Here is a 57,671-nt window from a genome sequence, read left to right on the forward strand (position 1 = left end):
GGTTTTATGTATAGTTTCGATTTAAGTGAACGCTACATTTTAAACAAAGGGCGTCCTTCCATCAACGTATTTACTTTTTTAGCAACCTCTTTTAGTGTGTCTTCGTTTTCAAAGTTGTTAATTACTTCATCTATCAATTCAACCACTTTATGCATATCTTCTTCTACCAAACCGCGGGTAGTGATCGCAGGAGTTCCAATACGAATACCACTTGTTACAAATGGCGATTTATCATCAAATGGCACCATATTTTTATTTACGGTAATATCGGCTTTAGTCAATGCTTCTTCAGCATCTTTTCCGGATAGGTTTTTGTTCCGAAGATCGATTAACATCATATGGTTATCGGTTCCGTTACTAATTATTTTATAACCTTTATCTACAAAAGCTTGTGCCATGACGGCTGCATTCTTTTTCACCTGAACCATATAGTGTAAAAATTCATCGGTCAATGCTTCACCAAAGGCGACAGCTTTTGCGGCAATAATATGTTCTAACGGACCTCCTTGGTTCCCAGGGAAAATCCCACTATTTAATAGCGTAGACATTTTTTTAAGTTTACCACTTTTCAGCTTTTGCCCAAAAGGATTTTCAAAATCTTTACCCATCAATATCATCCCGCCTCTTGGTCCGCGCAACGTTTTATGGGTGGTAGTGGTACAAATATGACAATGTGGAACAGGGTCGCTTATAATTCCTTTCGCAATTAATCCAGCGGGGTGTGCCATATCGGCCACTAAAATAGCATCCACTTTATCTGCTATTTCACGAAAACGTTTGTAATCAATTTCACGAGAATAAGCGGAAGCACCCGCAATAATCATTTTTGGTTTTTCAGCTATAGCCATTTTTTCAACCTCATCATAATCAATTAATCCCGTTTCTTCATCTACTCCATAAAAAACAGGATTGTATAATTTACCCGAAAAATTCACTGGGCTTCCGTGTGTTAAGTGCCCACCGTGAGAAAGGTCAAAACCTAAAAAGGTGTCACCCGGTTTCATACATGTGGCGAAAACCGCTGTATTGGCTTGCGATCCACTATGCGGTTGAACGTTTACATATTCGGCATTAAACAATGTTTTTGCGCGATCTATAGCCAATTGCTCTACTTTATCTACTACTTCACAACCGCCATAATAGCGTTTTCCCGGATATCCTTCGGCATATTTATTGGTTAATATGGAACCTGCTGCTTCTAATACTTGGTCGCTCACGAAGTTTTCAGAAGCGATTAGTTCCAATCCATTTAATTGCCGTTTTTTTTCGGCTTCTATTAAGTCAAATATTTCGGTGTCTCTTGTCATATCTATTTCAGTAAAAAACCTATTCAGTTACAATAGGTGTCATGATTTTTATACTAATTCAACTAAGGGTATCGATTGATTTTGTGGTGTTTCCGTTAAGGAAATTATAAAAAACCCAATCGAGAAAGCAAAAATACAAAATGGTTGTGGTTAGTCCTTCAGAAATTATATATTTGATTACAATTTTTACAAACTACAAAAAAACGAATATGCCTTTACAAGCTAACGATCCAACTTATACATCTTGGCTGGAAGTACCGAAAAACAGCGACTTCCCTATCCAAAACATCCCTTTTGGGGTATTTTTAACCCGCGACGATGTTATTACTATTGGTACCCGAATAGGCGATACCGCAATAGACCTAGGCGCTTTACATCAACTTGGCTATTTTGAAGGAATAGACCTTACCGATGATATTTTTCTACAAGACAGCTTAAACGACTTTATAGCCGACGGTCGAAAGACTTGGCGCTTGGTTCGAAACCGTATCTCTGAAATATTTAGAGAAGGAAGCCGCACCGAACTTCGTGATAACGAGGAACACCGTGAAAAGATATTATTCAGCATGGATGAAGTAGAAATGCAATTACCTGTTGATGTAGGTGATTATACCGACTTTTATGCGAGCAAGGAACACGCTACCAATGTAGGTACTTTATTTCGTGGACCAGAAAATGCTTTAATGCCTAACTGGCTTCGCATCCCTATTGGTTACCACGGAAGAAGCTCGTCTATAATTCCTTCTGGTACTCCCGTTAAAAGACCAATTGGCCAACAGAAGCCTGGTGATGATGGTATTCCTGGGTTTGGACCTTCAAAATTGGTAGATTTTGAGCTAGAAATGGCTTTTATCACTACAGCAGCAAACGACTTAGGAAAACGAATTTCGGTTGAAGATGCCGAAGAATATATTTTCGGTCTTGTTATGTTTAACGATTGGAGTGCTCGTGATATTCAAGCTTGGGAATATGTGCCGCTAGGCCCATTCTTAGGAAAGAGTTTTGCCTCTACCATTTCGCCTTGGATAGTAACATTAGATGCCTTAGAAGGTTTCCGTACAGATGGTCCAGATCAAGAGCCTGAACCACTCACCTACTTAAAGCAAGATGGTAAAAAGAATTTTGACATCAATTTACAAGCCATTATTCAGCCAGAAGGTGGTAAAGAAAATGTTGTTGCCAATAGTAACTTTAAATATATGTATTGGTCTATGTCGCAACAATTGGCACACCATACCGTAAATGGCTGTAATGTGCGAAGTGGTGATATGATGGGTAGCGGAACCATTTCTGGCCCTACAAAAGATAGCTACGGATCAATGCTAGAATTAACTTGGAAAGGTCAAAATCCATTAAAAATGGATGATGGTACCGAACGTAAGTTTATAAACGATAACGATACAGTAATTCTTAGAGGTTTCTGTGAAAATGACAAAGTGCGAATAGGCTTTGGAGATTGCAGCGGAAAAATACTTCCGGCAGACCCATTTTAAAGTTTGGCATTACAATTGTATTTTAGCTCTCATAACCAAATTAAAAAATTATGAGAGCTTTTTTATTTTCAATAGTAGCGCTACTTATTTTTTCATCTTGTAGCAGTGTAAAGCGAAATCAAAAATTTATAGCTGAGGGCGATTACGATCGCGCTATAGACCTTGCTGTTAAAAAACTTCAGAAAGATAAATATGTCGAAAAAAACGACGAGCATATTATTCTTTTAGAAGAAGCTTATAAAAAAGCTGTTTCAGAAGATACAAGACGAATCAATTTTCTGAAGAAAAGCAACGAGAGCAATAAATCTCGATCTATTTATCTCCTGTACAAAAAACTGGAAGATCGTCAGTTTCTAGTGCGGCCTCTACTTCCTTTATATAGTAAAACCCTTGGTAGAAACGCCGATTTTAAATTTAAAGATTACAGCAGCCAGATTATTACCGCCAAGCAAAACTACGTGGCAGATCTTTATAATGAAGCTGTCCGTTTAAAAAACAGGAATACGGTTGAAGACTATAGGGATTCCTATTATTTACTTTGTGATATTCACGACCTACAGCCCAATTATAAAGATGTAAACACATTATTGGACGACACTCGATTTTTGGGAACCGATTTTGTAATGGTATCCTTAAACAATCGTACGAACCAAGTAATACCTTTTCGATTAGAAAGAGAACTGCTAGATTTTAACACCTATGGTTTAAACAATTTTTGGACTGAGTTTCACAGCAAACCTGAAAACGGAATTGAATATACCCACGCCATCGATTTAAATTTACGGAATATTGCCATTTCACCAGAGCGTATATCAGAAACTGAAGAACGCCGTTCGCAACGTATTAAAGATGGGTGGGAATATAAAAAAGACCGAAATGGTAATTATGTTTTGGATCGTGAAGGCAACAAAATTAAGGTGGATGTCTATAAAAATGTTACGGCTATTGTGAACATAACAACCCAAGAAAAAGCAGTGCAAGTAGCAGGTGAGGTTATTTATAAAGATTTGCTGAACAACCGAAACCTTAATAACTATCCCCTTGCTTCAGAGTTTGTTTTTGAAAATACATTTGCTTCCTATCGTGGCGATAAGCAAGCATTATCTCAAAATGATTGGATATGGGTTCAAAACCGGTTTGTCCATTTTCCTACTAACGAACAAATGGTATTCGACGCTGGGGAAGATATGAAGGAAAGGTTAAAAGAAATTTTAAAAAGAAACTTTTAATTAGCAACTGTTTTTTTAAAATTCACAAAAAGAAAATCTTAATACCCGATTAATTTCTCACGAATAATAGAATCTTTTTGAGCAGGTGACCAATTATAGTTTCCTTCATAAATACCATCAGTTTGCCAAGCACCATACATAGGGTTTGGAAGTACAATAAATGTATTTCCAAATTTCTGTTTTATGCTATCAGCTAATGTATTTCGCGTTTTGGTAGGTTGATTATCAAAAAATAGCTGAAAAGTCAGAAAGATTATCACCTAAATACATAACCACTTCGTAGTTTTTGTACACCTTTTGGCGGCGCGTTTCTTTATCAACTCCTTTTTCCTTCAAAAAAATATGATCGGCATCGGCATTGGGAAAGCCCAGTTTTTTTAGGTTATTCAAAGTCGTTTCTTGCTGAACATCATGACGATCTGAAATGTAAAACACAGCAACACCATTAGCACTGGCGTAGTTTAAAAAATCTAAAGAACCAGGTACAGAAGTTGCCTCTTCAAGATTTCCCCAAGCTACCCAAGAATCACGGCTGTACGGCTTTCCTTCTTTAGCTTGTGTTGCTTGGTACGGACTGTTGTCTAAAACCGTTTCGTCAATATCTGTAATAATCGCCAAAGGTTTTCCAGAAGCTGACTTATTAGCTATCTCTTCTTTAAGTTGAAGGGTAGCCGAATTAAATGCTTGGAAACATAAAGCTTTATATTCTGCCGCGCTTTGTTGCCAGAGTATCCCTTGCAATTGGTAACTTTCAACATTTGTTTGCTGTGCACTTCCTGAAACATTCTCTGCTTGTGGTAGGTTTTTACACGACGATAAGCTAAATAGTATAAGTGATAAACGTATAAAATACGTAGAACGCATATATATCATATTTTCAATTAAATAAAACGCTCTAAATGTTCAGCATCAATCCCTTGGTGTGAATCATGATGAACTACTTCGCCATCCTTTAAAACAATCATTTGCGGACTTTCATGCTGTACTTTAAAACGATTTGCAATTTCGCCTGAAATATCTCGGTTTTGTAATAAGTCAAGGAAATACAATTTCAGTTGGTCATCAGAAAGGTCATAGTTTTTCTCAAACTGTTTTAACACCATTCGGCTAATACCACAACGAGTGCTGTGCTTAAAAACAGCCACAGGCTTATTTTTAGATTCTTCTATAATTTCTTCTAGCTGTTCCATAGTAGAAAGCACATGCCAAGGTGTTTCAACTATCTCTTCTTTTGCTATATCTCGTTCTGTTTTCTTGAACATATCTAAAAATCCCATATTCTATATTTTAAAGCAAGCCTTATTCATGTTATGAATCTAACTTGCTAAGTTGATTCTATTCTTTTATTAATTTCTTACTAACATACTTCCCATCAATTTTCATTTGAATTAAATACGTTCCTGTACTTAATTCAGATATATCAATTTCCTTATTAATATATGTATAATTTTCTTTAATTAAGCGTCCGCTTACATCGAATATTGATAAGTTTTCAATTTGATACGGTGTTTTGAAATTTATATAATGTGAAGTTGGGTTTGGATAGATTGAAACTAGGGATGGTTTCTGAGGTGAGTTTATTCCTAGATTAAAATCATATCGAAACAACTGGAGCATATCACCATAATAAATATGTTCATCATAGATAAAAGGATATAATTCACGATCTAATAAAGGAATGCGATTTAAAGTGTTAGTATTCACGTAATATAGCCAACTTACCTTTTCAAAATAATTATTTTTAGGAGCTTGTATAAATAAATTGTTTTCATTGATTTTATATATATTACAAGCGTCTCTTGAAGGAGCAAAAATAAACGGCTCCTCTGGGTTAGAATCTAATTCTATAGCTTCAGAAGTAGAATAATCAGACAAATCTAATGACATAATAGATGTACCACCCCCTTCAGAATTAGAAGCTGTAAACAATAAAGCATTATTGTTAAGGTAAAAATTAGATGGAAAAAAATAACGACTTCCAAAATTGTTATAAATCATTTGTGTGCCAGACGCTGTGCCGTCAGCTTCCCATATTGATAATTGAAGATCCTCTACAGAATAATATACATAATACAACTTATTATTAGCTTCAATTACGTCACCAAAGTTTAAAAAATAATCTGGTGCGTCATGTCCCAACTCACTTACAATTTCTGTATTTTCAAGTGTTCCGTCTGTTACGTGTAGATAATACCTACTAACAAAATATAATTTGTTATTATATTCAATATATTGTGAAGGGCTAATATTTCCTCCATTAGAACCATTCCCATTTATTTCATCAGTTATAGGAAAGGTTCCATTTTCAGTACCATTACTTCTCCATACCCTAGGATAATTAGAACCTTCGGTTTGAAATGTAAATATAAATGTATCATTGCAAGTTCCCTGATATGTCACATCATTCCAAAAAGGTATGTTATCTTTAACTAAAGTAGTTCCTGAAGTGGTTCCATTAGTTTTCCATAATTGCATTACCCGTTCTTCAACGGTAACAAGAAAAAATAAAGTGTTCCCGACTGTGGTGAGCTTTTCGGTTCTACCGTCAATAAAATCTGTAACTTTAGTAGTTCCTGACTCCGTTCCATCGGTTTTCCAAATTTCACCATTAGAGGCTCCCTCTGTTGCAATAAAATACAACTCGTCATTTAATATAGTATGGTTTTGAGCTAAACTTAGTTGGTTTGGAATGCCATACTCATTACCAGGGTTTATGTCTTTAAGTAAACTTACATTACCCGGTGTGCCATCACTAAACCAAATTTCACGACCGTATCCATCACTACTTCCCTCAAAAAAAAGAAGGTTGTTATATTCAATTATATCGCTTGGATGACTATTCTCAACTTCATCATAGGTAAAATTAGAAATTTGTATCTGGGCACTTATGCGTATTACAGTTAAAAAACTGATTATAAACAGTAGTTTGATTTTCATTCAATTATTATTTTGTTTCTGGAAGTAAGACTCACAGAGTAGTTTTATAAAATTGTAAATATTTTTCGGCGAATATACATAAAAATAAAAGTCATATTGAATGCTTTTATGAAGCATACAATATAGCAACTTGTTTTCCGAAAACCATGTTGAAAACAAAAATAAACAAGTCATAATGTCTGTTAAATCTTACTTTTAAGCAGACATTTTGTCTTAATTTTAAAGTGGCTCATATTTTGAAATAGGATATTTGAATTTAATTAAAAAAACTCTTTGAAGCAGTTAGCTTCAGAAAACAATATATAAAAATGAACTTTAATAATTTTACAATAAAAAGTCAAGAGGCCATACAGCAAGCGCAGCAAATAGCGCAAGGGTTTGGCCATCAACAAATAGAAAACGAACACATTCTCAAAGCAATTTTTGAAGTAGATGAGAACGTAACCCCTTTTATTTTAAAGAAACTGAATGTAAACCTTACTTTGCTTCAGCAAGTTCTGAATAAACAACTGGAAAGTTTTTCAAAAGTAGAAGGTGGAGATATTATGCTTTCTCGTGAAGCAGGAAAAACTGTCAACGAAGCCAGTATCATAGCCAAGAAAATGAACGATGAATATGTTTCTATCGAGCATTTGCTATTAGCAATTTTAAAGTCAAAAAGCGGTATTGCTCAAAGCTTAAAAGACCAAGGGGTAACCGAAAAAGGACTAAAAGCCGCTGTTGAAGAATTACGTAAAGGAGATCGTGTAACTTCTCAAAGTGCTGAAGACACTTATAACTCTTTGAACAAATACGCTCGCAACCTCAACCAGTTAGCAAAAGATGGAAAACTAGACCCCGTAATTGGTCGCGATGAAGAAATTAGAAGAATACTTCAAATTTTATCACGCCGAACCAAAAACAACCCGATGTTGGTAGGTGAACCAGGTACTGGTAAAACGGCAATCGCGGAAGGGTTAGCACACCGTATTGTAGATGGTGATGTCCCTGAAAACCTTAAGAGTAAACAAATTTTCTCTCTAGATATGGGTGCCTTAATTGCAGGTGCAAAGTTTAAAGGAGAGTTTGAAGAGCGCCTAAAGGCTGTTATTAAAGAAGTAACCACTAGTGATGGAGACATTGTTCTATTTATCGACGAGATTCATACACTAGTTGGAGCCGGTGGTGGACAAGGAGCCATGGATGCCGCTAATATTCTAAAACCAGCATTAGCCCGTGGTGAACTTCGTGCTATTGGAGCAACAACCTTAGATGAATACCAAAAGTATTTTGAAAAGGATAAAGCCTTGGAGCGTCGTTTCCAGAAAGTGGTTGTAGATGAGCCAGACACTGAAAGTGCTATTTCTATTCTTCGAGGGATTAAAGAAAAATACGAAACACACCATAAAGTCCGAATTAAAGACGAGGCTATTATAGCCGCCGTAGAACTTTCTGAACGGTACATTACCAATAGATTTTTACCAGATAAGGCAATCGACCTTATGGATGAAGCTGCTTCTAAAATTAGGATGGAGATCAATTCCAAACCAGAGGAGTTGGATGTTCTGGATAGAAAAATCATGCAATTGGAAATTGAAATTGAAGCGATTAAGCGTGAAAAAGACGAAACAAAACTAAAGACACTTCGAGCAGATTTAGCTAATCTAAAAGAAGAACGGAACGAGCTTAACGCTAAATGGCAAAGTGAAAAAGAAGTAGTTGACAATGTTCAGAACCTTAAAAAGGAAATTGAAGATTTAAAACTAGAGGCCGAGCGAGCAGAGCGCGAAGGTGATTTCGGAAAAGTAGCAGAATTACGCTACGGAAAAATTAAAGACGCTCAAGAAGCTTTAACTAAATTAGAGAATGAGCTCGCTGAAAACCAAAGCGCTAGTTCTTTAATTAAAGAAGAAGTAACAAACGACGATATTGCCGAAGTAGTAGCTAAGTGGACAGGCATTCCTGTTACGAAAATGCTACAAAGCGAACGTGAAAAATTGTTGAAACTAGAAGACCAACTACACAAACGCGTGGTGGGTCAAGAAGAAGCAATTGTTGCCGTTAGTGATGCTATTAGACGAAGCCGGGCTGGGTTACAAGATGAGAAAAAGCCAATTGGTTCATTCTTATTTTTAGGTACAACCGGCGTTGGTAAAACTGAATTAGCAAAAGCATTGGCAGAATACCTGTTTGATGATGAAAATGCTATGACACGTATCGATATGAGCGAATACCAAGAACGCCACAGTGTAAGTCGTTTGGTGGGAGCCCCTCCAGGATATGTTGGATATGATGAAGGCGGTCAATTAACCGAAGCTGTTAGACGTAAACCATATTCTGTAGTACTACTTGATGAGATTGAAAAAGCACATCCCGATACATTCAATATTTTATTGCAAGTATTGGATGAAGGTAGATTAACAGACAACAAAGGCCGTGTTGCAGATTTTAAAAACACGATAATCATTATGACGAGTAATATGGGAAGCCATATTATTCAGGAGAAGTTTGAAGCTGTAAAAGATCCAGACACAGCAATGGAAGGCGCTAAAGTAGAAGTATTAGGATTATTAAAACAACAGGTTCGCCCTGAGTTTTTAAACCGAATTGATGATATTATTATGTTTACGCCATTAACGCGAACTGACATCAAAGAGATTGTTGGATTACAACTGAAAGGAGTTTCTAAAATGTTAGCAAAACAGAATGTTACTATTGATGCTACGGAAGAAGCCATTACATACTTAGCCGAAAAAGGATTTGATCCACAGTTTGGAGCAAGACCTGTAAAAAGAGTGATTCAGAGGGAAGTTTTAAATGAACTTTCTAAAGAAATTCTTTCAGGAAAAGTAACAACAGACAGTATAATTTTGATTGACAGTTTTGAAGACGGACTCGTTTTCAGAAATCAAACAGATCTAGTTGAAGATAACTGAACTGGGTTGGAGCTTGCCTAATTTCTGAATTATTTCAGAAGTAAAAAGCTTCGTTTCATAATTGGTTAGTTAGTTGAAACACCCCGGAAAAAGTTTTCGGGGTGTTTTTTTTTAATTAGCATTATAATAATAAAACAAAACCTGTTTCAGTGCTCTTTAAACACCCATCTTACATCGCTTGAAAGTGACGGTTGTACGGTATATTTTTTTGCTTTATAATAAGGAACGTTGCCCACTAATTGATTTTCTTTTATTTCAGTTTTTACATAATTCCATCCTTGGCTGAAGGATAGGTCATAGACATCAATAACATCTATTTGTTTGGTTGTTTCAGCATTATCGGTTGCTTCAATGTTTCTTTTACAGACCGCATAGGCACCTGACTCGGCTTCAGCAAACCAAAGCTGTAATCGATACCCAGGATGTCCATGGTATTTACCAAATGGCGAGTTGTTATATACCTGTTGCTTAGAGGTTGCTAAACTGAGCAACCCTATTTCGTTTTCGTTTTTCCTTATACTGAAAAAAGCAGAAATCAACCCAGTATCTGGTACTTTGTAATCTGTTTGAACAGTAGATGCAGTTCCTTCACATTTGAAATATTTAGAAATTGACCTATCTAAATTTACCGAGGCAGGTAACTTAAAATTGAACGATCCATCTGCATGTACCTTCCCTACTTTAATTTCTTGCTTATTATTTCTTTTATACGGCTGTGTGACCAAAAAAATAGTTGCATCGCCATGCTTCCAAGCTTTAAACTTTTTTTGATTGGTATGGGTAATACTATATTTTTGTAAATGTGCATCAGATTGGCTCGCTGTATTAGATTCATCAGCAGTTTGCTTTTCACTTTTACTTTTTAAAACACTCTTTTTTGTTACAAGAGGAATAATTCCTTTAGTAACAGGAGCATCTTCATTATATGAATCTTTGCAGCCTGCAATGCACAATACGATAACTAATATTTTTAAAACTTTCATTATTCACAAATTTTATTGTTTAACATTTTTGGAAACCTACTGTTTCCTATTTGTTCAAAACAATATTTGCGAAGCGTATAAACCGGGGAGCTATCACAATTGTTTTTATATGCTTTTAAACCATTCTTCAAATTTTTTACCGAAAAATGGCAGTGGCTTTTTATTCTCATTCATAGCATTTACTAATCCCATAATCCACATATAGATAAGCAATAACGTTCCTAAAACACTCACTATCCAACCTAATATTGGAATAAGGCCAACGACTCCCATAGCAAGTCCAGCAGCAGCTAAGCCAATGGATTGGCGAATGTGATAGGCACCAAATTCTGTTTTCTTCTCATTATTCATCACATACGCGATAATAAGACCAATAATGGTGAGATATGAGATGACTGCTATGGTCTTACCGTCATTGGCATCTACTGTTTCTTCTGTGCTTGTTGCTGTTTTTGTTTGTGTGTTTTCCATAATTGTATTATTGTTTAAAGTTTAAAATGATAACACGCCCTGCTTTGTTAACCTCTAGGTTATAAACAGGCTCCTCTTCCTGTTTACAACACCTTTTTAAGTCCCTTACACTTTTTGAGTAGCAGGGTATGCTATCGTTTATCCATATTTAATTTAGTTAGCGTTTATTCATTTTAATTAAAGCCCTAAGCTTATCCATTTGTCTATTACAAAAGATTTTTTCTCTACTTCTTGATAATGTATGGTAATAGTGATGGGCTTCGTGTTATCACCTTCTTTTACCAAAAACTCGTTTGGCTTATTGTTTACCTTCGTTTCTTCAATAGCAGTTTTAAGGGCTTCGGTTATTGGTTCAATACGAGTAATTGCCACTGGCGACTTACTCTCGGGAATGCTATAAAAAAAATATTTGACTCCGTCTTGGGTTGTCATACTACTAGTATCGGTAAGAGAAATTTCTATCCCGAGCAATTCTACTGAAGGTTTATTCACCAATGAATTAATGGTAATCGTTGTCGATTTTTCAGCCTCCCCTGCAACTAAGGTATAACCCACTTTCATTTTTACATGTACTTTGCTAGCTTTTGGTGAGGGAACTACCATTAGTGATTTGATACTCGCTTTAAACCCGATAGTATCATACATTTTTTTCCATTGGTCTGGTTGAATAAATGCTTCTGTGCGTGTTGAAAACCGATAGTGTCCTTCCTTTGCAAGACGTTCTGTTTCTTCTTTATAGGCTTTTATTGCCTTTTCGTGCGCTTTTATCAAGTCCTTGCCTGTATCATCCTTTAGTTCAAGTAATTCAGTATTTTTAGGATCTATAGCCGAAAAATTTTCTGTCTGCACCCAAAAATCAACTTCAAACTTATTATCTGAAAACGTCTCACCAGGGATTTCCTTTTCCACTTCCAATCGAACGGTTTCCACTTTTTGAGAATATAGTTGGATGCTAAACAAGCTTATTACTACTAAGATTATATATGTATTTTTTATATTCATTTTTTAAAGTTTAATCACAAGGAAGGTTTTCGCGCATATCAGCTATTTGAGAGCCTCTTTTTGCCATAAATTCCGGAGAAAGGAAATACACAATTTCATCAATGAAACTTTTATGGTATTTTTTCTTCGCAATTTTTTCTTCAGCTTCTGTTGTAAAATCATAGTCCTCTGATTCAAAGGAATAGGGGTTACCAAATTCTAAATTACCATATCGTATTTTTTTTAAAGCTTCATCAATTATTTTTCGATCTATTGAATCACCATCCTTATGAATTTCAAAAATTGCTTCAGCATAAAATACTTTATCGCTATTAAACTCATCAGGACAAAACATCTTAGTCCCTGCAGAAAACATTAATAAAGATTGATACCCTAATAGATCTTTTTTCTTTTTACAGTCACCTTCTGCTTCGATTTGCTGTTGTATTCGAACCAGTTTCTCAACATGATTTCCAATTATTTTGAGACAATTAGCTTCAACTGTTTCAGCGTCATATTGATTTAATGTCTCAGTATATTCAGAAAATTCTGCGAATTTATACATAGCCTCTAAATCAAATCCTTCACTTTTTGAATTCTCTTTATTTGAAGAAGTTTCTTTTTCTGTATCTGTGGCATCGCCCCGTTCTTTTTTGGCGTCTTGAACAATATCGAAGACACTTATTTGTGCGTATGATGTAGTCGACATACTAAAGAAAAACAGTACCAGTGTTATATAGAGTGTTTTCATGATTTATTTGGTTTGAACAAGTATTACATTCCCCTATAATCTGCTTTATTTATAGTGAAAGGTGCTTTTTTAAGCGCTGTACATATCATATGTACATTATCTTTTTTGCGTTTGCTAGAGGTGTATTCCATTTCCATCATTAAAGAGTTTTTACTAAACGGAATGGGACTGGAGCTCATGCTTTTCTGCATTTTTTCAAGATTAGCGAACATACCTACAAAGCTTACAGGTGCCTCGTCCGTAATGTAAATTTTGCTGGTGCCTTCATCTTGTTTTACTAAATATCCTTTGCAGTTGTACCCTAAAATAGTCTTGTTTGGTAAAGGTGTTATATTAGCCGTATTAGCGGCATTGTTTTCACCCTTTTGTGTTTTTTCTATCATTTCTTGCATTTTTTCTTCTAAAGGCATGCGCATTTTCATTGCCATTTTTTGACCGTTATTATCCATAAAGGTGACCATAGCTTGATTTTCTAAGTCATAAACCATCACAGCATTGGAGTTTTCGTTTGGCATAGCGTTGCCGAAATAACTGGCGTTTGGTTCTATAAAATATTGCAGTGTCATTTCATCATTTTTCTTGTTAGTAGAGGTAAGTTTCATATCCATTACATACTGAAATTTGTAGGTATCAGGAATCCCTTCCATACCACCACCGAAAATGGACATTGCTCTTTTTTCTGCTTTTGCTTTTTCTTCTTTAGTAAGCTCTTTTGATTTGGTTTCTTCCTCATTTGTTTTACCATCACCTTTAATTACACCATCAATAGTCTTATCGGTTTCTTTAGATACTTCACGATCCGTTTTATTTAGCACAGTCCGTTCCACGGCATTTTCTGCACGATTTTTAAGTTTTTTGAAAAATTGTGCATTGGAGGTATCACAAATTGCTATGGCAAAAAATAGGGTAAGGAGAATTTTAATGGGTTTCATAATTCAAGTTTTTAAGGGTTACTTTATTTTGATATTTAAAACTACTGCTACCTTATTATTCGGAATATAAACTATGTTACAAAATGTTGCACGTATGTAACAAGCACCACAAAAGACTAATTTAAAGTGTTTTATAACTAAAAAATGTAAACATTGGTTGCAATAGAATTACATCTTGTTACAAAACTAGAAAGGTTGTCGATAATTTGCGAAGGGTTAAAACTTGAATTTTTACGGGAGATTCCACCCTTTTTATTACAGGAAAAATAGATGGTAAATTGTTGAATTTTTATACTTATTAAAAAAATAGTATAAAAAAATCCGCCTATATTAATATAAGCGGATTTTCAATTTTTTAAGAGTGAAGACTATTTTACCAGCTATCAATCTCTTTTTTTATGTCTTCTTTTGCTTTCCCTGTCTTTTCTTGAATTTTCCCAACCATCTCATCATACTTTCCTTCAGAGAATGCTTCTTCATCTTCCATTTCAACGCCATACTTTTGTTTCACGTTTCCTTTAATCTGGTTCCATTTTCCTTTAATCTGATCTGTGTTCATAATAATTTATTTTTTTTGTTAATACTATAAAGGTAGCTTGAAGGAGTGGTGTTTTTTTATAATAGACTTATAAAGTTTATAAACACTTCGTTATTTTATTGCCAAAGTTTCTTAAAAAGTGTTATTTTACTTTGTTAGTATTGAGTCTCAAGATGTGAGATTTTAAAGAAATAAAAAATGAAAAAGCTATTTGCACTTTGTATTCTATCTGTTTTACTGTTTTCTTGTGTTGACAGGAAACAGCCAAAACCAAATATTGACATTCCAGATATTACCACCTATTATTTAATACGTCACGCTGAAAAAGACCGAAGCAACCCAGACAATAAAAATCCAGACCTTAACGAAAAAGGAATTATTCGTGCTGCTATATGGAGCAAGGTGTTTCAGGAGGTAAAATTTGATGAAATTTATTCAACCGACTATAAACGCACCCAACAAACAGTTTCAGCTATATCATTACAGAGCGATGTGAAATTAACCCCTTATTCACCCGACCACCTGTATAGTGACGATTTTAAAATGCGAACACAGGGTAAAACAGTTTTAGTAGTCGGACACAGTAATACGACACCTCAATTTGTAAATAAAATCATTGGGGAAGACCGCTATCCAGATATGGATGATAATGACAATGGCACCTTATACATAGTAACAGTAGTTGATGATAAAACAAAAGTGCAAGTGCTTGTTATTGATTAAGCAGTTTTACCTCTATATTTTCATTTTCAATTTTGGAAAGCAATGGTAGTTTATCGGCCTCAAAAAGATCATCAAGCTCTGATAAGGGCGTATTTAAATCTTCAGCTTTATAGTTCTTATAATCTACAAAACGTATTCCTTCAATAACGCGAGGATTATAAGCTTCGCGAAAACGAATGCCACCTTCATTAACAATATAGCTGTACGCTAAATAATCTACTGTAAAGTTTTTTTGGTGTATCCAATACATAAACTCATCGTCGTGATCGGTGCCGCCACCTTCTTTAGTAAAGGTCACTTTTACTTCATAATAGGGCACGCCTTGTATGGTATCTTTTCCTATTAATTGTTTTTGAACTGCTGGAGCATTTAATCCATACGGCAATTGTGCAAAATAATGAACCGAATTCACACTATTACTTAATTTTAAAGCTGTTGTATCGGCCAACTCTAAAACGATATCATTTACGGAGCGGATAAATCCTTCGTTGCTCAGTTCATCTCTAATTAGACCGGTAGAATCGTTTGTTATTCTCTCAAATGTGTAAGCACCTCCCAAGCGTTTGCTTTTGTAAGCTTTATCTCTAAAAGAGAACGATACTTCAGCGTGATCGCAATTTCCGTCGCAAGCCTTCTCAATGGCTTTATCTATAATGGTTTGAGCTGTTATATTCTCTTCGGAATTAGTTACATCGTTTGTTTCAGTTTTTGAATCTTTACAAGATACTATCGTGATGAGCAGTAAAAGAAAGGCTAATTTTTTCATCGGGCTATTTTAATATCAAAAGTACGCAATCGTATTTAAAACTTATGATACTTTTAAAAGGTTACTAGTGTTAAACTTATTATTTTTGTTTTCTATGGCACTTCAGAAAAATGTAAGTATTAAAAACCGTAAAGCTCGGTTTGAATATGAAATTCTAGACACCTACGTGGCGGGAATTGTTTTGGCAGGCACCGAAATTAAAGCAATACGCGAAGGAAAAGCCTCTATTGCCGAGAGCTTTTGTGAATTTCAGAACAACGAGTTGTTTGCTATTAATATGACGGTTCAAGAATATTCGCATGCTACTAGTTTTAACCACAATCCACAAAGTGAACGCAAACTACTTTTAAACCGAAACGAACTTAAAAAGCTTGAAAAAGAGGTGAAAAACACGGGATTGACTATCATTCCGTTAAAATTATTCACCAACGATCGTGGTTTGGCAAAACTGCACATCGCATTGTGTAAGGGTAAAAAGGAATATGACAAACGAGAAGCTATTAAAAAAAGGGAAACCAAGCGGGATTTAAGCCGAATTAAAAAGGCGTTTAATAATTAATAGAACGCTTCGCTTTTAGATGTGAAATTCTAGAAATGATTCTTAAATAAGTTTAAAGAATATACCATTACTTAATTTCAAAGTTAGCACAAAACCGTAACAAAGCAATCAATTTCTCGTCTTACTAGAAAACCGCCTATCTATGACAAGATTTGTACTCGCTATTGCCTTACTTTCAACAATCATATCGCAAGCCCAGATTGTCGGGAAAGTAACTGACACAAACGACAACCCGCTTCCTTTCGTAAATATTTACTTAAAAGATTCCTACAAAGGTACTACTACCAACGATACTGGAAATTTCCGTTTGGATGTTTCTGATACAGCTGAATACGAAGTCATTTTTCAATTTTTAGGTTATAAATCGGTGACAAAAAGCATTGATGCTACTTCATTCCCATATGTTTTGAATGTGACCATGAAAGAAGAGTCGGTAAGCCTTGACGAGGTCATTGTCTCTAATGACGAAGATCCTGCCTACCGCATTATTCGTGAAACTATTGCCAAACGACAGGAAACACTCGATAAACTTTCAGCCTTTACAGCTGATTTCTATTCTCGTGGTATTTGGCGTGTAGAAGACCTTCCTGAAAAAGTATTAGGACAAGAGGTAGGCGATTTTGATGGTGCGCTCGATTCTACCCGTACAGGAATTATTTACCTTTCTGAAACGATAAGTGAAATTGCCTATCAACAACCCGACGATTTCAAGGAAAAGATTATCGCCAGCAAAGTGAGCGGTAATGACAATGGCTTTAGCTTTAATAGTGCGCAAGATGCCAATTTTTCGTTTTATGAAAATACGGTAGACCTCAACGCAGCCATTGTTTCACCCATTGCCAATAACGCATTTAATTACTATCGGTACAAACTCGACGGAATTTTTTACGAAGGCAACAAACTCATTAATAAAATAAAGGTGACTCCCAAGCGCCCTAAAGACCGTGTCTGGGATGGTTTTATATACATTGTAGAAGATGACTGGCAATTGTATGGTGTGGAGCTCAACACAACTGGTTCGGCCATTCAAGTCCCGATGGTCAACAAACTGTTGTTTAAACAAAATTTTAAATTCGATCCCAATACAGAAGCTTGGGTAAAACGCTCACAGACCATTGATTTTAGTTTTAAATTCTTAGGGTTTCAAGGTGATGGACAGTTTATTGCGGTGTACAGTAATTATGATTTTCAGCCTCAGTTTTCTGATAAATCATTCACCAACGAAGTGTTATCTTTTGGTAAAGAAGCCAATAAAAAGGATAGTCTTTTCTGGAAAGGAACACGACCAGTGCCTTTAACAGATGAAGAACTGCGCGACTACGTAAGGAAAGACAGCATACAAGAACTTCGGAAATCTAAAACGTATTTAGACTCGGTTGATGCTGTTTCCAACAAACTGAAACCGTTAGACATAATCACTGGATATTCCTATAAAAACAGCTATGATAAATGGAGTATGAGCTACAACGGTATCTTCCCAGGTATCAATTTTAACACTGTGCAAGGTTGGAATGCCAGCGCCGGACTTCGGTATTTTAAATGGTACGATGAAAACCAAACCGAATGGCTTTCCATTTACGGTGATGCGAATTATGGAATTTCAGAAGACAGATTGCGTTTTACTGGCGGAATCACAAAGAATTTTAATCGCACCAATCGATTACAATTGTCTCTTTTCGGCGGAAGTAAGGTACAACAGTTTAATGCCGAAGAACCTATTTCACCTATTGTAAATACAGTTTCCACCCTTTTCTTTGAGCGAAATTATATGAAGCTTTACGAACTGAATTACGCCAAAGTAGTATATAGCCAAGAACTGTTTAATGGGCTGCGTATTTTCACCAACTTTGGATACGAACAACGGAAACCACTGTTCAATAACACCGATTATGTAACCATCCCTAATGATGATGTTTCATATACTTCAAACAATCCACTAAATCCTTCGGACTTTGACAATGCGGCGATTGATGAGCATGATATCTTTAAAACGGGTATCAGAGCCGATATAACCTTTGGTCAAAAATATATGACGTATCCCGATGGAAAGTATAATGTAGGCAACAATAAGTACCCAGCACTTTCTGTAACTTTTGAAAACGGTTTGGGTGCTTCAAATGACGACTATAATTATAGCCAGTTACGAGCAAGCCTATCTCAATCTATTAATACAGGTAACAAAGGCGAGTTTGCATACCGCTTAAAAGGTGGAACATTTTTTAATGGTGATAATATCAGTTTTGTAGATTACCAGCATTTTAATGGCAACCAAACACGAATAGGCACTTCTTCAAGTTACACCAATGTGTTTAATTTATTACCGTATTACCAATTAAGCACCAACAAAAGCTATTTTGAAGGCCATTTAGAACACGATTTTAAGGGATGGATTCTAGGTAAAATACCCGGTATTAATCAGTTGAACTTTAATTTGGTAGCTGGAGCACATCTTTTGAGTATTGAAAACAATAAACCATACAGCGAATTTTCAGTAGGTATCGATAATCTAGGTTTTGGAAATTTCCGCTTTTTACGATTGGATTACGTTCGTTCCTATTATAATGGAACAAGCGATGGTGCCTTCGTTTTTGGGTTAAAGTTTTTAGGATTTTTAGATTAGTTTTTTTTAGAAATTATATTTGAACCAAATGCATAAAAAAAGCCACTTTTTCAAGTGGCTTTTTTTATACTTAACAATTAAACATTACTTACTCAAAAGTAATTTGTGAGAAGTGGAAGCATTTTCAGTTTGTACATTTACAATGTACATTCCTGCTGCCATTCCACTAAGGTTAATTTGATTCGCTCCAGTTTCGACAGTAGTTTGTTTTACTACTTTCCCAGTAACCGTTACAATAGTTACCGAAATTTTTCCTGAAACATTATCTGCCACTTCTACAGTGAAAATTCCATTTGTTGGGTTAGGGTAAATAGTACTAGTTGAAATTGCTTCAACGTTATTCACTCCTAATACTCCGCCACGTTCGTAAGAACCAATATCACGGTTTCCAACTAAACTGAAGTTTCTTTGATCTACAAAAGTATCTGCTGGATCACCATCGTCTATCCCTTCACTACCCGATAAAAGTTCGTGGGTAAAAGTAAGACCTCCGTTATCCTGCAAAGGACCTAAGTTTGGCGCAATTCCTTCAATATCATTTGAAGCTTCAGGGAACTCATCATTATCATCATTCCCTATTAAGTTATATCCATTTGAAGAAAAAGAACCTGATACATCTTGACCATTTGCAGCTGAATTGTTAGCTACAATGGTATTTTTAATAGAAGTTACTGATTCCGCTTCAATTCCGCCACCTTCTCCAACAGCTGTATTTAAGGCTAAGGTTACTGCATTAATATCCATTTCATCATTATTATAAACTCCACCACCGTCGGCAGCTGAATCATTTCCTGAAATAGTACTTCTAAGTATAATTGCAGAACCTGAATCATTGTTTAATCCACCACCATTATTTGCAGTAGCTGAATTGTTTGAAAGTGTAGAAGCTCTAAACTCAAGCATTCCGCCGTTGTTGTATATTCCTCCCCCATCTGGAGATGAATTACTAGCTACGGTACTTGTATTAACATTCATTGCTGTTCCACTTTGGTTCCATAATCCACCACCTTCATTGGCAGCTTCATTATTTAAAATATCACTTTCGTCTATATTGATAATTCCGCTCATTCCAGTTACGTGAATTGCTCCTCCATTTCCTGGGTTAGCAGTTCCGGCTCCTCCATTAACATCATTTCCTGTTAATTCAACATCTTCAATTATTAAATTTCCGTCGATGATTTCAATAGCACCACCGGCACGATTTGCAGAGTTGGAATCTAAGATAGACTCTGTAATGTTTACAGAACCATCTGTACTTAATATTCCTCCACCACTAGCTGAAGTTCCTGTAGCTAGGTTGTTGGTGATTTCAGTTTCATTCATAATGGTTAAAGTACCTCCATTATTGAAAACTCCTGCACCACCATCGTGTGCTTCATTTCCTTCGGCAGTATTACCATCTATTAAAACGCCATCAAGCGTCATAGTACCAACACTGTTCCATAAACCTCCACCTTCTCGGCTTGCTGTATTATTCGTTACAGAACCATCTGTCATTTCAACATTTCCTGGTCCGCTAATGTGTAAAGCTCCTCCATTACCTGGATTCGATGCGGCACTGTTACCGTCTAAATCAACATTAGTAAGTGTTACTGTATTTCCGGAGACGGAATTTTCTTCAATTCCACCACCTGCACGGACTGCAGTGTTTCCAGAAATAGTAGAACTACTTACTGTAAGTGTTCCTAAATTATTAAGGATTCCACCTCCAGAACCAGAAGTTCCGTCCGCTATATTGTCAGTAATGGTAGCTCCTTGTATATTTAATGTACCTTCATTGTTAAAAATACCACCACCACCTTCATCGGCCATATTACCACTTGCGGTATTTCCATCTATTGTAGTTCCGTCTACTGTCATGATTCCACTACCATTCCAAAGACCTCCACCTTCTAAATCGGCAGTGTTATTAGATATAGTGCTATCCATAATCATAGAATCTCCCGGGCCGCTAATATGCAACGCTCCACCATTACCTGGATTAGCTGCAGCACTATTACCATCCATATTCACATTAGTTAACATGATACTTCCTCCATTAGCGGAATTATGCTCAACACCACCACCTGCACGGCTAGATTCATTGTTAGAAATTTCAGAATCATTTACAGTAAGTGTTCCTTCGTCATTAAAAATTCCTCCCCCAGAACCTGATGTTCCATCTGCAATGTTATTAGTAATTGTAGCATCATTTAAAACTTCTAGCGTTCCACCGCTATTATAAATACCTCCACCACCATCAGTAGCTTCGTCTCCTTCGGCGGAATTTCCATCAACGTTTGTACCGTCCACAGTCATATTTCCTGTACCGTTCCAAAGGCCTCCACCTTGAAGTTCGGCACTATTTCCATTTACAGTACCACCTGTAATTTCAGCATCACCGGCTCCTGTAATATGTAGTCCACCACCATTTCCGGGGTTTCCTGTCGCAGGGTTTACCCCCGCATTATTGTTATCAAGATTTACGTTGTTAAGAATGATATTTAGACCATTATTAGAATTATCTTCAATCCCTCCACCGGCACGGTTGGCCTGGTTTCCTGAAATTTCAGAATCATTTACCGTTAAACTTGCTCCGGTATCAACAAATATTCCACCACCTGAACCTGACGGCCCGTTAGCTTCACTATTTGTAATATTTGAATCATTAATAATTAAATCGGCATCGATTATATAAATAGCTCCACCATCTTCTTCTAAACCATTTGTAATTGTTAAATCGTTTAAAGTCACGGGGCCATCAGTTATATTAAAGACGCGACCATTTTCGTCAGCGTCAATCGTTACACCTATTAATCCTCCTGTAATGGTTAATTCTTTATCTATAACAAGCTCACTGTTTAAAGTAACATTCGTTGTTAAAATACCAAATGTAATTTCACCGCCCGCAGGGGTATCAGCGATTTCTTGTCGTAAAGTTCCGTCAGATCCATCATCGTCTCCACTCGTTACAAGTTGGGCCGATGATGTGTTTGTGACAAATACCGTCAGTAAAATGACAATAATTGAAGTAAAATAATTTTTCATAGAGTAATTTTTAATTAAACTTATAGTTTCTTAGTAATTACTTACGAAAACAACCGAATGATTGGTTTTTTGATTATCAAGGTTTAACCTTATCTTAACAAGATAAAGGAACAGTTGTTAAATACTGAGTGTACAGTATTTTTTTAATTTTTATAATTTAAAATAGAAGAAAAGAGAAGTGATGTTCAGTTTCAAATAAATGATAAAATATTACTTGTATATAATAATACGTCTTGTTTATACCATCAATTTTTATCTTCCAACAACGGTACAAACCGGAATTCACCGTATTCATTTTTTTCAAACTCTTTTTCCGAGGTACGCGTAAAAACAGTCATAATTTGGTTCTTCTCCCCAACTGGAATAACCAACCTACCCCCTACTTTTAACTGTGCCAATAACGGATTAGGGACAAAAGGAGCACCGGCGGTAACGACAATACCATCGTAAGGCGCTTCTTCTGGCAAGCCTTTATAACCATCGCCAAATATTAATCGTTTGGGACGATATCCCAATTTTGGTAAAAAGCGTTTTGTTTTTTTAAACAACTCATTTTGCCGCTCAATAGAGAATACAATAACTCCCATTTCTAACAATGCAGCGGTTTGATACCCACTTCCCGTGCCTATTTCCAACACTTTATCTCCCTTTGTAACTTCCAAAAGTTCAGTTTGGCGGGCTACGGTATAAGGCTGCGAGATTGTTTGGTCTGCAGCAATAGGAAATGCTTTATCCACATACGCATGTTCAATAAAACCTGAATCCATAAACAAATGCCTAGGGATCGCATTGATGGCCTCTAATACGGATTTATTTTTTATTCCTTTGGCTTTTAAGGTTTCAACCAAACGTTTTCGCATGCCTTTATGGGTGTAGGTATCTTTCACTTTTAATCGATTTTTATTTTTACAAAATAAAGAACTTTTTACATATCAATAGGTCAAAATCGCGCTTATCTTTTTTGGCGAGTGTAAGTTGTTGGAGTATTGGGCTATTGAGTCTTCGATACTAATTTGTGAGCCCTACTGGTCTCCCAAATTCACTCGGACACCTATTATTTTTTAGCCTTATAGCATCTATTAGAAATGAATAAATATAAAGCAGTCTCGGCGCCTGAGTGCCCCGACAATAGGAGGGGTTTATCAAAGGCTCATTTTTCCATAAATTCAGCTATCTTTAAAACCTTAAAAAACATCCAATTCATGACAACCCGTTTTACGCTCCTCTTTTTATTTATTTCAGCTATATCATTCGCACAGCTTCAATCTCCTAATGAGTTTTTAGACTATAAAATCGGCACACAGTTTTCACGACATGCAGACGTAGTTAATTACTTTGAACACGTAGCCGAGAACAGCAATATGGTTACCTACCAAACCTATGGTAAAACCAATGAGCGTAGATTGCTTACCTACGCTATTGTTTCTTCAGAAGAAAATATCAAGAATATTGAAACCATTAGAACCAATAATCTAAAAAGTATAGGGATCGAATCTGGTTCTGCAAATCCTGAAAAAGCTATTGTGTGGCTTAGCTACAACGTACATGGTAATGAAGCCTCTAGTACTGAAGCGGCAATAAACACGGTATATAAATTGATTACTGAAAAGCAAGATTGGTTAAAAAACACAGTTATAATTATTGACCCATCTGTAAATCCTGATGGACGTGATCGATATGTGAATTGGTACAACCAAGTGAAGGCAACTCCCTATAATGCCTCGCAAGAAGCCATTGAACATCACGAACCTTGGCCTGGTGGACGCCCCAATCATTATCTTTTTGACTTAAACCGTGACTGGGCGTGGGCTTCTCAAGTAGAAAGCCGTCAGCGCATTAAACTATACAATCAGTGGATGCCACAGATACACGTAGATTTTCACGAACAAGGCATTAATAACCCTTATTATTTTGCACCAGCAGCCGAACCATTTCACGAAATTATCACCCCTTTTCAACGGGATTTTCAAACGCAGATTGGTAAAAACCACGCTAAATATTTTGACAAAGAAGGTTGGCTGTTTTTTACCCGCGAGCGATTCGACTTATTATATCCTAGTTATGGGGACACCTACCCTATTTACATGGGAGCCATTGGGATGACGTATGAGCAGGCCGGTCACGGATTTGCAGGTTTGGGCATTAATACCGACGAAGGATTTGAGCTTACCTTAGAAGATCGTGTGGCCCACCATACCACTACAGGACTTTCTACCATAGAAGTAGCATCTAAGAATGCAACTACATTAACTTCAGAATTCAAGAAGTTTTTCACCAATACCAATTTAAAATACAAAAGCTATGTGCTAACCGGAAAGCCAGATAACATTCATGTATTGACTGAATTATTAGAAATGCATCAAATACAGTACGGCTATACCAATAGTGGAACGGTTACAGGCTATAGTTACGCCGAAGCCAAATCAGGCTCTATGAAGGCTGAGAATGCCCTAGTAATAAGCACCAACCAACCGAAAGGAAAAATGGTGCAGGTTTTATTTGAACCTAAAACAAAACTTTCCACTCCCGTTACCTATGATATTACTGCGTGGAGCCTTCCCTATGCGTATGGATTAGATGCCGTAGCGAGCACCTCATTGGTTTCGGCTAACGGCAACCCAAATGCCACTTTTAAAACCAATACAGCAGTTTCAAACGCGGCAGGTTATATTGCTAAATGGAACAGTATGTACGACGCTACTTTTTTAGCAGATTTATTAAAACATGACATTCGGGTGCGTTTTTCTGAAAAGAAATTAAGCTTTAATGGAACTACTTTTGACCGTGGAAGTTTAGTAATTACGAGAAGTGACAACAAAAAAAATAAAGACTTTGATAAAACTGTAACCGAGCTCGCTAACAAACACAAACGTAAATTGTACGCTTCAAATACCAGTTTTGCCGATACGATGACCGACTTTGGTTCGCCCGATATTAAACTCGTGAACAAGCAACGTATTGCCGTTTTGCGAGGAGAAGGTACGTCTTCGTTAAGTTATGGTGCTATTTGGCACTTTTTTGAAAAGCAATTGGAATATCCAATCACTTCAATTAACACCGATGATTTTGAGGACATCAACCTACGGAATTATGATGTACTCGTGATGCCCGACGGGTGGTATAACGATATTCTGGATAATGATACTTTTAATAATATAAAAGATTGGGTACGCAGCGGCGGGAAAGTGATTGCTATTGGTGATGCCGTAGATAGCTTTGAAGGAAAAGATGATTTTGCCTTACAATTAAATAAAGACGAAACAAAACAAGAAGGTACCGATTCAACTAAAAGCAATAACCTGACTCCTTATGACCAACAAGAGCAGGAAAGCACAAAAGACATGATTACCGGAAGTATTTTTAAGGTAACCATGGACCCTTCACACCCAATGGCTTTTGGGTACGACGACACTTATTTCAGTTTAAAATTAGGGAACACCTCCTATCGCTTTTTAGATTCTGGGTATAATATTGGGTATATAAAAGGAGAAGCAGAAAACGTTTCCGGGTTTGCCGGTGAAGATGCCAAAAAGGGTTTAACCAACTCTTTGGTGTTTGGCGAAGACCGTTTAGGGCAAGGTTCGGTAATCTATTTGGTAGATGATGTGTTGTTCCGTTCGTTTTGGCAAAACGGAAAACTACTCTTTGTTAACAGCTTGTTTTTTGTAAATAATAATGCGTTTACACTGTAAACCAAATTCTTAAAATAGTGTAAAACAGCCTTTAAAAGTATGCGCTTTATAGTACCTTCGGAAAAAAGAGACATTATGAAACGTATATTTTTACTTACCCTAACAGTGCTATTTTTTACAGCCTGTAATAATTCAGAAAAAAAGAAAACGGAAGAAGCTCCTATGACTGCGGAAATGGAACAACCTGAAACGATGGATGAACCTGCTTCCGAAGATTTTATAGACATCACCCCTATTGAGCATGCCACGATGGTATTGCAATGGGACGATACGGTGCTGTATGTAGATCCCGTAGGTGGTGCCGAAGCTTTTGAAGGCCAACCAGAACCTGATATGATCTTGGTGACTGATATTCATGGTGACCATATGAATATAGAAACTATACAAGCAGTAGCAACCGAGAATACAATAGTTATCGCGCCACAAGCTGTGAACGAGAAACTACCAAAAGCATTACAAGATAAGGTGCAAGTAATGAATAATGGAGAGAGTGCCATCCATAGCGATATTGCTATTGAGGCAATGCCAATGTATAACCTTCGCGAAGAAGCACTGAAATTTCACAAAAAAGGACGTGGTAATGGCTATATACTTGAAAAAGATGACAAACGCGTGTATATTTCCGGAGACACAGAAGACATTCCAGAAATGCGCAACCTAAGCAATATTGACATTGCCTTTGTGTGTATGAATTTACCTTACACCATGCCAGTTGACAAAGCCGCTGAAGCGGTGTTGGCTTTTAAACCCAACGTTGTGTATCCTTACCACTTTAGAGGGACAGAAGGTTTAAGCAATGTGAGCAAGTTTAAAGACTTAGTAAATAAAGGAGATGCCTCCATTACCGTAACCCAATTAGATTGGTACCCTAATCAATAAAAAATAGACTCGTTTTATATCAAAACCATTACTTTCGTGATGGTTTTGATATTTTAAACAATGGCCAAACTAACACAATACCGAGAACAACAAAACTTGACCCAAGAGGAATTAGCTGAAAAAGCTGGAGTTTCGGTACGCACCATTCAACGTATAGAGGCTGGTGCCACCCCAAAAGGCTATACCTTAAAAACACTCGCCTCGGTATTGGGAATACCCGAAACATCCTTACAGAAAGATCCTCCTAAACAAAACCTCCCTACCCCACATTTGGTTAAAATCATCAACCTTTCGTCCTTGGCATTTTTTATTCTTCCCTTCGGGAATATTATCGTGCCGCTTGTTATTATGTACCTTAAAAAAGAGGTGAATACGCTTACCAAACAACTTGTTTCTATTCAAATACTGTGGACGATTATAGTATGCTTATTGATGATTGCCAGTCCGTTTCTTATCGACTGGCTTTCGTTCCCCAAACAAAGTATTATTTTTATACTGTTGGGTGCGATGGTTGTCAATCTTATCATTATCCTTCTACAAGCAAGGGAAATCCACACCCATAACAAACTCTACTGCAAGTTGCCCTTCAGCTTTTTATAGTCCTATCAAGATAATGTCGGGTTATTGTCGGGTAGTTTTTCAATTGTTTTTCTGAAATTTTAATGAATATTGCTCTATAGCCTCCTTAACGTTTTTAAAATAAACTTCCATAGCCATTATTTAAGAAGGCTTGGAAGTTTTTTTAAAACTTTGGGAATATTATTTTGAAAGGCCTTTTTTGGCCTATCAAAACTTTATCGTAAAATTTGAAGTGAAGATTCCGTAAAATTTTAGGCTGTTTGAACCAGCCAAAATAGTCTCCAAAGCACTGTTTTTAATGGTGAGTTCCTAAAATTTAGAAATCGAGCAAAAAATTTAGATAAAGTTTCGTAAGCCTAGATTTTTTTGGTTCGTTTTTTCATCAATGGAAAAAATGAACAAGTTACATATCTAGGACAGGATTGATTATTGTCCTTCAGTTTAATCATAACCACTACCCATACCCTATGAGCGATACCAAAATCAATTTTAAATACGTTTTAGCTACACTTGCTGCTGTTTTGTTTACGTGGCTGCTTCACGAGTTTGCACATTGGGGTACGGCTGAAGCATTAGGGTATACCGCTTTTATGAGCCTTAACGGCACTTCATTTGCTGACTATAAAAACATCACCCCTTGGCAGCATACCATCATTTCAGCTGCTGGGCCTATTATTACTTTATTACAAGCCGTAGTGGTTTTTCTCTTTTTGAAATATAACCGCTGGAATCTATACCTATACCCATTATTATTTACTGCTTTTTATATGCGACTTTTGGCCGGAGGGATGAATTTTATAAATCCAAACGATGAAGGGCGCATTAGCCAATTTTTAGGGTTGGGCACCTACACCATACCGGTATTGGTTAGTACCTTTTTACTGTATTTGTTATACTATATTACCAAGCAATACTCGCTTTCTTGGAGGTTTCAAGCCATCACGCTCTTATGGGTTATGGTTTTTAGCGCTATTCTTATCCTTCTTGATCAATTTTTAGGGGTTCAATTGTTATAAAAATCGAGTATTTTCCTGCCTTTACTCTAGTTTGCTTCGTGCTTTATTCGCAAAAACTCCATTTTTGGAAAATAACCCAAACCCGTGCCCGAAGGATCCCCGAAGGAACCCCGAACAAACCCCCTAGAATTTGGGGTGAAGTCTGCAACCGTTATCAACTGAATGCAGATGGATGCAACGACTGTCAATCACCATCATACAATTGCAGCAGCTAGTAGACTCGATCAAAGGTCGTCAAACGCCGTCATTTGTTGTCAAACTATACCAAAAAAATAACCCGATTTGCTTACTTGGGTTTTTTAGGTATATTTGAAGGGTACTCCCTTCTATAATTATTAATTAAAAACTTAAAATTGCTCATAGCATGCCAAATAAGGTAGATAAGAGCATTAAAAGTGCTCATATAAACGAGTTAGGCACAATTAGAGAAAATATGACAGAAAAATTACAATTAGTAAGCCAATCTACAATTGAGGGAATAAAAAATTTAAATGTAAAAACTGAATCTACAGATTTAGATTACAAGGAAATTTATACAATTTCGGATACAAAATCTAAAATTGAGTTTGCCAAAGATGTGCTTGCTTTTGCTAATTCTAAAGGTGGCTACCTAATTTATGGTGTGAATAATAGTTTTGAATGGATTGGTTTAGATGATAGAAGTGATAATGATACAGACGAAGCGAACATATCAAATATTTTAGACAACTATGCAGACGGAACTATAGAATTCATTACTAATACGTTAGAAATAGATGGAGCATATTTTTTTGTATTATATATCTTTCCATCAAAAATTATTATTCCCTTTAAGAAAGATGGACAATACAACAAAGCTTCTTGGAAAGCTGGTAAAAGCAAAAATGTAACTGTCTTTAAATCAGGAGATGTCTATTGCAGAAGAGGAAGTCGCTCAATAAAAGCTGACAATCTTTTTTATAAGCTAAAAAGCAACAACTTCAAAGTGATAGAGAATGTAAGTTCACAACCGATAATGTACAATGAATTTATTGGTCGAAAAGAATATTTAACCGATTTAAATAATAAATTAAACAACAAGAACAATCGCCTAATCCAAATTGATGGCATTGGTGGAATTGGCAAAACAACATTTGTTCATCATTTTGCAACTATGCTTGTCGAAAATGATGAATTTAAAAATCACTTTGACTTTATAATTTGGACAAGTTCTAAAAGAAATAAATACACACCTCAAGGAATTAAGGATTTAAGTGAATTCATTGCGAATTATTCAGAGTTATTGAAAGACATATATAATTTTGTAATCGAATTGGGACTAGATGAAAACGAGGATTACGAAATAGAAGAAACTGTTTTAAATTTTCTAAAAAACAATAAAGTCTTACTTATTGTAGATAATCTTGAAACATTAAATGACAAAGATTTGATTTCTTTTCTTGAGCATTTCCCAATTAATTCTAAAGCTATTTTAACTACTAGAGAAACTCTAGGAGATTTCTATATGTCAAGAATTAACTTAAATGGGTTTAATGCAAAAACAGAATTTCCAGATTTTTTAAATTCGCAATACAAATTGTTTTGTGGCGATGATAATGCATCTTTTACGAGCTTATATGGAGAAAACTTGGATGAACTCTATCTGTATACAAAAGGGATGCCTTTAGCAGGTCAATTAATTGCCCACCAGCTTTCTACAGGCACACCTATTAATACAGTACTTGAAAATTTAAAAAATGGCAATGCTTACGAAGATATTTTAAGGTTTTGCTTTAAAGGGTCAATTGACAAACTTTCAAACACCGAACAAGCTTTATTATTTGTGTTCTCTCTTTCAGAAAAAGAGGAACTTTTAACAATTGATGATTTAATATATATTAGTGGGTATTCAAGCGATGATATTGGATTAAAAGCTATTCCAAAACTTACAAAAATATCTCTTTGCTTGAAACAAAAAACAGAGAGTGGAGAAATAGGTTACTCAATTCCACACTTAGCTAAAATATTCTCAAAGCAATTTTTAGCACTAGAAAACGAACAAGAAATTATAAGTAATTATGAGAATTTTGTTCAGGAAAAAAGCAAATTTAATTCTGATAATTCTGAAAGTGTAAACTTATTCTATCGTTCTCAAGCAAAAAATCATAAAGAAAAAGTTGCAGCTACGGAAGCTCTTAAAGCTTTATCTGTTGCCTATTATGATTATGATACAGCGATTACTACAATTGAAAGATTAATTAAAGAGAATAGTAAATTTGCATTTCTATATTTAATTAAAGGTAAAATTGAAGATAGCGGTATTTATAAAGAATCCTATGAAAAAGCAAAGAAAGAATTTCTTATAGCTATTGAGTTAGATAATCAATTTTTAGAAGCTCTAATTGAGTTAGGTTATCTAGAATATAAAAGTCGAATAGGTAATCGAGATAAAGCAAAAGAAATTATACAATCAAGTATTGATTATTTTGAGAGAGCCCTTAAAATCAATAATGAAGACCAAAGAATATATTTAGGTCTCGCACAAGGTTACTCTATGCAAGCAACTAAAACTAGCTTTTATCATTCAAAACAAAAACGATATGAATTAGGTACTATAGCAAATGAGCATTTTGATAAAGCACTTTATATTGGAGAAAATCTTTCAAAAGTAGAGGTTCATTCGAATGCAATCACTTGTTTTGGTAAAGCAATTAACATTAGAAATAATATTCGAGATGATTTAAAAGCATTAGAAACTTGTGAAAAAGGACTAACATATGAACCTGAAAACACAAAGCTTTTGCAACTCAAAGAAGAACTTGAATTTAAAGTTAATCCTGACAATTACACTAAGAATGCATTTGCGGAAAAAGGCTGGAAAGTAAAATAACTGTACCTAACAACGTATCCTATGAAAAGCACTAGTCCAGTTTTTTAAAGTAAGGATTTTCCTCTGCAAACGTACACCCGCTTTTATATTACTCCACAAAAACAGAAAGGATTGGTTATATTTATTCCATAACTGCGGTTATATACAACCATTACCTGCAAACTAAAAAACTAATGAAAACAGCAACAATACTTATTGGAATTATATCCTTCGTAACAATATTGGGATGTAGTGAAAGTAAAAATCCAATCGCAGATAATCAGTTTGTTCTAAAAGGAGAATTAGAAGGAATTGAAAATGATAGTTGGATTTACCTAATATTCGATAATCAAACTGTCGATTCAACTAAAACAATAGATAGTAAATTTACAATAAAGGGTAATTTAGAACACCCAAAACAATACAAGTTATTGGTTAAAAATTCAAAAAACTTCTCTAACATTTGGTTAGAACCTGGAGAGATAAAGTTTAAAGCAAAAAATGGAGAATTTAAAGAAGCAATAATTAAAGGTTCTAATTCTCAGAAAGAAAGCGATAAGCTTTGGAATCCTATTTGGGAATACAGAAACCGTAGAGACAGCCTCTCACAAATAGTTGCCAACGATAAATTAAATGATAGTTCAAAGATAAATGCACGTTTAAAGTTAAAAAAAATAAGGCAAAATTGGCTGAAGATTGAGAGAGAGTTTATTAAAAAAAATCCTAAATCTTATGTAAGTGCTAATACTCTTGATTTTTACTCTACAACATTACCCAAAAAAACTGTTTCAGAATTATATAATAACCTTAGTGAGAATGTAAAAAAATCATCTTATGGCATGTCTGTAAAAAGATTTTTAGAATTAAATAAAAATCCGCAAATTGGAGATAAGTATGTGGACTTTTCAATGACCAACGAAAAAGACGAGTTGATTAGGTTGTCTGACTTTGAAGGTAAACTTTTGTTATTGGATTTTTGGGCATCTTGGTGTGGTCCCTGTATTAAGGAATATCCCACGTTGAGAAAAGCATACTTACAATTTAATAAAGATAAATTTGAAATAGTTAGTGTTTCAGAAGACCAATCTAAAGAAAGATGGTTAAAAGCCATAGAAGAAAATGAATTAAACTGGATTAATCTTTGGCAAGATGATGGTAATAAAGCTGACCCATATTTAATTTATGGAATAAGTGGAATACCTGATAATTTGTTAATTGATAAAAATGGAATTATAATTGCTCGTAATTTGAGAGGCGAAAGTTTAATTTCAAAAATAGAAGATAATTTAGAGAATAAAGGTATTAGATAACACCGTGTCCTATGAAAAGCACTAGTTCAGTTCTTTAAAATTAGTATTTTATTTTTGAAATCAAACTCACACCGACTTTATATTTCTCCAAAAAAGCAGAAAGGATTGGTTATATTTATTCCGCAACTCTTGTGCATACTCTAAAAAAATCTAGCTGATGAAGTCGAAAATCTTGATTACAGTTCTATTCAGCCTATGGGCTATCGCTTTACAAGCACAGCATAATTTCCTGACTAAAAAGCAGATAAACGAAGACATTGAATTTCTGACAAACACCCTAAATGATAAATCGTCTTATGCCTACTTAAACGGGTATAATTTCAATACCGATTTTGAAAACTATCTAAAAACAATAGGTGACACTGTAAAACTTGAAGATTTTGGTCTGTTTATTACAAAAACCTTGGCCAAAATTGGTGACAGACATTCTTCATTAACAACAATAAGAGGGTATAGTTTAAATGAATCTCTCTTTCTACCCTTTATGTACGCTCCCCACAATGGCAAAGTGGTCGTTTTAAACCTGAATAAGCATAAGGAATTTGAAATACTAAATCCTAAATTTCCATATATCAAAAAAATTGATGGAATCGACATTGAAGATTTCTTACAAAAAACACGACCCGAAGATATAGAGGCTCCTGAAGAAACATACTTTACAATGGCCGTTAGAGATATTCGGGATATTCAAAAAAACTATAAGATTCTCAACAAATCATTACCAAAAGAAATTAAATTAACACTTTCAGACGCTGCATATAAAAAAGACACAACAGTACTCGTGTCACCAGTTGACAGATCAAACAGATTACGCCCTTGGGATGAAAAATTTGAAAGTCAATATGTTCTTGTGGATGATGAAGAATACAATAAGCCCGAGATAATAAAACAGCTTTTTACCTTTAAAGACAGCATCGCATACATCAAGATTCCTGCTATGTCCAGTAAAGATGAAGCTCCTCTTCTTTTTGACGAACTTAATTCTTTTATGAAATCTATTCACCATGAAAGCAAAGCTTTAATTATTGATGTAAGAAGTAACAGTGGCGGAACTCGAGATTTAATTTATGAATTCGCAAACTATTTAGTACATCCCGATTCTGTGTATGTTGTAAACGCTACAAAACAAAGAGGAACAGTTCCATTACCAGAAGAATATATAGAACGTTTACACGGTAGGTTTTTGTTTTCCTATTCTGAATTAACTGAACGGGAGCAAGCAAGCGTAGATACATTTCTGAAAACATTTAAACCAATGTACGAGTTGGACGATAAAAAATTCAGTGAGTATTATTTTGGATTGTTTAACGGACAGAAATTATCCAAACAAGCTTTCTACTACAACAAGCCTGTTTACATTTTAGCCAACGAAAAAACGTTTAGTGCCGCGTCAGTTTTGGTTTCTGTTTTCAAAGGAATTCCTAACATACAAATTGTTGGCGTTACAACAGATGGCTCCAGTGGAAATAGCGAATGGGTTGATTTACCAAATTCAAAGTTGTTTGGAAAAATAAGCACCATGGTTTCTTTTCAGAAAAACGGAAAAATCCTTGACGGATATGGAACAGAACCCGACATAAAGATTGAAAGAGATATGAATCAGATTTTATGGAAATCTGACACACAACTTAAAAAATTGAAGCGTTTGATACTTACTGAGGATTAAAAAACTACCTATAACAAAACTGCAATAACTCTGTATTTATTATCGGAACTTACACCGACTTTATAACTATCTGTAAAAACGGAAAGGTTTCATTATATTTAATCCCTAACTGCGGTTATACGCAACAGATGGCAACACTTAAAAACAAATACACTAAAACCCTAGACACATGGCAAAAATTTGGATACTAGCAATAGTGCTTTTTTTAGGAATCACTTTCCTTTTTTGGAGGATGACTAGGGCTCATTTTAGAAAAGAATCTGGTAAAAAGATGTGGAACCAATGGGGAACGAGAACCTTTTATTGGCAAGGTGCCATATTCGTGGGTGTAGGAGGTGCATTTCTTATACTATACCTTTTAAAATGGACACATGTGTTGACTTTTTAGAAATATAGAGAAAAGCTGCTGGAAATAATTTGAAAAACATAACCTAAAATGATCTCAGAAGATTTAGTAAAGCAAATAGCGTTCATTAAAGAAATAGATAAGATAAAATACATTCAAAGGCGAACTAAGTTATTTAATAGCGACAGACGTGAAAACGATGCAGAACATAGTTGGCATTTGGCGATGATGGCGATTGTGTTAAGTGAACATTCAGATGTTGAAATTGACTTATTAAAGGTTATTAAAATGGTTTTAATCCACGATATTGTTGAGATTGATGCTGGCGATACCTTTATTTACGACTCTACTAAAAATCACGAAAATACCGCAGAAGAAAAAAAATGTGCGGATCGCATTTTTGGAATGCTACCTGAAAAACAAGCGGAGGAATATCTACAAATTTGGATGGAATTTGAAGACGGTATTTCTAATGAAGCTAAGTTTGCAAAATCAATGGATAGATTGGAACCTTTGTTGCAAAACGCTTCCAACAACGGCGGAACATGGAAAGAGTTTGGAGTGAAGTATGAGACCGTTTACGGGAAACAAAAGACAATTAAAAAAGGTTCAACAACACTATGGGGTTATGCTAAAGACCTTCTAGAAAATAGTGTTGACAAAGGAATATTAGAAAAATAGATGCTGCTGTAAACATCTTGTTACATAAAAAGCACTAATTTAATTCTCTAAAAAACAAGAAAATGCACACCAACTACAAACCAAAAAACTACGGTTCACTCTCCCCCTATTTAATTGTTGATAATGCTGAAAAGTTAGTAGATCAGCTAACAAAAATATTCAATGTTACACAACTAAGAAGGTTTGACCACAACGATGGAACCATTGCACATATAGAGCTAAAACTGGACGATAGCATTATTATGATCAGCAATAGTACCGAAACGTATCCGGCACATATCACCATGTTACATATGTATGTTCCCGATGTTTTTAAAACGTTTAAATTGGCAATTAACAATGGATGTGAAATAATTGAGAAACCTGTGAACAAAGACGGCGACCCAGATACAAGAGGCTCGTTTTATGATTGTGCAGGAAATTATTGGTCTGTAAGTACACAAACTAATTGAACATTTTAACGGATTGTTTAATATAGAAATGGCTTTTAATACGTAGTAATCAAATGATTTTATGATTAAAAAAATATTTATTCTAACGGTAGTATTCAGTATAATTTTGTCGTGTACTTCAGGTGATGAAAGTAACAGTGAACCAGATCAACTACAAAATGGATTCACGTTTGAAAACGATTTTCACAAAACAACATTTGCCTATTTCCGAGATGATAACACAGCTAATGATGACCCTCAAGAAATTGCCATAGTATTAGCAAATGTAGATATACTGAATACAAACCAAAATTCTGGTGTAAACGTTGTTAGCATAGAGGTATTTCAATCAAACTTGGAAGAAGAGATGTTATCTTCTTTAAATGAATATGAGGTCTATTTAAATGTTTCTATCAATAATCAAACGATAAATACGGACAGTGGGGAAATAATTTTAGAAGAAGACACTACTGGAATTATGGCTACTTCTATACAAGTAAATGTTATAGAATTTTCGAAATCTAGGTTACATATAGAGTTTTCTTTCACTAGAGAGGATGGGAAAGAAATTAAAGGATTGTATAATGGCCCCTATACTGATTTGAGTAATTACTAGCAGGTTTTCCCAAAGCCACTTTTTAAAAAAATTCCTTATCTTAAAACCGCTCAATAAATCCTAACGTAGCGTTCTTTGGTATATATTTAAAAAAAACTACATATGAATCCAGACATTCAAGCCTATAACGAAAAGCAAACAGCAACTGATAAAGAGGTTTGTGACCTACTGGCTTCAACTATTGAAAAAGAACTGTCTGAAGCTGAAAGCAAAATATGGCACGCTCACCCAGTTTGGTTTTTAGATAATAACCCCATTGTGGGGTATAGCAAATTAAAGGACTGTATTAGACTGATGTTTTGGAGCGGGGCAGATTTTGAAGAAGATAAGCTTAAAACCGGAACAGGTAAATTTAAAGATGCTGCTATTCGATACACCGCAACAGACCAGCTAAACCTGACCGACGTTAAAAGATGGTTACAGAAATCTAAAGAAATACAATGGGACTATAAAAACGTTGTAAAAAGAAAAGGCGAATTAATACGATTGAAATGATATGAAAACAACACCCAAACATAATGAGCGAATGGCAACCATGACATTTGCATCGGTATATCCGCACTATATTACAAAAGTGAAGCGCAAAGGCAGAACCAAAGAAGAACTACATCAAGTAATAGACTGGTTAACAGGTTTTGACAAGAATGATCTGCAGAAAATGATTGATGAAAAAGCCACCTTTAAAACCTTCTTTGAAAAAGCAACCCTAAACCCGAATGCTCCCCAGATAACCGGTGTTATTTGCGGCTACAGAATAGAAGAAATTAAAAACCCGCTCACCAAACAAGTTCGGTATTTAGATAAATTGGTAGACGAATTAGCGAAAGGTAAAAAGATGGAGAAAATTTTACGTGAAGGATAAGAACCCTCTATCTTTCGGCATATTTGGTAGCAATTGCATCCACACAATTAATCCCATCAATCGCGGCAGAGATGATACCACCAGCATAACCGGCTCCTTCCCCACAAGGATAGAGTCCATTCACCTCCACATGTTCTAAGGTCTCTGGGTTGCGCGGAATAGAAACGGGAGAAGACGTTCGGCTTTCTGGGGCATGCAACACGGCTTCATTGGTGTAATACCCTTTCATTTTTTTACCAAAAGAAACAAAGGCTTTTCGTAATCTTTTAGAAATTAAGGGTGGTAAAACAAGATTGAGGTCTGCTCCTACAATTCCGGGTAAATAAGATGTCTTCGGAAAATCGGCAGATAATCGTCCTTCCACAAAATCAATCATGCGTTGCGCAGGAACTTGCTGCGTTTTTCCGGCAGCTTCCCAGCAAGATTTTTCAACAGATTTTTGAAAATCCAAACAAACAAAAGGATCATCTGGAGTATAGTTTGGGAGATCCTCGGGTGCTACGCTAACTACAATACCTGAATTAGCATACGGGTTATTGCGTTTGCTTGGGCTCCAACCGTTTGTAACCACCTCATCCTGTTGGGTAGCACAAGGAGCAATAATCCCACCCGGACACATGCAAAACGAATACACACCCAAACCATCTACTTGCTCTACCAAAGCATAGGAAGCCGGCGGTAAATAAGGGTTATCGCTATCTCCATGATATTGAATGTGATCTATTAACTCTTGCGGATGCTCCACGCGAACACCCAAAGCAAAAGGCTTGGCTTCTATTTTAATTTGCTTGTTGTGCAATAGATAAAAAATGTCCCGAGCAGAATGTCCGGTAGAAAGCACAATATCATCAAAAGAATGCCAATTTGCTTCATTAATTTGAAGTGCGGTTATTCGGTTTTCTTTTAGTTTTAAATCGGTTAGCTTGGAGTTAAAATGGACCTCTCCTCCATATTCCAAAATAGCTTCCCGCATAGCGGTTATAATTTGAGGTAATTTATTAGTACCAATATGAGGATGCGCATCCACCAAAATATCAGGATCTGCCCCAAAATGAACAAACCATTCCATTGCTTTTAAAACGTTGCCCTTTTTTTTAGATCGCGTATATAATTTCCCATCAGAATACGTACCTGCTCCTCCTTCGCCAAAGCAATAGTTAGACTCCGAATTTACTGTTTGTTCCTTATTAATTTTAGCCAAATCGCGACGTCTGGAACGAACATCTTTTCCGCGTTCAAAAACAATAGGCTTTATTCCGGCTTCAATGGCCCGCAAGGCAGCGTACAAACCTGCTGGACCTGCACCAATAATAGCAATTTGTCTTTTTTCTGAAACTTCCTGAGGTTTAAAGGCAGGAATATTCTCGCGCGTATCTGAATGTTGCCATAATTCAATTTGCAGATTAAGCTTTACCACTTTGTTTCTGGCATCAATTGAACGTTTTCGTATGCGCCAATCTTTAATTTCATTTTTCCGAAACTTTGCTTTTTCCAGCGCTAATTCTAGTATGTAAGCTTCATCTTCTTGTTGCCGCGGCAAAACTCTTATTTGTACCAATTTACTCATGTGGTTTCAAAGATACTTTAAAACCTGAAATTCAAGAGATTTATTTAAATAGGTACTTCAATTAAAAAAAGAGTATCTATTTACATTTTCAGCATTCATTTCTTCAAATACTTCTTTGCATAAGCTATGCCCAATAAGCTGCTCCAATAAAACCTGCTGTAGCATAATTTTTGGTTATTAGCTGTATTGATTCCTAGAAAAGGAAACATATTAAATTTAGCATGGAAATGCATTAGGGATGGATTAAGAAGAAAAGATATGAGAAATGACTTCTCTTCTACTCCCGCTCACATAAAATGCCCCAGATAGTAATCGCCTGCTCATCAGTATTTACTTTTACGGTATTCTCACTAAGTACTTCCACCTCATTAGGGTTGTTGTATTGGGCGTCAAATAGAGCGGTGGCATCAAAACCATTGCTTAAAAACTGTAATGTTTTCCAATTGCCCTCCCCGGTGTAGGTTCCTTTCTCGGAACGTACTACAGGTTTGTCATCAGTTTCCGGTTGAGGGATGCTTTTAAAATTCAACTGGAAGGTATTGTTTTTAAAAAACAGCAACGAAATAGCAGCTACGCCATTGCCTAAACTTTTATAGGCAAGGGTCTGCTCGGTACCGAGGGTAACCTCAGCAATCTGTTTTTTACTGCCGCAAGCGGTAAAAAGCGATAGTACGATTATTACAAGCAAATACTTTTTAAACATAAGGATGGTTTGTTGATAGATACTTCATTTCACTTATTAAACTAAAAATCACGTATCAGGTTTAACACTATAATAGGCTAATTTATAGTATTTTTAAAAGAATTTAGAATTTTAACTACTACTTATGAAAACTTTTTACTTCCTATTACTAGTCGCTATTAGCTCTATACTTACTTATATTTTGGTCTTTTCGGAAATAGAACCAGAAGCCCGTGTAAACGAAACGGAAGCCTATTTTGAAGAATACCCCAGCGACTGGATGTATTACCAACGCGCTTACCCCGATAATTACATAGATGTTTCGGCTTTACAAAAAGCCAAAACACGTGTACAATCGATAGTAAATAATAGAAATCAAAACGGAAGTGATTGGACGTTGGCAGGCCCTTTAAATACTGGCGGCAGAATAACCGATGTAGCTATTTCACCAGATAGTGACGATATACTTTATGTTGCCGCAGCCACTGGAGGGATTTTTAAAACAACCGATCAAGGTACTAATTGGTCACCTATTTTTGATGAAGTAGGCCCTATGTCTATTGGTGATCTTGCCATCGCTCCTTCTAATGCTGATATTATATATGTAGGAACCGGAGAAGCAAACGGTAGCTCCAACTCAGGTGCATTTTTTGGAGATGGTGTCTATCGCTCTAATGATGCAGGTGCTACTTGGAGTAACATTGGTCTTGGGGAAAGTCAGCATATTGGACGTATCGCTGTGGACCCTACCGATTCTGATCGTCTGTTTGTAGCTGCTACCGGAACATTATACGGCCATAATCCAGAGCGCGGGGTCTACCGTACTACCAATGGCGGAACAGATTGGGAGCAAGTATTACACGTAACGGATTCTACTGCTGCTATTGATGTAGCGATGAACCCACAAAATACCGATATACTGTATGCCGCTATGTGGGAACGTACTCGTCAACCTTGGCAACGGGATTATGCCGGGGTTACCTCAGCTATTCACCGTTCTATGGATGGAGGTGATACCTGGGAAGAATTAGGGACTAGCAATGGTTTACCTGCTGCTTCTACACAAACTGGGCGTATTGGTTTGGCTGTATCGGCTTCAGACCCATCAACCGTATACGCACGTTTTACTACCGATGAAATAACCAATGAGTTTAATGGTTTGTATAAATCTACCGACAATGGAGCTACGTGGAATCTAGTTACTTTAGGTGCTTTAACAGGTATTGATTCCAGTTTTGGATGGTACTTTGGAAACGTTCGTATAGACCCTACCGATCCCGAAACGGTTTGGGTGATTGGGTTTCAGTTAGCCAGAAGTAACAACAGCGGTGATAGTTGGAGTAACATAAGTGGGATGCACGTAGATCACCACGCCTTGGAATATTCTACCAATAACAATGATTTTCTCTTAGCAGGAAACGATGGTGGAGCCTATATTTCACAGAATGGTGGAAATAATTGGACGAAATTTGAAAACCTACCCATTACACAGTTTTACAATATCGAAGTAGATAATTTAGCACCACAAAATCTATATGGTGGTACCCAAGATAACAATACCATTAGAACCACAACTGCCAGCGCTGATGATTGGGAAGCAGTTTGGGGAGGTGATGGTTTTCACGTAGGGATTGACCCAGTAGACAATAATTATATTTATGTAGAATCGCAATACGGAAATTTAGGGCGTTCCACTAATGGAGGCGCCACCTTTTCAGGAGCAACTACTGGTATTAGTGGCAGCGACCGAAACAATTGGAACACGCCAGTAGTAATTTCGCCTTTTAATACGGAAATGGTGTACTACGGAACCCAACGTTTATATTCATCAACCCACGCAGAATTTTGGTCACCAATAAGTCCAGACCTTACTAATGGACAGCATCCAAGCGGTTCGCTTACATACGGAACTTTGACTGCGATTGCTCCTTCATATTTAAACCTAGAAACAATTTATACAGGTAGCGATGATGGAAACGTGAACGTAACTTTTGATGGAGGTGATACTTGGGAAAATATAAGTGCTAGTCTTCCAGACCGATATGTGACTTCAGTAGCAATTTCGCCTAGTGATGATATGGTTGCGTATGTAACCTTTTCGGGCTATAATAGATTAGACTATACTCCTCACGTATTTAAAACTGAAGACGGCGGACAAAATTGGATTGATATTTCGGGTAATTTACCTGAAATACCAGTTAATGACCTTATACTAACGGCAGATGAAAGCCTACTATTTGTGGCTACCGATGTCAATGTTTGGTATTCTGAAAACGATGGTGCTAATTGGACCGTACTCGGGAACGAATTGCCTATGACGCTTACCCGCGACTTAAAAATGCACGAACCCACCCAAACTTTATACGCAGGAACGTATGGGCGGTCTATTCATAGTTATGATATTAGCACTATTGTATTAGGAACTGAAAATTACACTGTTACGAAAGAAGAAGTAACACTCTACCCTGTTCCTGCTACTACAGAATTAAATATACGCCATTCGTTAACCAGCGAGGGAACTATAACGGTGTATGATAACACCGGACGAAGCGTGAAAAATCTGTTTTCAGGCTCTTTAGAAGCATCAAGTCAACAATCTTTTTCAATTGCTGATTTACCTTCAGGAATTTATTTTATACGAATTGTTTCAGAAGGAAATGCTATTTCAAAACAGTTTGTGGTGAAGTAAAATAAGAAGAAATTTACAGTATTATTTACTGTCTGTTCGAGCGCAGTCGAGAACTACTTATGTATAGCACTCAGTAGGTTTCGACTGCGCTCAACCGGACAGCTTTAGTTATTAAATATGTTAAAACTAATCTTTCGTTTACAGAAAAAATATTCAGAAGATTAACGAATTAACTTCTTGTATTTGATTCGTTTTGGCATCACATCGCCACCCAAACGTTTCTTTTTGTTTTCTTCGTAGTCACTAAAGCCACCTTCAAAGAAATACACTTCACTATTTCCTTCAAACGCTAAGATATGCGTACAAATACGGTCTAAGAACCAACGGTCGTGAGATATTACTACAGCACAACCTGCGAAGTTTTCTAACCCTTCTTCAAGTGCACGTAGCGTATTCACATCTAGATCATTAGTTGGCTCATCGAGTAACAGTACGTTGCCTTCTTCTTTTAAGGTCATTGCTAAGTGTAAGCGGTTACGCTCTCCACCAGATAATTTGGACACAGTTTTGTTTTGTTCGCTACCACTAAAATTAAAGCGGCTTAGGTACGCACGGCTATTCACTTGCTTGCCACCCATCATCACCAATTCTTGTCCATCACTAAAGTTTTGCCAAATGCTCTTCTCAGGATCAATATTGGAATGTGACTGATCTACATAAGCGATCTTTGCCGTTTCCCCTACTTCAAAAGAACCTTTATCGGGCTCAATTTCGTCCATAATCATTTTAAAGATGGTCGTTTTACCAGCACCATTTGGTCCGATAATCCCTACAATTCCCGCCTGTGGTAATTTGAAGTTAAGGTCATCGTATAATAATTTATCATCAAATGCTTTTGAAACGCCTTTGGCTTCAATCACATTGGTTCCTAAACGAGGACCGTTAGGAATATAAATTTCTAGTTTATCTTCCAGTTTACTTTGATCCTGGCTCATCAACTTATCATAGTTATTCAAACGGGCTTTTTGTTTAGACTGGCGTCCTTTCGGGGCCATCTTTACCCATTCTAACTCGCGCTCCAATGTTTTTTGACGTTTGCTGGCTTGCTTCTGTTCTTGTGCCATCCGCTTGGACTTCTGGTCTAACCAAGATGAGTAGTTTCCTTTCCATGGAATACCTTCGCCACGGTCTAATTCTAATATCCAACCGGCTACGTTATCCAAGAAATATCTATCGTGCGTTACAGCAATTACCGTCCCTTTATATTGTGCTAAATGGTGTTCTAACCAGTGTACACTTTCTGCATCCAAGTGGTTAGTAGGTTCATCGAGTAGTAACACGTCTGGTTGCTGTAACAATAAGCGACATAAAGCAACTCGACGGCGTTCCCCACCAGAAAGGACGCTTATCTTTTTGTCTTTCTCAGGCGTACGCAACGCATCCATCGCTATTTCTAGCTTAGTATCCAACTCCCACGCATTGGTCGCATCAATTTTATCTTGCAGCTTAGCTTGCTTGTCCATCAACTCCTGCATTTTATCAGCATCTTCATAGACTTCCGGCAAACCGAACATATCGTTAATCTTGTTGTATTCATCTAGAACATCAACCACTTCCTTTACACCTTCTTTCACTACTTCCATCACGGTTTTCTCTTCGTCCAGTTCAGGTTCTTGTTCTAGCATCCCTACACTGTAATTAGGAGCGAAAACAACATCACCTTGATAATTCTGGTCTTTCCCAGCGATAATCTTTAATAAGGTAGATTTACCACTTCCGTTTAATCCCAAAATACCAATCTTGGCACCGTAGAAAAAGCTTAAATAAATGTTTTTAAGCACTGGTGTTTGAGCGCTTGGAAACGTCTTGGTTACACCAGACATGGAGAAAATTACTTTTTTATCGTCAGACATAAAAAATTTATTTTTTATTTCCGCAAGGGCGAAAATCTTAGTTTCTATTATTATTTGTGGCTTCGACTACGCTCAGCCACCTTTCGTTTCTTATTCTAATTATTTTAAAGACACTACTTGTTGTGTAGGCCCAATAATCGCAGTACTACCGCAAGTTGTCCTGTGTGGTATGCGGTATGCTCTATAACCAAAAGGATTTCCCGAAATAGCGTTTGGTCCTCTCCAGTTGGAACTACTTTCGTAAGAGCTTCATTTTCTGCCAATTGTTCTAATTCTTTACTATCTTTCAAATAGTCTTCTTGCAATTGTTGCCAATCGGTTTTACTTTTTGGCGCTTGTTGTTTCGGCCAATAATCATCTGGCCAATTTGGTGTTGTGTATGTTTCAGAAATACAAAATTTCAAAATATCCTTCTGTGCATAGGTAATATGGTAAAACAGCTCATAAAAGGAATATGGCAGATTATAGGGCCGTTCTCCTACTTTTTCAAAAGTAATTTCTGAAAACATATCCGTTAAGGGCATAAAAGCCTTCCCACCGGCAAGGTGGTTTTGCAGTACAGTACGAATGGTATTTTCTGAAATCATATATTTATTGAGTGGTTATACCCTTCCTTTTAGGGCATTAAATACCCAAGCAATCGCAAAAAAACCAATTCCTACAGAGGCGAAGCCCCATCCGGCTACATCGTCATATCTAAAAGCACCCATTGCTATTAAAGCAACGCCTACTACAATCATTATAAAAGTGGCCCACGCCAATACGGTATTCTTATTCATCATAAAATTTTCATCCTTAAAATGCGCCTTAGTATTAAATTTAATAAAAATATTGAATACAATTAGACGCGGGTTTGCCTTAACTTATTAGCAGAGACAAATATCGGGAATAAAATAGAGATTTACCGTACCAAAATGTCATAGTTTCGTATTTTTGGGGAAATTGCAACCACTATTATGGATATGACCTTTAATAAAAACGAAGACCACAATAAACTATCAGTTTCCGATCTTAAAAAGAGACTCGCCAAAGTTAAATTGGGCGGTGGCGAAAAACGAATAGAAAAACACCACGCCAAAGGTAAAATGACAGCTAGGGAACGTATTGATTTTTTACTTGACTCTAAAAAACCAAGTATTGAAATTGGTGCTTTTGCTGGCGAAGGAATGTATGAAGAACACGGCGGTTGCCCAAGTGGTGGTGTAGTAGTTAAAATTGGCTACGTAAAAGGGAAACAATGTATTGTAGTTGCAAACGATGCGACGGTAAAAGCAGGAGCTTGGTTTCCTATTACCGCAAAAAAGAATTTACGCGCACAGGAAATCTCAATAGAGAATAAACTTCCTATTATTTATTTAGTGGACAGTGCCGGTGTATACTTACCGATGCAAGATGAGATTTTTCCTGATAAAGAGCACTTCGGAAGAATTTTCCGCAACAATGCTGTGATGAGTAGTATGGGGATAACCCAAATTGCTGCCGTCATGGGAAGTTGTGTTGCCGGAGGTGCTTACTTACCCATTATGAGCGATGAAGCATTAATAGTTGATAAAACTGGGAGTATTTTTCTTGCAGGAAGCTACCTAGTAAAAGCGGCTATCGGTGAAAGTATTGAAAACGAAGATCTAGGAGGTGCTACTACGCACTCTGAAGTAAGTGGCGTAACCGACTACAAAGCTGAAGATGATAAAGATGCGTTAACCAAAATACAGAATATTGTTTCAAAAATAGGCGATTTTGACAAAGCTGGCTTTAATAGGGATAAAGCAGTTAAGCCAAAAGAAGATCCTAAAGAAATCTACGGAATACTACCAAAATCACGTACCGAACAATACGATATGCGTGAAATAATACATCGTTTGGTAGACGACAGTGATTTTGAAGAATATAAAAAAGGCTACGGCCAAACTATTTTAACGGGGTACGCTCGTATTGACGGTTGGGCAGTTGGTATTGTTGCCAATCAACGAAAATTGGTAAAAACCACGAAAGCTAAAACCAAACCCAGCGAAATGCAGTTTGGTGGTGTTATCTACAGCGACAGTGCTGATAAAGCAACCCGATTTATAGCAAACTGTAACCAAAAGAAAATTCCATTGGTGTTTTTACAAGATGTTACTGGTTTTATGGTAGGCAGTAAAAGTGAACACGGTGGTATTATAAAAGATGGTGCTAAAATGGTAAATGCTGTAAGTAATAGTGTGGTACCAAAATTCACTATTGTCATTGGAAACAGTTATGGTGCTGGTAATTATGCAATGTGCGGAAAAGCATACGACCCACGATTAATTGCGGCTTGGCCAAGTGCCGAACTAGCCGTGATGAGTGGAAATAGTGCTGCCAAAGTATTATTGCAGATTGAAACCGCTTCACTTAAAAAACAAGGAAAAGAAATTACTCCGGAAGTAGAAAAAGAATTGTTCGATAAAATTAAGAACCGTTACGATGAGCAAATCTCACCGTATTATGCTGCCTCTAGAATTTGGACTGATGCTGTAATCGACCCACTTGATACCCGAAAATGGATTAGTATGGGCATTGAAGCTGCAAACCACGCTCCTATTGAAAAGAAGTTTAATATGGGAGTTTTACAGGTGTAATGGATGTTGGGCCTTCGATACACCCCTCCTATCGTCGGAGCATTCAGGCACCGAAAGAGACTGAAGTTCATTAGTCAAAAGCTATAAATTAAAGGTGTTTGAGTGAATTCGAGAGCCCGATAGGGATCACGAATTTGTATCGAAAACACGAAGAATAGAATGCCAAATAAAAGAATTACTTATAACTCTTCACTAACCTGATAAACTCAGCTCGGTATCCTTCTTTATCTTTCCCTCTGCCTGCTTCGGCTAAACGAATAACCTCTTCTCTACTTTTAGTTGCAATAAAATCAGAATCACGAAGCTGTTGTCCGAACAGCGCTACGGCTGCAGAAAACTGGAAATCTTCTGATGTCCTCTTTATATCAGCATTGTTATCTTTCAATGTTTTGACAATTAACTTGCTTTTGTCCCCATCCGGTTCTTTATATCTAAATTTTACTGTAAGCAACTCATCCGTTTTAGAAGTATTAATGGTATTGGTGTATTTTAAGTCCTCAATATCCTTTAAATATTCACTTTTCACCCCTACCGGAATCAGTTCGTATAGAGCGGTTACGGTGTGTCCACTTCCTAATTCGCCGGCATCTTTGGTATCATCATTAAAATCTTCATCGTTTAAGAGTCTGTTTTCATAACCAATTAATCGATACGCTTGTACTTTTTTAGGGTTAAACTCTACTTGTAGTTTTACATCTTTAGCTATGGTATAAATGGTCCCGAAGAATTCTGTACCCAATACTTTCTTCGCTTCTTGCATGGTATCGATATACGCGTGGTTTCCGTTGCCTTTATCAGCTAAAGTTTCCATTTTAGAATCTTTATAGTTACCCATTCCAAAACCTAAGCAGGTTAAAAACACTCCACTTTCTCGCTTTTCTTCAATTAAATCTTCCATCGCTCTATCACTCGAAGCACCTACATTAAAATCACCATCGGTAGCAAGGATGACACGATTATTACCGTCTTTTATGAAATTTTCTTCAGCTATTTTATATGCTAATTTAATCCCTTCGCCACCTGCAGTAGAACCCCCAGCTCTTAGCTTGTCAATGGCCTCCATTATTTTTTCTTTGTTGTTACCGTTGGTAGGTTCTAAAACAGTACCTGCGGCTCCTGCATACACGACGATGCTCACTTTGTCTTCTTCTCGAAGTTTATCAACTAGCACTTCCATAGCTGATTTTAACAACCCTAATTTGTTTTCTGAATTCATAGAACCCGATACATCTAGCAAAAACACTAAGTTACTTGCTGGTGTATTTTCAGTCGCAATATCTTTTCCTTTCAAACCTATTTTAACCAATTTAGTGTTTGTATTCCAAGGAGAGCTGGCTACTTCTGTAGTAATAGAAAATGGCTCATTACGTTTTGACTGTGGATAATCGTAATTGAAGTAGTTAATCATTTCTTCAATCTTCACGGCATCTTTTGGTATTTTTTGACCGTTGTTTATCATCCGGCGAATGTTACTATACCCAGCTTTGTCCACATCAATTGAAAAAGTAGATAGTGGTGCAGTTGTTACCATTTTAAAAATGTTTTCTTCAATCTTATCGTATGATTCGTTGTTGGAAACTTGATTGTTTACAGGGTATGGAGACCGGGGAATTGGGACCCCAGACACTTTTGATCTCATAATTTGACTTGCATCATAAGCAGTAACAACAACTGACTCTAGTTGTGCTCCAGTGTGCATCTGCACATTCATAGGTTTTTTATCTTTTACCTTTCGTTCTACGGTTTCGTACCCCACATAGCTAAACTTCAATTTCTGTCCTATTTTAGCTTTTAATTCATACTTTCCATTAAAATCTGTTTGTGTTCCGTTACTAGATCCCGTTATAACTACGTTCACTCCTATTAATGGAATGTTACTCTCATCGGTTACTGTTCCGGTTACGGTGATTTCTTGAGCTTCTAGTGCAATTGTAGCAAAAAAAGCAAAAATAAGGGTAGCAAATGTTTTCATAATGAATTGGTTTTAAGAGTGATTTGTTATTCTTAGTTAAGAAATATCAAAAATGAAACCAAAGTTAAAACTACATTACTTTTAAAGCTAAAAAGAAAGGATTATTTATATTTCTGAAGTAACTCTAAAACCGCTCCACGCTTGATTTTACCGGTTTCGGTATACGGAAATCTAGAAAGGCTAATAATTTTTTTGGGTCGTTCGTATTTTGAAAGTATTTTGAACACATCAGAGTAATCGGGAATAGAATTAGATTTTGTTTCAATAACTAAAATAACGCGCTCCCCTAATTCATTATTTTTTTCAGAAGCAATGATGAAAGGTTCCATAATTTTTTCGGAAAGTTTTTCTTCTACTTTTTCAGGAAATATTTTAACACCACCGCTGTTAATTACATTATCGAAGCGTCCTAACCAAACAAAAGAAGTTGGTGATTGTAACGCTACCACATCATTCGTAATTACTTTTTCTTCGGAAATATCTGGTGCCGAAATAACCAAACAATCCCGTTCATCTTGTGAAAATTTCACATTGGGTAAAGCAGAAAACGTTTCGCTACGCGCAGGACCGTTAATACGTCGTACAGCAATATGTGTAATGGTTTCGGTCATTCCATACGTACCAAAAGCTTCGGTGGAAACTGACTGTAAAGCCTCTTCCAATTCTTTTGAAACAGGTCCGCCACCAATGATTATTTTTTTTACTTTATTTAAATCTGACAGTGAATGATGCACTTGATACGGTACCATTGCCACAAAATCATAATCGTTATCATACTGTGTTAATGCATCTTTTTCTGGAGCGACCACATGTAAATTCCAACCCATGACCATCGCTCGTACCAGCATCATTTTACCAGCAATATAATTAGCCGGTAAGCAAAGTAATGCAGAAGTACCTTTCCCTAACTTAAAATAGGCAGCCGTTGCTTTAGCACTATTGACCATTGCCTTTTTAGATAATTGGATCTTTTTTGGTTTTCCGGTAGAGCCAGAGGTTTTTACTTTTACGAAGTCGGTATCATCTAACCAAGCTATTATAAAATCGCCTATATGAATTTCGTATTCATCCCCTTCATTTTGCAAGCTTTCAGCAAAACTGTGTAACTCTTCTCTAGTTTCATATTGAAGTCCGTTGAAGGTAAAAGCAGAATGAAAAGGGAGTTCCATAAAGTTTAAACTAAGATTCTATAATTTCTTCGGAAGGTTTTATGGGTGGCGTTACTTTTCCGAAGAGCTTTTCGCTCCAATTGGTCCATTTGTATTTCCAAGCCATGATACCTATAAAAACCGGGTACATAACCAAGACAGGAACTAAAATATCAAATCCTGCCGTGGGGTTTGAAATATCTTTTAAAATAGAATTGGTCTGGAATACCGTCCAATCTGCTGTTACCAACAAAGCAGCGATTAAATTATTACCGGCGTGAAAACCAAGGGCGAGTTCCATTCCTTCGTCCATTAAGGTTATAAATCCTAAAAAGAAACCAGTACCAATGTAATAAACCATAATAATATTACCCAATTTATCAACCTCTGGATTAAAAAAGTGAAGTCCGCCGAAAACTACTGATGTAATAATCAATGGCAACCATCTGTTCTTTGCCATCACACCGATACCTTGCATTAAATACCCACGAAATAGGTATTCCTCAAAACTGGTTTGCAAGGGAATCATAAGAATTGCAATAACCGCTAAAATTAAGAATGGTACCGCTTCAAATTGAACTACGTAATCATCGGGGTTTCCGTAATAATCAATTACCGTTAAAACAATTGTTGTGATAGCTATTAATAAAAATGAAAACCAAATACGCCCCCAATCTACTTTCTTTCTGCTTGTTGTTGCAGCAACTAAAGGCTGTTTATGAAGATATTTTACTACCACCACTACAGCAATTAATCCAAATACAAAACTTAAAAGCATTAAAAACAGTGTCAAATTAGAGTCTAAAACCGTCATTAAAGTAGCCGGATCGTCTAAGGAAGTAATATCTCCCCCTTCTTGCATTAATTTGAACGCGGTAATTAAAGCAAAAGGAATTGCTCCTAATTGAGAGACTAAAAAAATTACAATAGCGCCAACCACATAGCGCCAAGAATCGTGTAAGTAGTTAAAAGCTTGCTTTATAAACATTAAATTTCCGTTTTATTTTTATTTGTTTAGTAAGGACAGGTCCCACTGTTCGTTAGTATCATATTGTATGCTTCCGTTACATACTTTTAGGGGTGAATCTATATTATTGGTGTATAAACTACCTGTTCCTAAACCTTGTGGCAAGGTAACTTTTTTTGTAAAAGTATATTGCGAAATAGCGTTTAAACCTACATTGCTTTCTAAAGCTGAAGTTATCCACCAATCTGCCCCCATTTGTTCGGCCAAATCAATCCAAGTGTCACTGCCTTGAAAGCCTCCAATTAAACTTGGTTTTAAAATAATGTATTGTGGTTGTATGGTTTGTAAGAGCTTCTTTTTTCCTTCGGAAGAAAACACGCCTATTAACTCTTCATCCAACGCAATAGGAAGTAGTGTTTCTTCACACAATCGTGCCATTTCTTGCCATTGCCCTTGTTTAATGGGCTGCTCAATAGAATGTAAATTTAACTCTGAAAGAATTTTTAGTTTTTCCAATGCTTCAGCTGTTGCAAAAGCGCCGTTGGCGTCTACCCTTAACTCTATTTCGGAAGCAGAAAATTCTTGTCTGATGCTTTTCAACAGTTCAATTTCAGTATCGAAATCGATTGCGCCGATTTTCATTTTTATACATCGAAACCCTTCTTTCAGTTTTTCTGAAATTTGCTCTTTCATAAAACTTTTATCGCCCATCCAGATAAGTCCATTTATTGGAATAGCTTTGAAGCCTTTTGAAAATTCCGAAGGGAAAATTTGAAAAGGATCTTTTGCCCGAAACGATTTAAAAGCAGTCTCCACCCCTATTTGAATGGATGGAAATTCGGTTAAATTATCATACAAATAATCTTTTCCTTTTTCAATATTATCACAAACCCACCTCAGCTTATCTTTATAGTCAGGGCGGTCGTCAATACTTAAGCTTCGTAGAATTCCGCATTCGCCTACACCCCATTTTCCCTTTTCTTCAAGAATTAAAAACCAGGTTTCTTTAGTACGCAAAACGCCCCGGGAAGTTCCGCTGGGACGTTTAAAATTGAGAGTGTGTTTTTTGTAGCTTGCCCTCATCTATAACTCTATCGATTCGCCAACGTCTAACAACATCAAATCTTTATCTGCATCGTAAAATTTCTTTTTGGCTTCTTCGTGATCAATTTCTATATAGCCAAACGTATCATAATGTACACCCAATACTTTGTCACATTCTATAAAATCGCACGCGATAATTGCATCGTCTACGCCCATTGTAAAGTTATCGCCAATAGGTAAAATAGCAAGATCCAACTTGGTTTGCATTGGGATCAGTTTCATGTCCATAGTCAGCGCTGTATCGCCTGCAATGTAAATGTTTTTGTGTTCGCCTTCAATTATAAATCCGCCCGGTTGTCCGCCATAGCTACCATCTGGAAATGAACTGGTATGAATAGCATTTACATATTTTACATATCCAAAATCGAATTGCCAACCTCCGCCGTGATTCATGGGATGAACATCAAAGCCTTTTTCTTCATAATGATTGGCAATTTCAAAATTACTAACGATAGTCGCACCTGTATTTTTAGCAATAGCTTCCGCATCGAGAATGTGATCTTGATGTGCGTGTGTTAGTAAAATGTAATCCGCTTTTAACTTGTTGATATCAACTTTATCTTTTGAAAGGTCATTTCCTGTAATAAAAGGATCTATAATTAAATGTTTTCCGCCAACTTCAATGGCAAGACTGTTTTGACCGTAGAATGTAATTTTCATGGGTGTTGGTTTTTTCTTTAAATATACTAAGCACAGTAAAGAAAACCGTTAAAGTTTTTCAAAAAAAAAGCTATAAGCTCACTGTAATTAAAAAAAGTATAGAAAATAAGAACGTACTTAAGGCTACTTTCTTCAATTCTGGGTCTAATAACGGTGGTGAATCGTTTTTATACACCTTGACCACATTTAAAAATAAGGGTATAAATGCCACTAACGGGATGAACTCCAATATCGTTTCTGCTTTCAGTAAAAAATACAGTGATGCAACAATAAAACTTCCTATTATTAAGAAAGTATGATAATGCTTTACTTTCACGGCACCTAAAACCACTGCTAGCGTATTTTTATTTACTTTGGCATCAGACAGGCGATCTCGCATATTGTTTAGATTTAAAACTGCTACGCTTAACAATCCTATTACTATTGCTGGCATAGCTACTAAATCTCCCAAACTTTTGCTGTATAAAAAGTAACAGCCCATTACTCCTAATAAACCAAAGAATAGAAATACAAACAGGTCTCCCATCGCTCTATAACCATATGCTTTTTTACCAACCGTATAGGTAACAGCAGCTATAATAGCAGCAATACCCAGGTTAAAAAAAATAAAAGAAAGCAAAAAGTTTTCATTACCAAAAGCACTAAAGATTAGCATAGTAGCAATTAAAAGTGTTAATGCTCCAGTAACTATCATCCCTATTTTTAAGTCTTTCGCTTTTAAAATCCCGCTTTGCATCGCTCGCATAGGGCCAACTCTGTCTTCATTATCGGTACCTTTTACGCCATCGCCATAATCATTCGCGAAATTAGATAGTATTTGAAACCCCAATGTTGTTATAATTGCGAGAATACAAATAGTAAGGTTAAAATTTTCTTCGGAAATAGCCACAGCACTCGCTGTAAGAATTCCTGAAATGGACAATGGAAGCGTTCTAAGTCGGGCTGCAGAAGCCCAGGCACGTAATTTTGTCATGCAATCAATGGTTTTAATGCTGCAAAAATACAGTTAAATAAAAAAACCACCTCTAAAAATAGAGGTGGCTTTTCACTCAAATAGTAAACTTAAAACTACTCTACAATAAGTTTTTGTGAAATACCTTCTTCGTTTTTCACTATATACGTCCCGCTTGATAAGCTTGATGTATTAATAGAAGCCACATTAATCGCTTCAACAACTAAACGTCCGCTTATATCAAAAATGCTATAACTTCCTGGTTTGCTAACAAATACTTGATCATTAGCTGGATTGGGGTATAATACAAACGCCGCTCCTGAAGTAACTCCAAACTCCGGTGTTGAAAGTATCACATTATCTAACGTATACATACTTAGCGTAGCACTTACTTCATTTGAAACAATAAGCATTGCTTTTCCGTTAGGGCTTTCCTCAGCAGTTACATAAGCAATCCCTTCTGGACCTAAATCGCCTGCTTCATCTCCACCTTCCACAGCATCTCTACTGTTTACATATTGTAAGAATACTGGATTAGCTGGATCTGTAATATTGTAAACCATAACACCACCTATACGCTCTAATAAGATAAAAGCATAAAATTCATCATTGATTTCTTGAACCAATACACCTTCTGGCTCAGGACCTTTATTATCACTTCGGTTTTTCAGGTTGTTGTTACTATTACTTGCATTAAAAATAGCTCCGTAAACAGGATCGGCTGCTGTAATAACTTCAAAATCGTTACCACTATCGAAAACTAGGTTTCCTGTTTCCGCTTCAAAAATACTGAAGGAACGACCACCGAAAATGTGAATCTCTTCAAACAACCCATCACCATTAGCATCTCCAGAACCATTTGTTACGGCTATTTGAGACAGATTTGAGTCTAATTCTAAAATGTCAATATTACTGAAGACTGCAGGGTCTAGCGTATAATCGCTATCTCCAATTTTTCGTTCTTCTTCGAACGTATCATACTCACGAGCATCACCTTCGTTTGCTGTAACGATGTAACTTGTCCCGTTCACTTCGTAAAAGGAAATAGCATCTGGCATATACATCCCTTTTACTGGCCACGAAGCATTGAAGATAAAATCTGTTTCATCTGAAAGGTCCAATGAATTTTCAGGAAGACTATGATCTTTTAATCCGAAAGAAATAACATCTGTAATTTCCATAGCTACAAGATCTACAATTGCGTAAGCGTTGTTTTCCTGAAGCGTTACATATGCTTTTTGAGAATTAGCCGAAACAGCTATATATTCAGGCTCCAAATCTTGTGAAACGGAAGCTCCCGGACCAAAAACACGAACACCAGCATCAATTAAATCTGCTTCGGAAGCATCGAAAGCATTAAAGTTAAGCGTAGTTACACTTGCTTGTGTAATGGAAGCTAAACCTCCGCTTACATCAATTACTGAAATGGTCCCTTCAGGATCGATTGAATAATCATCACTTGGCTGACCTTCGTTTGCTGATAATAATAGGTTTCCATCGGGTGAGAATGTAATCATATCAGGTAAAACACCAACCTCAACAGCTACTGGGTTATTTCCATCAAGATCTGAAAATAAAACCAAACCATTGTCTGTTACAGGATCTACTGAAACAGCAGCTGCTACGATACCATTTTTAGTAGCCACACTCTGTACACTTACTCCGCCAAAATCTGATACATTTACAGTAGCTAACGGCTGAATATTTTCAGGATTTGAAAAATCTACTACTTCAATTGAAGCTGAATTGGTTACATATAATCGTTGTGTACTAGCATCGTAAGCAGTGATTTCGGCAGTGCCATCTGCATCTACCAAATAACTAGCGAGGTAATTAACGTCTAATACAGAAGCATCCGTTTCTGGAACCACGGTATCATTATCTAAAATATATACTGAGTGAACGTCATTCCCCGAAACAATTGCATTGATCGCATTCTCTAATTCAATTACAAAAAACACATCGCTGTTATCATCTGTATTGTCTAGAATAGGAATTGTTATGGTTTGAGCAGCATCACTTCCAACAGGGAAAGTTACTGTTTCGGAAGCAGTAAAGGTAAAGTCGGTTCCTTCAACTGCTGTTCCGCCTCCATTCAATATTACATCTACGGTAGCTTCAATAGCTACAGCTTCTGAAGGGGTTACTGTGATTGTTACTTCTGTTGCATCTTCAGAAACTGAATTATATGCTTCATCAAAAGCTATAACAGTCTGTGAAACAGCTAAACCATCACCTGGGGAAGCAATATTAGGTACATCATTAGCGTCACCACCTTGAGCAATAGTTTCTACAGCGCCGTTTGCGTTACCAACTACACTAAAAGCAACTAGTTCAACATCGTATGACTGACCGTCATTAGCATCAGTATCTGGGTATGTAGCATTATCAATTGGCGAAGTGCTCGCAGGATCGCCTGCCCATAGTGTTACAGCATCCCCACCAGCACCTAAACCGGCACCGTCTGTGTACCCTACTTGAACACCTGTTAAATCTATTACGGGATTCCAAACATCTGTAAACGCGGTAACATCTGCCGTATTATCTGTAATTAAAACAATTACTTTAGCACCTGGCTGAATTTCAGTAATTCCTTGAATGATATCGGCATCGGTTGGTTCAGCGGACTCATCATCGTAATACAAATCTTCACTTACGCCCGCTTCCCAAGCTACTGTTCCGTTATTTGTAATTTCGAACCAATCTGCTGTTAAATCGGTTCCACTTTGTCCTGAAAAGATTTCAGTAATGGTAAGTTCGAATGATGCTAAAGAAGCACCATCACCTGGGGAAGCAATATTAGGTACATCATTAGCGTCACCACCTTGAGCAATAGTTTCGACAGCTCCATTTGCATTACCAACTACACTAAAAGCAGCTAGTTCAATATCGTACGACTGACCATCATTAGCATCGGTATCTGGGTATGAAGCACTATCAATTGCCGATGTGCTCGCAGGATCGCCTAACCATAAAGTAACAGCATCTCCGCCGCCACCTAAACCGGCACCGTCGGTATACCCTACTTGAACACCTGTTAAATCTATTACGGGGCTCCAAACATCTGTAAATGTGGTAACATCTGCCATGTTACCTGTAATTAAAACAATCACTTTAGCACCTGGCTGAATTTCAGTAATTCCTTGAATGATATCGGCATCGGCCGGTTCAGCAGATTCATCATCGTAATATAAATCTTCACTTACGCCCGCTTCCCAAGCTACTGTTCCATTATTTGTGATTTCGAACCAATCTGCTGTTAAATCGGTTCCGCTTTGTCCAGAAAAGATTTCAGTAATGGTAAGTTCCAACGGATTTGCAGCAGGTTCTCCTTCAAACTTGATATTATCAAGGTAAAGCGCTTCAGAAGAAGAATTGGTGCGTACTTCAACAACTAATTTTGCTGTAATGTTATCAGGTACTGAAATGCTTTCAGTTATCCAAGCACCTTCAATGCTTAAATCATTAATATCAGTTCCTTCCGTATTAAGGATATCGACCTCAGTACTATTTGTTTCATCTATAACGTAAATACGAATGCGATCATTGCTACTTTCGTTTACAGTACCGTCACCTTCATAACCGGTTTCGTTTACAAAATAATCAACCGATATAGTATTGTTTGTATAACCTGTAAAGTCTACAGCGTCAAATTCAACAATCATGTTTCCATCCGTATCAGACATTTGATAACCTTGAATTCCGTCGGTGTAGTTTGTTACATCGCCCGTAAAATCGGTTACACCTACAAAATCACCATCTGTTAATCCGCTACTTGGCGTATCATAAGGTTCATATTTGGCATCGAAACCTATTTCAGTAGCTACTTGTGTAAAGTCTACCGGTGCCTCATCTGTATTATTTATAAGGTCGTGTGCAACCGAAGCGTCTCCCGTATCGGTATATTGACTACCAATAGCAGGCTCTTCAAAGCTTGTTTCTGCAATGGTTTCAATTTGTGAAAATGCAACAGCACTCATGAAGAAAGCTGCAAAAAAAGTAATTTTTTTCATTATATCAATTTGGTTTTAATTTGAAGCTAAAGTAGCAGGAGTATGTATTAGCAGTCTTAGCTAAAATTTAAATTAGTGTAAAGAATTTTACAATATGATAGCAGATGAGAGAGATATATTAATTTTAGGTAAAAAAAAAGTTAGGGTGATAGTTATAAATTAAATTTCTATTTTTATAGCTATTAACTACTCTAACCCCATATTATGAATTCTACCTATCATTTTGGCTTACTTTTTTTACGTTTAACATTTTCAGGGATGATGCTTACACACGGTATCCCGAAGTTACTGAACCTTATTCAAGGTGATATTCAGTTTGGCGATCCT

48 protein-coding genes (1 of these 48 running past the window's edge) are annotated in these 57,671 nt (G+C 36.4%); 22 read left to right on the forward strand and 26 right to left on the reverse strand.

The window, feature by feature from the left end; all coding sequences use genetic code 11:
• Window positions 1-32: 32 nt before the first annotated feature.
• Window positions 33-1,307 (reverse strand): serine hydroxymethyltransferase, encoded by a 1,275-nt coding sequence (glyA, locus tag AACZ92_RS06110; RefSeq protein ID WP_339698420.1) that lies wholly within the window; start codon window positions 1,305-1,307, stop codon window positions 33-35.
• A gap of 209 nt (window positions 1,308-1,516) precedes the next feature.
• Here glyA and fahA point away from each other — a divergent pair, with 209 nt between their 5' ends.
• A complete protein-coding gene (fahA, locus tag AACZ92_RS06115) occupies window positions 1,517-2,800 on the forward strand; it encodes a fumarylacetoacetase (RefSeq protein WP_339698422.1) in 1,284 nt (427 codons plus the stop codon).
• A 50-nt stretch (window positions 2,801-2,850) separates the two neighbouring features.
• Entirely contained in the window at window positions 2,851-4,029 is a 1,179-nt protein-coding gene (locus tag AACZ92_RS06120; RefSeq protein WP_339698424.1) for a hypothetical protein, read from the forward strand.
• Between the two features lie 38 nt (window positions 4,030-4,067).
• On the opposite strand, the gene AACZ92_RS06125 is transcribed toward AACZ92_RS06120, so the two are convergent.
• From AACZ92_RS06125 to AACZ92_RS06140, 4 genes are read right to left on the reverse strand one after another with little or no spacing between them, the layout of a single operon-like run.
• Window positions 4,068-4,289 (reverse strand): hypothetical protein, encoded by a 222-nt coding sequence (locus AACZ92_RS06125; protein ID WP_339698426.1) that lies wholly within the window; start codon window positions 4,287-4,289, stop codon window positions 4,068-4,070.
• Entirely contained in the window at window positions 4,255-4,893 is a 639-nt protein-coding gene (locus AACZ92_RS06130; RefSeq protein WP_339698428.1) for a 5'-nucleotidase, lipoprotein e(P4) family, read from the reverse strand. The genes AACZ92_RS06125 and AACZ92_RS06130 overlap by 35 nt, the downstream gene beginning before the upstream one ends.
• 17 nt (window positions 4,894-4,910) lie before the next feature.
• Window positions 4,911-5,306 (reverse strand): bacillithiol system redox-active protein YtxJ, encoded by a 396-nt coding sequence (gene ytxJ, locus AACZ92_RS06135; protein ID WP_339698431.1) that lies wholly within the window; start codon window positions 5,304-5,306, stop codon window positions 4,911-4,913.
• Window positions 5,307-5,364: 58 nt separating this feature from the next.
• Entirely contained in the window at window positions 5,365-6,966 is a 1,602-nt protein-coding gene (locus AACZ92_RS06140) for a T9SS type A sorting domain-containing protein (RefSeq protein ID WP_339698434.1), read from the reverse strand.
• A gap of 308 nt (window positions 6,967-7,274) precedes the next feature.
• Here AACZ92_RS06140 and clpB point away from each other — a divergent pair, with 308 nt between their 5' ends.
• A complete protein-coding gene (gene clpB, locus AACZ92_RS06145; RefSeq protein ID WP_339698437.1) occupies window positions 7,275-9,881 on the forward strand; it encodes an ATP-dependent chaperone ClpB in 2,607 nt (868 codons plus the stop codon).
• A 146-nt stretch (window positions 9,882-10,027) separates the two neighbouring features.
• Here the strand turns inward: clpB and AACZ92_RS06150 are convergent, their stop codons facing one another.
• The 6 genes from AACZ92_RS06150 to AACZ92_RS06175 form a co-directional block, all read right to left on the reverse strand.
• A complete protein-coding gene (locus AACZ92_RS06150; RefSeq protein ID WP_339698440.1) occupies window positions 10,028-10,864 on the reverse strand; it encodes a hypothetical protein in 837 nt (278 codons plus the stop codon).
• A gap of 105 nt (window positions 10,865-10,969) precedes the next feature.
• On the reverse strand, window positions 10,970-11,335 hold the full coding sequence (locus AACZ92_RS06155; protein ID WP_339698443.1) for a hypothetical protein: 366 nt from the start codon (window positions 11,333-11,335) through the stop codon (window positions 10,970-10,972).
• Window positions 11,336-11,512: 177 nt separating this feature from the next.
• The gene (locus tag AACZ92_RS06160) at window positions 11,513-12,337 is read right to left on the reverse strand and encodes a hypothetical protein (protein ID WP_339698446.1); all 825 of its coding nucleotides are present in this window, start codon (window positions 12,335-12,337) and stop codon (window positions 11,513-11,515) included.
• Between the two features lie 10 nt (window positions 12,338-12,347).
• Window positions 12,348-13,067 carry a hypothetical protein gene (locus tag AACZ92_RS06165; RefSeq protein ID WP_339698449.1) on the reverse strand — a complete coding sequence of 240 codons (720 nt, stop codon included), beginning with the start codon at window positions 13,065-13,067 and terminating at the stop codon, window positions 12,348-12,350.
• Window positions 13,068-13,090: 23 nt separating this feature from the next.
• Window positions 13,091-13,999 carry a DUF4412 domain-containing protein gene (locus AACZ92_RS06170; protein WP_339698452.1) on the reverse strand — a complete coding sequence of 303 codons (909 nt, stop codon included), beginning with the start codon at window positions 13,997-13,999 and terminating at the stop codon, window positions 13,091-13,093.
• Window positions 14,000-14,372: 373 nt separating this feature from the next.
• Entirely contained in the window at window positions 14,373-14,558 is a 186-nt protein-coding gene (locus AACZ92_RS06175; RefSeq protein WP_339698455.1) for a CsbD family protein, read from the reverse strand.
• 177 nt (window positions 14,559-14,735) lie between these two features.
• Here AACZ92_RS06175 and AACZ92_RS06180 point away from each other — a divergent pair, with 177 nt between their 5' ends.
• A complete protein-coding gene (locus tag AACZ92_RS06180; protein WP_339698458.1) occupies window positions 14,736-15,260 on the forward strand; it encodes a phosphoglycerate mutase family protein in 525 nt (174 codons plus the stop codon).
• Here AACZ92_RS06180 and AACZ92_RS06185 read toward each other — a convergent pair.
• Window positions 15,250-16,026 (reverse strand): DUF6503 family protein, encoded by a 777-nt coding sequence (locus AACZ92_RS06185; protein ID WP_339698460.1) that lies wholly within the window; start codon window positions 16,024-16,026, stop codon window positions 15,250-15,252. The two genes, AACZ92_RS06180 and AACZ92_RS06185, sit on opposite strands and share 11 nt — an antisense overlap.
• Before the next feature lie 94 nt (window positions 16,027-16,120).
• Between AACZ92_RS06185 and smpB the strand changes: the two genes are divergently transcribed.
• Both smpB and AACZ92_RS06195 read left to right on the forward strand, forming a co-directional pair.
• Complete coding sequence (smpB, locus tag AACZ92_RS06190) at window positions 16,121-16,585, forward strand: SsrA-binding protein SmpB (RefSeq protein ID WP_339698601.1); 465 nt, start codon at window positions 16,121-16,123, stop codon at window positions 16,583-16,585.
• A 142-nt stretch (window positions 16,586-16,727) separates the two neighbouring features.
• A complete protein-coding gene (locus tag AACZ92_RS06195) occupies window positions 16,728-19,205 on the forward strand; it encodes a DUF5686 and carboxypeptidase regulatory-like domain-containing protein (protein WP_339698463.1) in 2,478 nt (825 codons plus the stop codon).
• Between the two features lie 84 nt (window positions 19,206-19,289).
• Here AACZ92_RS06195 and AACZ92_RS06200 read toward each other — a convergent pair whose 3' ends face one another.
• Both AACZ92_RS06200 and AACZ92_RS06205 read right to left on the reverse strand, forming a co-directional pair.
• Entirely contained in the window at window positions 19,290-22,232 is a 2,943-nt protein-coding gene (locus AACZ92_RS06200; protein WP_339698466.1) for a T9SS type A sorting domain-containing protein, read from the reverse strand.
• A gap of 245 nt (window positions 22,233-22,477) precedes the next feature.
• Window positions 22,478-23,119, reverse strand: a complete 642-nt coding sequence (locus AACZ92_RS06205) for a protein-L-isoaspartate(D-aspartate) O-methyltransferase (RefSeq protein ID WP_339698469.1) — start codon at window positions 23,117-23,119, stop codon at window positions 22,478-22,480.
• A gap of 315 nt (window positions 23,120-23,434) precedes the next feature.
• Here AACZ92_RS06205 and AACZ92_RS06210 point away from each other — a divergent pair, with 315 nt between their 5' ends.
• The 13 genes from AACZ92_RS06210 (at window position 23,435) to AACZ92_RS06270 (ending at window position 37,137) form a co-directional block, all read left to right on the forward strand.
• The gene (locus AACZ92_RS06210; RefSeq protein WP_339698472.1) at window positions 23,435-25,924 is read left to right on the forward strand and encodes a M14 family metallopeptidase; all 2,490 of its coding nucleotides are present in this window, start codon (window positions 23,435-23,437) and stop codon (window positions 25,922-25,924) included.
• Between the two features lie 75 nt (window positions 25,925-25,999).
• Window positions 26,000-26,803: an MBL fold metallo-hydrolase gene (locus tag AACZ92_RS06215; RefSeq protein ID WP_339698475.1), complete on the forward strand. Its 804-nt coding sequence runs from the start codon at window positions 26,000-26,002 to the stop codon at window positions 26,801-26,803.
• A gap of 60 nt (window positions 26,804-26,863) precedes the next feature.
• The gene (locus AACZ92_RS06220; RefSeq protein ID WP_339698478.1) at window positions 26,864-27,403 is read left to right on the forward strand and encodes a helix-turn-helix domain-containing protein; all 540 of its coding nucleotides are present in this window, start codon (window positions 26,864-26,866) and stop codon (window positions 27,401-27,403) included.
• Window positions 27,404-27,849: 446 nt separating this feature from the next.
• Entirely contained in the window at window positions 27,850-28,398 is a 549-nt protein-coding gene (locus AACZ92_RS06225; RefSeq protein ID WP_339698481.1) for a hypothetical protein, read from the forward strand.
• Window positions 28,399-28,762: 364 nt separating this feature from the next.
• On the forward strand, window positions 28,763-31,246 hold the full coding sequence (locus tag AACZ92_RS06230; RefSeq protein WP_339698484.1) for an RNA-binding domain-containing protein: 2,484 nt from the start codon (window positions 28,763-28,765) through the stop codon (window positions 31,244-31,246).
• A gap of 173 nt (window positions 31,247-31,419) precedes the next feature.
• Entirely contained in the window at window positions 31,420-32,535 is a 1,116-nt protein-coding gene (locus tag AACZ92_RS06235; protein WP_339698487.1) for a TlpA disulfide reductase family protein, read from the forward strand.
• 157 nt (window positions 32,536-32,692) lie between these two features.
• Entirely contained in the window at window positions 32,693-34,201 is a 1,509-nt protein-coding gene (locus AACZ92_RS06240; protein ID WP_339698490.1) for a S41 family peptidase, read from the forward strand.
• A gap of 169 nt (window positions 34,202-34,370) precedes the next feature.
• Complete coding sequence (locus tag AACZ92_RS06245; protein ID WP_339698494.1) at window positions 34,371-34,589, forward strand: hypothetical protein; 219 nt, start codon at window positions 34,371-34,373, stop codon at window positions 34,587-34,589.
• A 48-nt stretch (window positions 34,590-34,637) separates the two neighbouring features.
• The gene (locus tag AACZ92_RS06250) at window positions 34,638-35,228 is read left to right on the forward strand and encodes an HD domain-containing protein (RefSeq protein WP_339698496.1); all 591 of its coding nucleotides are present in this window, start codon (window positions 34,638-34,640) and stop codon (window positions 35,226-35,228) included.
• A 62-nt stretch (window positions 35,229-35,290) separates the two neighbouring features.
• A complete protein-coding gene (locus tag AACZ92_RS06255; protein ID WP_339698499.1) occupies window positions 35,291-35,680 on the forward strand; it encodes a VOC family protein in 390 nt (129 codons plus the stop codon).
• Between the two features lie 61 nt (window positions 35,681-35,741).
• Window positions 35,742-36,275 (forward strand): hypothetical protein, encoded by a 534-nt coding sequence (locus AACZ92_RS06260; protein WP_339698502.1) that lies wholly within the window; start codon window positions 35,742-35,744, stop codon window positions 36,273-36,275.
• 102 nt (window positions 36,276-36,377) lie between these two features.
• Entirely contained in the window at window positions 36,378-36,770 is a 393-nt protein-coding gene (locus tag AACZ92_RS06265; RefSeq protein ID WP_339698505.1) for a DUF1801 domain-containing protein, read from the forward strand.
• A gap of 1 nt (window position 36,771) precedes the next feature.
• Complete coding sequence (locus tag AACZ92_RS06270; protein WP_339698508.1) at window positions 36,772-37,137, forward strand: DUF2200 domain-containing protein; 366 nt, start codon at window positions 36,772-36,774, stop codon at window positions 37,135-37,137.
• Between the two features lie 7 nt (window positions 37,138-37,144).
• On the opposite strand, the gene AACZ92_RS06275 is transcribed toward AACZ92_RS06270, so the two are convergent.
• On the reverse strand, window positions 37,145-38,704 hold the full coding sequence (locus AACZ92_RS06275; RefSeq protein WP_339698511.1) for an FAD-dependent protein: 1,560 nt from the start codon (window positions 38,702-38,704) through the stop codon (window positions 37,145-37,147).
• Between the two features lie 277 nt (window positions 38,705-38,981).
• Window positions 38,982-39,407 (reverse strand): hypothetical protein, encoded by a 426-nt coding sequence (locus tag AACZ92_RS06280; protein WP_339698514.1) that lies wholly within the window; start codon window positions 39,405-39,407, stop codon window positions 38,982-38,984.
• Window positions 39,408-39,531: 124 nt separating this feature from the next.
• On the opposite strand from AACZ92_RS06280, the gene AACZ92_RS06285 reads away from it, so the two are divergent.
• Complete coding sequence (locus AACZ92_RS06285; protein WP_339698517.1) at window positions 39,532-42,075, forward strand: T9SS type A sorting domain-containing protein; 2,544 nt, start codon at window positions 39,532-39,534, stop codon at window positions 42,073-42,075.
• 161 nt (window positions 42,076-42,236) lie between these two features.
• Here the strand turns inward: AACZ92_RS06285 and ettA are convergent, their stop codons facing one another.
• The 3 genes from ettA to AACZ92_RS06300 form a co-directional block, all read right to left on the reverse strand.
• On the reverse strand, window positions 42,237-43,928 hold the full coding sequence (ettA, locus tag AACZ92_RS06290; protein WP_339698520.1) for an energy-dependent translational throttle protein EttA: 1,692 nt from the start codon (window positions 43,926-43,928) through the stop codon (window positions 42,237-42,239).
• Between the two features lie 113 nt (window positions 43,929-44,041).
• Window positions 44,042-44,515 (reverse strand): DinB family protein, encoded by a 474-nt coding sequence (locus tag AACZ92_RS06295; protein WP_339698523.1) that lies wholly within the window; start codon window positions 44,513-44,515, stop codon window positions 44,042-44,044.
• Between the two features lie 15 nt (window positions 44,516-44,530).
• Entirely contained in the window at window positions 44,531-44,707 is a 177-nt protein-coding gene (locus AACZ92_RS06300; protein ID WP_239990798.1) for a CAL67264 family membrane protein, read from the reverse strand.
• 177 nt (window positions 44,708-44,884) lie between these two features.
• Between AACZ92_RS06300 and AACZ92_RS06305 the strand changes: the two genes are divergently transcribed.
• Entirely contained in the window at window positions 44,885-46,528 is a 1,644-nt protein-coding gene (locus AACZ92_RS06305) for a carboxyl transferase domain-containing protein (protein WP_339698528.1), read from the forward strand.
• Window positions 46,529-46,703: 175 nt separating this feature from the next.
• Here the strand turns inward: AACZ92_RS06305 and AACZ92_RS06310 are convergent, their stop codons facing one another.
• From AACZ92_RS06310 to AACZ92_RS06340, 7 genes are all read right to left on the reverse strand, one after another.
• Window positions 46,704-48,500 carry a von Willebrand factor type A domain-containing protein gene (locus AACZ92_RS06310; protein WP_339698531.1) on the reverse strand — a complete coding sequence of 599 codons (1,797 nt, stop codon included), beginning with the start codon at window positions 48,498-48,500 and terminating at the stop codon, window positions 46,704-46,706.
• Between the two features lie 101 nt (window positions 48,501-48,601).
• On the reverse strand, window positions 48,602-49,669 hold the full coding sequence (locus AACZ92_RS06315; RefSeq protein WP_339698534.1) for an AMP-binding protein: 1,068 nt from the start codon (window positions 49,667-49,669) through the stop codon (window positions 48,602-48,604).
• Between the two features lie 10 nt (window positions 49,670-49,679).
• Entirely contained in the window at window positions 49,680-50,636 is a 957-nt protein-coding gene (locus AACZ92_RS06320; protein ID WP_339698537.1) for a CPBP family intramembrane glutamic endopeptidase, read from the reverse strand.
• 18 nt (window positions 50,637-50,654) lie between these two features.
• The gene (locus AACZ92_RS06325) at window positions 50,655-51,698 is read right to left on the reverse strand and encodes an o-succinylbenzoate synthase (RefSeq protein WP_339698540.1); all 1,044 of its coding nucleotides are present in this window, start codon (window positions 51,696-51,698) and stop codon (window positions 50,655-50,657) included.
• Complete coding sequence (locus AACZ92_RS06330) at window positions 51,699-52,379, reverse strand: metal-dependent hydrolase (protein WP_339698543.1); 681 nt, start codon at window positions 52,377-52,379, stop codon at window positions 51,699-51,701.
• Window positions 52,380-52,449: 70 nt separating this feature from the next.
• Window positions 52,450-53,352, reverse strand: coding sequence for a 1,4-dihydroxy-2-naphthoate octaprenyltransferase (gene menA / locus AACZ92_RS06335; protein ID WP_339698546.1), 903 nt, complete (start codon window positions 53,350-53,352; stop codon window positions 52,450-52,452).
• A gap of 95 nt (window positions 53,353-53,447) precedes the next feature.
• Complete coding sequence (locus AACZ92_RS06340) at window positions 53,448-57,344, reverse strand: choice-of-anchor I family protein (RefSeq protein WP_339698549.1); 3,897 nt, start codon at window positions 57,342-57,344, stop codon at window positions 53,448-53,450.
• A 204-nt stretch (window positions 57,345-57,548) separates the two neighbouring features.
• Here AACZ92_RS06340 and AACZ92_RS06345 point away from each other — a divergent pair, with 204 nt between their 5' ends.
• Window positions 57,549-57,671: the start of a DoxX family protein gene (locus AACZ92_RS06345; protein WP_339698552.1), read on the forward strand. It continues 249 nt past the right edge of the window; only the first 123 of its 372 coding nucleotides appear in the window; it begins with the start codon at window positions 57,549-57,551; the stop codon falls past the right edge of the window.

It is taken from the genome of uncultured Marixanthomonas sp., assembly GCF_963974425.1.
Classification (GTDB): domain Bacteria; phylum Bacteroidota; class Bacteroidia; order Flavobacteriales; family Flavobacteriaceae; genus Marixanthomonas.

Coding starts and splice junctions, on each gene's coding strand:
- AACZ92_RS06170 (WP_339698452.1), bottom strand. CDS start 13,999: ATGAAACCCATTAAAATTCTCCTTACCCTATTTTTTGCCATAGCAATT.
- AACZ92_RS06215 (WP_339698475.1), top strand. CDS start 26,000: ATGAAACGTATATTTTTACTTACCCTAACAGTGCTATTTTTTACAGCC.
- AACZ92_RS06230 (WP_339698484.1), top strand. CDS start 28,763: ATGCCAAATAAGGTAGATAAGAGCATTAAAAGTGCTCATATAAACGAG.
- AACZ92_RS06260 (WP_339698502.1), top strand. CDS start 35,742: ATGATTAAAAAAATATTTATTCTAACGGTAGTATTCAGTATAATTTTG.
- AACZ92_RS06340 (WP_339698549.1), bottom strand. CDS start 57,344: ATGAAAAAAATTACTTTTTTTGCAGCTTTCTTCATGAGTGCTGTTGCA.
- AACZ92_RS06235 (WP_339698487.1), top strand. CDS start 31,420: ATGAAAACAGCAACAATACTTATTGGAATTATATCCTTCGTAACAATA.
- AACZ92_RS06320 (WP_339698537.1), bottom strand. CDS start 50,636: ATGTTTATAAAGCAAGCTTTTAACTACTTACACGATTCTTGGCGCTAT.
- AACZ92_RS06300 (WP_239990798.1), bottom strand. CDS start 44,707: ATGAATAAGAATACCGTATTGGCGTGGGCCACTTTTATAATGATTGTA.
- menA (WP_339698546.1), bottom strand. CDS start 53,352: ATGACAAAATTACGTGCCTGGGCTTCTGCAGCCCGACTTAGAACGCTT.
- AACZ92_RS06120 (WP_339698424.1), top strand. CDS start 2,851: ATGAGAGCTTTTTTATTTTCAATAGTAGCGCTACTTATTTTTTCATCT.
- AACZ92_RS06270 (WP_339698508.1), top strand. CDS start 36,772: ATGAAAACAACACCCAAACATAATGAGCGAATGGCAACCATGACATTT.
- AACZ92_RS06155 (WP_339698443.1), bottom strand. CDS start 11,335: ATGGAAAACACACAAACAAAAACAGCAACAAGCACAGAAGAAACAGTA.
- ytxJ (WP_339698431.1), bottom strand. CDS start 5,306: ATGGGATTTTTAGATATGTTCAAGAAAACAGAACGAGATATAGCAAAA.
- AACZ92_RS06150 (WP_339698440.1), bottom strand. CDS start 10,864: ATGAAAGTTTTAAAAATATTAGTTATCGTATTGTGCATTGCAGGCTGC.
- AACZ92_RS06315 (WP_339698534.1), bottom strand. CDS start 49,669: ATGGAACTCCCTTTTCATTCTGCTTTTACCTTCAACGGACTTCAATAT.
- AACZ92_RS06330 (WP_339698543.1), bottom strand. CDS start 52,379: ATGAAAATTACATTCTACGGTCAAAACAGTCTTGCCATTGAAGTTGGC.
- AACZ92_RS06165 (WP_339698449.1), bottom strand. CDS start 13,067: ATGAAAACACTCTATATAACACTGGTACTGTTTTTCTTTAGTATGTCG.
- clpB (WP_339698437.1), top strand. CDS start 7,275: ATGAACTTTAATAATTTTACAATAAAAAGTCAAGAGGCCATACAGCAA.
- AACZ92_RS06275 (WP_339698511.1), bottom strand. CDS start 38,704: ATGAGTAAATTGGTACAAATAAGAGTTTTGCCGCGGCAACAAGAAGAT.
- AACZ92_RS06325 (WP_339698540.1), bottom strand. CDS start 51,698: ATGAGGGCAAGCTACAAAAAACACACTCTCAATTTTAAACGTCCCAGC.
- AACZ92_RS06285 (WP_339698517.1), top strand. CDS start 39,532: ATGAAAACTTTTTACTTCCTATTACTAGTCGCTATTAGCTCTATACTT.
- AACZ92_RS06305 (WP_339698528.1), top strand. CDS start 44,885: ATGGATATGACCTTTAATAAAAACGAAGACCACAATAAACTATCAGTT.
- AACZ92_RS06255 (WP_339698499.1), top strand. CDS start 35,291: ATGCACACCAACTACAAACCAAAAAACTACGGTTCACTCTCCCCCTAT.
- AACZ92_RS06250 (WP_339698496.1), top strand. CDS start 34,638: ATGATCTCAGAAGATTTAGTAAAGCAAATAGCGTTCATTAAAGAAATA.
- AACZ92_RS06185 (WP_339698460.1), bottom strand. CDS start 16,026: ATGAAAAAATTAGCCTTTCTTTTACTGCTCATCACGATAGTATCTTGT.
- AACZ92_RS06195 (WP_339698463.1), top strand. CDS start 16,728: ATGACAAGATTTGTACTCGCTATTGCCTTACTTTCAACAATCATATCG.
- AACZ92_RS06200 (WP_339698466.1), bottom strand. CDS start 22,232: ATGAAAAATTATTTTACTTCAATTATTGTCATTTTACTGACGGTATTT.
- AACZ92_RS06245 (WP_339698494.1), top strand. CDS start 34,371: ATGGCAAAAATTTGGATACTAGCAATAGTGCTTTTTTTAGGAATCACT.
- AACZ92_RS06160 (WP_339698446.1), bottom strand. CDS start 12,337: ATGAATATAAAAAATACATATATAATCTTAGTAGTAATAAGCTTGTTT.
- AACZ92_RS06220 (WP_339698478.1), top strand. CDS start 26,864: ATGGCCAAACTAACACAATACCGAGAACAACAAAACTTGACCCAAGAG.
- AACZ92_RS06280 (WP_339698514.1), bottom strand. CDS start 39,407: ATGTTTAAAAAGTATTTGCTTGTAATAATCGTACTATCGCTTTTTACC.
- smpB (WP_339698601.1), top strand. CDS start 16,121: ATGGCACTTCAGAAAAATGTAAGTATTAAAAACCGTAAAGCTCGGTTT.
- AACZ92_RS06310 (WP_339698531.1), bottom strand. CDS start 48,500: ATGAAAACATTTGCTACCCTTATTTTTGCTTTTTTTGCTACAATTGCA.
- fahA (WP_339698422.1), top strand. CDS start 1,517: ATGCCTTTACAAGCTAACGATCCAACTTATACATCTTGGCTGGAAGTA.
- AACZ92_RS06140 (WP_339698434.1), bottom strand. CDS start 6,966: ATGAAAATCAAACTACTGTTTATAATCAGTTTTTTAACTGTAATACGC.
- AACZ92_RS06175 (WP_339698455.1), bottom strand. CDS start 14,558: ATGAACACAGATCAGATTAAAGGAAAATGGAACCAGATTAAAGGAAAC.
- AACZ92_RS06265 (WP_339698505.1), top strand. CDS start 36,378: ATGAATCCAGACATTCAAGCCTATAACGAAAAGCAAACAGCAACTGAT.
- AACZ92_RS06295 (WP_339698523.1), bottom strand. CDS start 44,515: ATGATTTCAGAAAATACCATTCGTACTGTACTGCAAAACCACCTTGCC.
- AACZ92_RS06210 (WP_339698472.1), top strand. CDS start 23,435: ATGACAACCCGTTTTACGCTCCTCTTTTTATTTATTTCAGCTATATCA.
- ettA (WP_339698520.1), bottom strand. CDS start 43,928: ATGTCTGACGATAAAAAAGTAATTTTCTCCATGTCTGGTGTAACCAAG.
- glyA (WP_339698420.1), bottom strand. CDS start 1,307: ATGACAAGAGACACCGAAATATTTGACTTAATAGAAGCCGAAAAAAAA.
- AACZ92_RS06130 (WP_339698428.1), bottom strand. CDS start 4,893: ATGCGTTCTACGTATTTTATACGTTTATCACTTATACTATTTAGCTTA.
- AACZ92_RS06180 (WP_339698458.1), top strand. CDS start 14,736: ATGAAAAAGCTATTTGCACTTTGTATTCTATCTGTTTTACTGTTTTCT.
- AACZ92_RS06240 (WP_339698490.1), top strand. CDS start 32,693: ATGAAGTCGAAAATCTTGATTACAGTTCTATTCAGCCTATGGGCTATC.
- AACZ92_RS06225 (WP_339698481.1), top strand. CDS start 27,850: ATGAGCGATACCAAAATCAATTTTAAATACGTTTTAGCTACACTTGCT.